The sequence below is a fragment of the Halomonas sp. Cn5-12 genome (genome assembly GCF_021532545.1).
Lineage (GTDB): Bacteria > Pseudomonadota > Gammaproteobacteria > Pseudomonadales > Halomonadaceae > Vreelandella > Vreelandella aquamarina.
Map to the genome: position 1 here is coordinate 1 of NZ_JAKGAY010000014.1, position 57,671 is coordinate 57,671.

Annotated in this window: 49 protein-coding genes and 1 pseudogene (1 of these 50 running past the window's edge); 24 read left to right on the forward strand and 26 right to left on the reverse strand. The window is 56.1% G+C overall.

From position 1 onward, the window contains the following. Nucleotides 1-162: 162 nt before the first annotated feature. Entirely contained in the window at nucleotides 163-981 is an 819-nt protein-coding gene (locus L1249_RS09440) for a DUF3100 domain-containing protein (RefSeq protein ID WP_089675571.1), read from the reverse strand. 200 nt (nucleotides 982-1,181) lie between these two features. Between L1249_RS09440 and yccS the strand changes: the two genes are divergently transcribed. Next, nucleotides 1,182-3,389, forward strand: coding sequence for a YccS family putative transporter (gene yccS / locus L1249_RS09445; protein ID WP_228168738.1), 2,208 nt, complete (start codon nucleotides 1,182-1,184; stop codon nucleotides 3,387-3,389). Nucleotides 3,390-3,416: 27 nt separating this feature from the next. Here the strand turns inward: yccS and recG are convergent, their stop codons facing one another. After that, the gene (recG, locus tag L1249_RS09450) at nucleotides 3,417-5,495 is read right to left on the reverse strand and encodes an ATP-dependent DNA helicase RecG (protein ID WP_228168737.1); all 2,079 of its coding nucleotides are present in this window, start codon (nucleotides 5,493-5,495) and stop codon (nucleotides 3,417-3,419) included. After that, on the reverse strand, nucleotides 5,492-6,421 hold the full coding sequence (locus L1249_RS09455) for a hydrogen peroxide-inducible genes activator (protein WP_044629298.1): 930 nt from the start codon (nucleotides 6,419-6,421) through the stop codon (nucleotides 5,492-5,494). The genes recG and L1249_RS09455 overlap by 4 nt, the downstream gene beginning before the upstream one ends. A gap of 149 nt (nucleotides 6,422-6,570) precedes the next feature. On the opposite strand from L1249_RS09455, the gene L1249_RS09460 reads away from it, so the two are divergent. Continuing rightward, nucleotides 6,571-7,452, forward strand: coding sequence for an SDR family oxidoreductase (locus tag L1249_RS09460; RefSeq protein ID WP_058577373.1), 882 nt, complete (start codon nucleotides 6,571-6,573; stop codon nucleotides 7,450-7,452). A gap of 91 nt (nucleotides 7,453-7,543) precedes the next feature. Here L1249_RS09460 and L1249_RS09465 read toward each other — a convergent pair whose 3' ends face one another. From L1249_RS09465 to gmk, 4 genes are all read right to left on the reverse strand, one after another. Next, nucleotides 7,544-7,933: a RidA family protein gene (locus tag L1249_RS09465; RefSeq protein ID WP_044629297.1), complete on the reverse strand. Its 390-nt coding sequence runs from the start codon at nucleotides 7,931-7,933 to the stop codon at nucleotides 7,544-7,546. A gap of 93 nt (nucleotides 7,934-8,026) precedes the next feature. Further along, nucleotides 8,027-10,159: a RelA/SpoT family protein gene (locus L1249_RS09470; RefSeq protein ID WP_044629296.1), complete on the reverse strand. Its 2,133-nt coding sequence runs from the start codon at nucleotides 10,157-10,159 to the stop codon at nucleotides 8,027-8,029. Between the two features lie 26 nt (nucleotides 10,160-10,185). Next, complete coding sequence (gene rpoZ / locus L1249_RS09475; protein WP_044629295.1) at nucleotides 10,186-10,446, reverse strand: DNA-directed RNA polymerase subunit omega; 261 nt, start codon at nucleotides 10,444-10,446, stop codon at nucleotides 10,186-10,188. A gap of 88 nt (nucleotides 10,447-10,534) precedes the next feature. Continuing rightward, the gene (gene gmk / locus L1249_RS09480; protein ID WP_172416696.1) at nucleotides 10,535-11,167 is read right to left on the reverse strand and encodes a guanylate kinase; all 633 of its coding nucleotides are present in this window, start codon (nucleotides 11,165-11,167) and stop codon (nucleotides 10,535-10,537) included. Between the two features lie 121 nt (nucleotides 11,168-11,288). On the opposite strand from gmk, the pseudogene L1249_RS09485 reads away from it, so the two are divergent. Continuing rightward, nucleotides 11,289-11,468 (forward strand): annotated as a pseudogene (locus L1249_RS09485) (extensin family protein); the annotation flags it as partial. Between the two features lie 9 nt (nucleotides 11,469-11,477). On the opposite strand, the gene L1249_RS09490 reads toward L1249_RS09485, so the two are convergent. Together L1249_RS09490 and L1249_RS09495 are read right to left on the reverse strand one after the other, a co-directional pair. Continuing rightward, the gene (locus L1249_RS09490; RefSeq protein ID WP_083025415.1) at nucleotides 11,478-11,741 is read right to left on the reverse strand and encodes a hypothetical protein; all 264 of its coding nucleotides are present in this window, start codon (nucleotides 11,739-11,741) and stop codon (nucleotides 11,478-11,480) included. Between the two features lie 107 nt (nucleotides 11,742-11,848). Beyond that, nucleotides 11,849-13,060, reverse strand: a complete 1,212-nt coding sequence (locus tag L1249_RS09495; RefSeq protein ID WP_137093834.1) for an MFS transporter — start codon at nucleotides 13,058-13,060, stop codon at nucleotides 11,849-11,851. 207 nt (nucleotides 13,061-13,267) lie between these two features. Here L1249_RS09495 and L1249_RS09500 point away from each other — a divergent pair, with 207 nt between their 5' ends. Continuing rightward, entirely contained in the window at nucleotides 13,268-13,879 is a 612-nt protein-coding gene (locus L1249_RS09500; RefSeq protein WP_058577365.1) for a DNA-3-methyladenine glycosylase family protein, read from the forward strand. Between the two features lie 28 nt (nucleotides 13,880-13,907). On the opposite strand, the gene L1249_RS09505 is transcribed toward L1249_RS09500, so the two are convergent. The 3 genes from L1249_RS09505 to L1249_RS09510 all read right to left on the reverse strand — a co-directional run bounded on the left by L1249_RS09505 (nucleotide 13,908) and on the right by L1249_RS09510 (nucleotide 16,062). Then, entirely contained in the window at nucleotides 13,908-14,783 is an 876-nt protein-coding gene (locus L1249_RS09505) for a pirin family protein (protein ID WP_228168736.1), read from the reverse strand. Nucleotides 14,784-14,879: 96 nt separating this feature from the next. Further along, a complete protein-coding gene (locus L1249_RS17475; protein ID WP_266100297.1) occupies nucleotides 14,880-15,005 on the reverse strand; it encodes a hypothetical protein in 126 nt (41 codons plus the stop codon). A gap of 16 nt (nucleotides 15,006-15,021) precedes the next feature. Continuing rightward, nucleotides 15,022-16,062, reverse strand: coding sequence for a zinc-dependent alcohol dehydrogenase family protein (locus L1249_RS09510; RefSeq protein ID WP_058577363.1), 1,041 nt, complete (start codon nucleotides 16,060-16,062; stop codon nucleotides 15,022-15,024). Between the two features lie 148 nt (nucleotides 16,063-16,210). On the opposite strand from L1249_RS09510, the gene L1249_RS09515 reads away from it, so the two are divergent. The 6 genes from L1249_RS09515 (at nucleotide 16,211) to L1249_RS09540 (ending at nucleotide 20,365) form a co-directional block, all read left to right on the forward strand. Beyond that, entirely contained in the window at nucleotides 16,211-16,690 is a 480-nt protein-coding gene (locus L1249_RS09515) for an Lrp/AsnC family transcriptional regulator (protein ID WP_058577362.1), read from the forward strand. Between the two features lie 544 nt (nucleotides 16,691-17,234). Then, nucleotides 17,235-18,083, forward strand: coding sequence for a hypothetical protein (locus L1249_RS09520; RefSeq protein ID WP_044628640.1), 849 nt, complete (start codon nucleotides 17,235-17,237; stop codon nucleotides 18,081-18,083). Continuing rightward, the gene (locus L1249_RS09525) at nucleotides 18,076-18,489 is read left to right on the forward strand and encodes a hypothetical protein (protein WP_058577361.1); all 414 of its coding nucleotides are present in this window, start codon (nucleotides 18,076-18,078) and stop codon (nucleotides 18,487-18,489) included. The genes L1249_RS09520 and L1249_RS09525 overlap by 8 nt, the downstream gene beginning before the upstream one ends. 70 nt (nucleotides 18,490-18,559) lie before the next feature. Continuing rightward, entirely contained in the window at nucleotides 18,560-18,949 is a 390-nt protein-coding gene (locus L1249_RS09530) for a hypothetical protein (RefSeq protein WP_172416698.1), read from the forward strand. A 120-nt stretch (nucleotides 18,950-19,069) separates the two neighbouring features. Continuing rightward, nucleotides 19,070-19,702 (forward strand): recombinase family protein, encoded by a 633-nt coding sequence (locus tag L1249_RS09535; protein WP_044628637.1) that lies wholly within the window; start codon nucleotides 19,070-19,072, stop codon nucleotides 19,700-19,702. 312 nt (nucleotides 19,703-20,014) lie between these two features. Next, nucleotides 20,015-20,365, forward strand: coding sequence for a DUF7673 family protein (locus L1249_RS09540; protein ID WP_137093843.1), 351 nt, complete (start codon nucleotides 20,015-20,017; stop codon nucleotides 20,363-20,365). 87 nt (nucleotides 20,366-20,452) lie between these two features. On the opposite strand, the gene L1249_RS09545 is transcribed toward L1249_RS09540, so the two are convergent. The 3 genes from L1249_RS09545 to L1249_RS09555 are packed head-to-tail and all read right to left on the reverse strand — an operon-like array spanning nucleotide 20,453 to nucleotide 24,628. Further along, nucleotides 20,453-21,205, reverse strand: a complete 753-nt coding sequence (locus L1249_RS09545; protein ID WP_044628635.1) for a hypothetical protein — start codon at nucleotides 21,203-21,205, stop codon at nucleotides 20,453-20,455. Further along, on the reverse strand, nucleotides 21,202-23,493 hold the full coding sequence (locus tag L1249_RS09550; RefSeq protein ID WP_228168735.1) for a Mov34/MPN/PAD-1 family protein: 2,292 nt from the start codon (nucleotides 23,491-23,493) through the stop codon (nucleotides 21,202-21,204). The genes L1249_RS09545 and L1249_RS09550 overlap by 4 nt, the downstream gene beginning before the upstream one ends. Then, nucleotides 23,486-24,628 carry a metallohydrolase gene (locus tag L1249_RS09555; RefSeq protein WP_228168734.1) on the reverse strand — a complete coding sequence of 381 codons (1,143 nt, stop codon included), beginning with the start codon at nucleotides 24,626-24,628 and terminating at the stop codon, nucleotides 23,486-23,488. The genes L1249_RS09550 and L1249_RS09555 overlap by 8 nt, the downstream gene beginning before the upstream one ends. Before the next feature lie 200 nt (nucleotides 24,629-24,828). Here L1249_RS09555 and L1249_RS09560 point away from each other — a divergent pair, with 200 nt between their 5' ends. Genes L1249_RS09560 through L1249_RS09595 form a run of 8 tightly spaced genes read left to right on the forward strand, consistent with a single transcriptional unit; the run spans nucleotide 24,829 to nucleotide 38,869 of the window. Beyond that, nucleotides 24,829-25,779, forward strand: a complete 951-nt coding sequence (locus tag L1249_RS09560; RefSeq protein WP_137094576.1) for a helix-turn-helix transcriptional regulator — start codon at nucleotides 24,829-24,831, stop codon at nucleotides 25,777-25,779. Next, nucleotides 25,776-29,348: a helicase-related protein gene (locus tag L1249_RS09565; RefSeq protein WP_172416701.1), complete on the forward strand. Its 3,573-nt coding sequence runs from the start codon at nucleotides 25,776-25,778 to the stop codon at nucleotides 29,346-29,348. The genes L1249_RS09560 and L1249_RS09565 overlap by 4 nt, the downstream gene beginning before the upstream one ends. Next, a complete protein-coding gene (locus L1249_RS09570) occupies nucleotides 29,345-30,730 on the forward strand; it encodes an AAA family ATPase (protein WP_137094580.1) in 1,386 nt (461 codons plus the stop codon). The genes L1249_RS09565 and L1249_RS09570 overlap by 4 nt, the downstream gene beginning before the upstream one ends. Then, on the forward strand, nucleotides 30,727-31,530 hold the full coding sequence (locus L1249_RS09575; RefSeq protein ID WP_170968118.1) for a retron system putative HNH endonuclease: 804 nt from the start codon (nucleotides 30,727-30,729) through the stop codon (nucleotides 31,528-31,530). Before L1249_RS09570 ends, L1249_RS09575 begins: the two co-directional genes overlap by 4 nt. 2 nt (nucleotides 31,531-31,532) lie before the next feature. Beyond that, nucleotides 31,533-34,430: a DUF1156 domain-containing protein gene (locus L1249_RS09580; RefSeq protein WP_172416702.1), complete on the forward strand. Its 2,898-nt coding sequence runs from the start codon at nucleotides 31,533-31,535 to the stop codon at nucleotides 34,428-34,430. A gap of 9 nt (nucleotides 34,431-34,439) precedes the next feature. Then, nucleotides 34,440-35,492: an AAA family ATPase gene (locus L1249_RS09585; RefSeq protein WP_044628627.1), complete on the forward strand. Its 1,053-nt coding sequence runs from the start codon at nucleotides 34,440-34,442 to the stop codon at nucleotides 35,490-35,492. A gap of 1 nt (nucleotide 35,493) precedes the next feature. After that, nucleotides 35,494-36,003, forward strand: a complete 510-nt coding sequence (locus L1249_RS09590; RefSeq protein WP_044628626.1) for a hypothetical protein — start codon at nucleotides 35,494-35,496, stop codon at nucleotides 36,001-36,003. A gap of 4 nt (nucleotides 36,004-36,007) precedes the next feature. Next, a complete protein-coding gene (locus L1249_RS09595) occupies nucleotides 36,008-38,869 on the forward strand; it encodes an ATP-binding protein (protein WP_044628625.1) in 2,862 nt (953 codons plus the stop codon). 66 nt (nucleotides 38,870-38,935) lie between these two features. On the opposite strand, the gene mobI is transcribed toward L1249_RS09595, so the two are convergent. Further along, entirely contained in the window at nucleotides 38,936-39,538 is a 603-nt protein-coding gene (gene mobI / locus L1249_RS09600) for a conjugative transfer protein MobI(A/C) (protein WP_052509918.1), read from the reverse strand. A 739-nt stretch (nucleotides 39,539-40,277) separates the two neighbouring features. Here mobI and L1249_RS09605 point away from each other — a divergent pair. Genes L1249_RS09605 through L1249_RS09615 form a run of 3 tightly spaced genes read left to right on the forward strand, consistent with a single transcriptional unit; the run spans nucleotide 40,278 to nucleotide 42,452 of the window. Continuing rightward, nucleotides 40,278-40,478 carry a helix-turn-helix transcriptional regulator gene (locus tag L1249_RS09605; protein ID WP_044628624.1) on the forward strand — a complete coding sequence of 67 codons (201 nt, stop codon included), beginning with the start codon at nucleotides 40,278-40,280 and terminating at the stop codon, nucleotides 40,476-40,478. 11 nt (nucleotides 40,479-40,489) lie between these two features. Beyond that, nucleotides 40,490-42,217 (forward strand): DUF927 domain-containing protein, encoded by a 1,728-nt coding sequence (locus L1249_RS09610; RefSeq protein WP_044628623.1) that lies wholly within the window; start codon nucleotides 40,490-40,492, stop codon nucleotides 42,215-42,217. Next, nucleotides 42,210-42,452 carry a helix-turn-helix transcriptional regulator gene (locus L1249_RS09615; RefSeq protein WP_058577355.1) on the forward strand — a complete coding sequence of 81 codons (243 nt, stop codon included), beginning with the start codon at nucleotides 42,210-42,212 and terminating at the stop codon, nucleotides 42,450-42,452. Before L1249_RS09610 ends, L1249_RS09615 begins: the two co-directional genes overlap by 8 nt. Nucleotides 42,453-42,463: 11 nt before the next feature. Here L1249_RS09615 and L1249_RS17575 read toward each other — a convergent pair whose 3' ends face one another. Together L1249_RS17575 and L1249_RS09625 are read right to left on the reverse strand one after the other, a co-directional pair. Then, nucleotides 42,464-43,705, reverse strand: coding sequence for a tyrosine-type recombinase/integrase (locus L1249_RS17575; protein ID WP_044628622.1), 1,242 nt, complete (start codon nucleotides 43,703-43,705; stop codon nucleotides 42,464-42,466). A gap of 185 nt (nucleotides 43,706-43,890) precedes the next feature. Further along, nucleotides 43,891-44,769 (reverse strand): YicC/YloC family endoribonuclease, encoded by an 879-nt coding sequence (locus L1249_RS09625; RefSeq protein ID WP_044628621.1) that lies wholly within the window; start codon nucleotides 44,767-44,769, stop codon nucleotides 43,891-43,893. A 119-nt stretch (nucleotides 44,770-44,888) separates the two neighbouring features. Between L1249_RS09625 and rph the strand changes: the two genes are divergently transcribed. Next, nucleotides 44,889-45,626, forward strand: coding sequence for a ribonuclease PH (rph, locus tag L1249_RS09630; RefSeq protein WP_058577354.1), 738 nt, complete (start codon nucleotides 44,889-44,891; stop codon nucleotides 45,624-45,626). A gap of 88 nt (nucleotides 45,627-45,714) precedes the next feature. On the opposite strand, the gene L1249_RS09635 is transcribed toward rph, so the two are convergent. Beyond that, nucleotides 45,715-46,482: an exodeoxyribonuclease III gene (locus L1249_RS09635; protein WP_044628619.1), complete on the reverse strand. Its 768-nt coding sequence runs from the start codon at nucleotides 46,480-46,482 to the stop codon at nucleotides 45,715-45,717. A 141-nt stretch (nucleotides 46,483-46,623) separates the two neighbouring features. On the opposite strand from L1249_RS09635, the gene pyrE reads away from it, so the two are divergent. Continuing rightward, nucleotides 46,624-47,289, forward strand: a complete 666-nt coding sequence (gene pyrE / locus L1249_RS09640) for an orotate phosphoribosyltransferase (protein WP_044628618.1) — start codon at nucleotides 46,624-46,626, stop codon at nucleotides 47,287-47,289. Nucleotides 47,290-47,298: 9 nt separating this feature from the next. Here the strand turns inward: pyrE and L1249_RS09645 are convergent, their stop codons facing one another. After that, nucleotides 47,299-47,772: a tRNA (cytidine(34)-2'-O)-methyltransferase gene (locus L1249_RS09645; protein ID WP_044628617.1), complete on the reverse strand. Its 474-nt coding sequence runs from the start codon at nucleotides 47,770-47,772 to the stop codon at nucleotides 47,299-47,301. 108 nt (nucleotides 47,773-47,880) lie between these two features. Here L1249_RS09645 and rep point away from each other — a divergent pair, with 108 nt between their 5' ends. Continuing rightward, on the forward strand, nucleotides 47,881-49,950 hold the full coding sequence (rep, locus tag L1249_RS09650; protein WP_044628616.1) for a DNA helicase Rep: 2,070 nt from the start codon (nucleotides 47,881-47,883) through the stop codon (nucleotides 49,948-49,950). Nucleotides 49,951-50,067: 117 nt separating this feature from the next. Here rep and L1249_RS09655 read toward each other — a convergent pair whose 3' ends face one another. The 6 genes from L1249_RS09655 to L1249_RS09680 all read right to left on the reverse strand — a co-directional run. Beyond that, nucleotides 50,068-50,889, reverse strand: a complete 822-nt coding sequence (locus L1249_RS09655) for a c-type cytochrome (RefSeq protein WP_172416703.1) — start codon at nucleotides 50,887-50,889, stop codon at nucleotides 50,068-50,070. A gap of 278 nt (nucleotides 50,890-51,167) precedes the next feature. After that, nucleotides 51,168-52,067, reverse strand: coding sequence for a GNAT family N-acetyltransferase (locus L1249_RS09660; RefSeq protein WP_044628614.1), 900 nt, complete (start codon nucleotides 52,065-52,067; stop codon nucleotides 51,168-51,170). Between the two features lie 331 nt (nucleotides 52,068-52,398). Continuing rightward, nucleotides 52,399-53,865 (reverse strand): sodium:proton antiporter NhaD, encoded by a 1,467-nt coding sequence (nhaD, locus tag L1249_RS09665; RefSeq protein WP_044628613.1) that lies wholly within the window; start codon nucleotides 53,863-53,865, stop codon nucleotides 52,399-52,401. A gap of 155 nt (nucleotides 53,866-54,020) precedes the next feature. After that, entirely contained in the window at nucleotides 54,021-55,847 is a 1,827-nt protein-coding gene (gene glmS, locus L1249_RS09670) for a glutamine--fructose-6-phosphate transaminase (isomerizing) (protein ID WP_062375220.1), read from the reverse strand. Between the two features lie 53 nt (nucleotides 55,848-55,900). Then, nucleotides 55,901-57,268, reverse strand: a complete 1,368-nt coding sequence (glmU, locus tag L1249_RS09675) for a bifunctional UDP-N-acetylglucosamine diphosphorylase/glucosamine-1-phosphate N-acetyltransferase GlmU (RefSeq protein WP_228168733.1) — start codon at nucleotides 57,266-57,268, stop codon at nucleotides 55,901-55,903. A 1-nt stretch (nucleotide 57,269) separates the two neighbouring features. Then, nucleotides 57,270-57,671, reverse strand: partial view of an FAD:protein FMN transferase gene (locus L1249_RS09680; RefSeq protein ID WP_228168732.1) — the 3' portion only. The gene runs 717 nt beyond the window's last position; 402 of the gene's 1,119 nt are visible here — the last part of the coding sequence; its start codon lies off the right edge, out of view — the gene reads right to left on this strand; it ends in the stop codon at nucleotides 57,270-57,272.

Here is a 57,671-nt window from a genome sequence, read left to right on the forward strand (position 1 = left end):
GTGCGGCGACTGGCGCGGAACTTTATGTTGGGCATGGCACTGTCTGGGTGAATGGCGATAATGGCTATATTGCCATGCAGGTCAGTGGGTTAGAAGTGCTTCCGGGGGGCGGTCTCACGGATTCAGGTTAATGCCTCAGCGTCGAACTGATCGACGGTGCTCTCATGAGTTTTCATGGCGAACCTCCTGACGGGAACCCTTCAAACGCGTAAACATCCACTCGGTGACCGGTAGCGCAATAAAGAGCGATACATACAATCCGGTGGCGTAGGTGAGCAGATTGCTGGCGCCGGCAAAGGCAAGCAATTCATCTTTGGCGGCCGGAACGGCTTCTGCCAACGCTGCCGAGCATGCCGCTACCATGCTGCCACTGCCGACACCGCAGGCCATGGCCAGCGCGCGGATATCGAGGATATCCAGCGAGGCGATGTAGCCCGCCATCAGCGCGAAATAGAGCGTACCGAACATAGTACCCACCACGTACACGCCCATAATGCCGATGCCTTCAGGGCTTCTTAGCCCGTAACGGTCTGAAATAATGGCAATGTTGGGTTCGCGTGCAATAGAGTAGGTCGCACCAATCGCTTCCCGGCCCATTTTGAGCACGAGTACCGCAAATGGGAGCGCAATCAGCATGGTGCCAAGATTCCCCAGCTCTTGAAGAATCAGCGCAGGACCCGCCGCGATAATTTGCTCGATCGCTGGCCCAATGGTGGAGCCAAACTTGGCAATGAACGGCAAAATGGCGATCAGAATGATGGGGCCTGCGGCATGACTCACCGGCTTGGGAATGGCCTTGCCCATTGCTGAAAAGAGATGAGGATTGAAGAGTACACCAATGATAAACGCGTAGAGGAGTGGTAATAGTAGTAATGTTCCCGGCCCAAGTGGAATCCGAATGATGCCGATCCACTCGGAAAACATCGACGTCAGTATCACCAGCAGATGTAGACGCCAGTTCAGCAGCAGTTTTAGATCCATGGGAGTGATCCTATTTTTTTTAGAGTCACTCCGAGTATCGAAAGGTTAATGTTTCAATCATAGCGTTTTGGTGCACTAATTTTTAGAACACATGGCCGCAATAGCATTAGCGTTGATAGGTCAAGAGCGACATCATCGTTGCGATGCCTCTATACTAACCAAGACTAAAGTCTAACAACAGCAAACTCACACGAGCCTCTATGCCCCTCTCCCTTTCCCTGCGCCGCCTTTGGACCCTAGATAAGTTCGCCTACAGCCTGCGGGTGTTTATCGCCTTCAGCGGGGCGCTGCTGTTTAGTGGGCTGGCGGGGGATGTAGCGCTGGTCATTCCGCTGTTTCTGGGCATTATTGCCAGCGCGCTCTCAGAGACCGACGATAGCTGGCAGGGACGTTTGCAAGCCTTGGTGGTCACGCTGCTCTGCTTTGCCTCGGCGTCGTTTGTGGTGCAGTGGCTGTTTCCGTGGCCGTGGCTATTTGCAGCGGGCTTGGCGGTATCCACCTTCACGCTGATTATGTTGGGAGCGATTGGCCAGCGTTACGCGACCATTGCCTCCGGTACGCTGATTCTTTCGATCTACTCCATGATCAATATCGAGCAGCACGGCGGTGTGGATGAGGACGTCGCCTCCCGCCAGCTGCTGCTGTTGGCCGGTGCCGCCTGGTACGGAGCGATTTCGGTGGTGTGGTGCGCGCTGTTCTCCCGCCAGCCGGTGAAACAGAGCATGGCGCGGGTGTATAAAGCCTTGGGCGAGTTTTTGATTTTAAAATCGGCGCTGTTCGAGCCGGTACGGGGCGTTGATGTAGAGGCCCGCCGCGTGGCGCTCGCTCGCCAGAACGGCAAGGTAGTGGATGCTCTTAACCAAGCAAAAGAGATGATCTTTCGCCGCCTGGAAGGCCAGCGCGGCAGCCGTAAGCTCAACCGCTACCTGCAAATTTACTTTATCGCTCAAGATATCCACGAGCGGGCAAGCTCCACCCACTACCCTTACAGCGCACTTACTGAAGCCTTTTTTCATCACGACGTACTGTTTCGCTGCCAGCGGCTGCTGGACCAGCAGGGCCGTGCCTGCCGCCAGCTAGCCAAGTCGCTGCTGCTCAACCGCCCTTTCAGTCACGAGCAGAGCGAACAGGCGCTGGCCGACCTGCGCGCCTCGATCGATAATCTGAGCGAGCGCGGAAAGCCCGAATGGCGGCCACTGATACGCCCGCTGAATGCGTTAGCGGACAACCTCTCCACGCTAGAAGCTCAGATTGCCAGCGTCCACAACCCGGACACCGACAGCGAACGCCGGGACAGCGCGCTTTATGACCGCTCGCCCTCTAGCCTGCTGGAAGCCTGGAAACGGGTGCGGCTGAACTTTACGCTGGGTTCGCCCACCTTTCGCCACGCGGTGCGCCTAACCACCGCGCTAGTGGCGGGCTATGGGCTGCTGCAGTGGCTCGACCCCCAGCAAGGGTTCTGGATTTTGCTGACCACGCTGTTCGTATGTCGACCTAACTTCGCCACCACCCGGCGCTTTCTCTCCCAGCGGATTCTGGGCACGGTGCTTGGGCTGATTGCAGGCTGGGCGTCTATCAGCCTGTTCCCCCAGCCACTTATCCAGAGCATGATTGCCGTGGCGGCGGGCGTATCGTTCTTTGCCAATCGTGAAAAGCATTACGTGATCGCCACGGCCTCGATCACCCTGCTGGTGCTGTGCAGTTTCAATCAGGTGGGGGATGGCTTCGACCTGATCTGGCCGCGGCTGTTTGATACGTTGATCGGCTCGCTGATTGCGGGACTGGCGGTATTTTTTATTCTGCCGGATTGGCAGAGCCGCCGCCTCTACCGTGAGGCCGCCAAGGTGCTGACCAACCACCGCCGCTACTTGGACGAAATCGTCCACCAGTACGAAGAGGGCAAGCAGGACGACCTAGCTTACCGCTTGGCGCGGCGCAATGCGCACAACGCGGATGCGGCGCTCTCGACCCTGCTCACCAACATGCTCCACGAGCCGGGGCACTATCGTAAGCAGGATGCTGATAACGGGCTGCGCTTTTTGGTACTTTCCAACACGCTGTTAAGCCACCTCTCCGCGCTGGGTGCCCACCGCCATCGGCTGGCAGAAGATGAGGACGATGCCGCTTTTGTGCCGCTTGCCAAGCGGATTAGTGCCCTGTTAGAGCAACTGGCCGAGCAGCTGGATAAACGCCTACCCGTGGAGCCGCTGACCGCGCCTGCCAACGAGCTGCTGAGTCAGTTAGAGGAGCAAAGCGGCACAGCGGAAGAGAAGGCCGTCACGCTCTATCGCCCCATCCAAAGCCAGCTGCGCCTAATTGCCAGCCAGCTTGGCCCGCTGAGCGATGCCGCCAACCGCTTAACAAGCCCCAGCGCCGAAAAGCTCCACGAGCCTAACGCAGCGGTTTAGCACCGCGCGCATACCCATGCCCTGCCGCTACACCTGCCCGTAGCGGCCTGCCGCTTCACCCAGCCAGCGGCGCACCAGCACGGCCGTCACGTCGGCATTGCCCTGCAGCGCCTTGGCCAGGGCGGTCACCCGCTCTAGCTGGTCGGCATCGCGCTCTAAATCCGCGATTTTCATTTGGGCGAGGCCGGTTTGGCGAGTGCCAAGCACTTCGCCGGGGCCACGAATTTCCAAATCTTTTTCAGCAATGCGGAAGCCGTCGGTGGTTTCCCGCATCACGCCGAGCCGTTCCCGGGAGCTTTTGGAGAGCGGCGGGTGATAAAGCAGCACGCAGAAGCTTTCGGTGCTGCCGCGTCCTACCCGCCCACGCAGCTGGTGAAGCTGGGAAAGCCCTAAGCGCTCCGGGTTTTCGATGATCATCAGGCTGGCGTTGGGCACGTCGACTCCCACCTCAATCACCGTGGTGGCCACCAGTAGATCCAGCTCGCCGCTCTTGAAGGCGTCCATCACCTCGGCCTTTTCCGCAGCTTTCATGCGCCCATGAATCAGCCCAACGGCTAATTCCGGCAGCGCTTGGGTCAGCTCATCACGCGTTACCTCGGCGGCCTGACACTGCAATACTTCCGACTCGTCAATCAGCGTGCACACCCAATACGCTTGGCGGCCATCGCTGCAGGCGTTGCGAATCCGCTCGACCACTTCCGGGCGGCGCTCGTCAGAGACCACCACGGTTTTCACCGGTGTGCGCCCAGGCGGCAGTTCATCAATTACCGACACGTCCAGATCCGCGTAGGCGCTCATGGCCAGCGTGCGGGGAATCGGCGTGGCGGTCATGATCAATTGATGAGGGGTTAATCCACCCGCTTCGCCCTTCTCACGCAGGGCAAGGCGCTGGTGAACGCCAAAGCGGTGCTGCTCATCGATAATCGCCAGCCCCAGGCACTGGAAGTGCACATCACCTTGAAACAGCGCGTGGGTGCCCACCACCATACGCGCTCGGCCATCGGCAATGGCGGCTTTGGCATCCAACCGAGCCTTGCCCTTTAGCTTGCCCGCCAGCCACGCGACTTCGATGCCCAGCGGCTCAAACCATGCCTTGAACGAACGATAGTGCTGCTCAGCGAGGATTTCCGTCGGTGCCATCATGGCCGCTTGGCAATTGCCCGCCAGCGCCGAGAGCGCCGCCATGGCGGCCACCACGGTTTTGCCGGAGCCCACATCCCCCTGCACCAGCCGCAGCATGGGTGCAGGGCGTGCTAGGTCGAGGGCGATCTCTTCCAGCACCCGGCGCTGGGCACCGGTGAGCGCAAACGGTAGCTGCGCCAGAAAGCGCGTTTGCAGGCTGCGCCCGGAAGGCAGCTCTGGCGCGCCGTCTGCCTGAATACGCAGGCGCACTTCCCGCAGGCTAAGCTGATGGGCCAGCAGCTCTTCCAAGGCGAGCCGCCGCGTGGCGGGATGAAGGCCGTGGGCAAGCTGCTCTAAATCTACGTCTGGCGGCGGCTGGTGCAGTAGCTGCAAGCTCGCGTGAAGCCCCGGCAGTTGGAAGCGCTGACGCAGCGCATCGGGAATCACATCGGGCAGCGTTTCGGGGGCTTGCTCTAGCAGGCGCAACGCTTGCTGGGTCAGCGCTCGCAGGCGGGTTTGGTGAAGCCCCTCGGTGGTGGGGTAAATCGGCGTGTAGTACTCCTCGACCGGCGTTTCGCTACCGCCGCTAAGCCGATACTCGGGATGATAAATCTCCAGCCCCGTGGCGCCCGCCCGCGCTTCGCCAAACGCCCGAACGGTCACGCCGGGGCGAAGCTGCTGCTGTTGGGCTGGCGAGAAGTGAAAAAAGCGCAGGCTTAAAATGCCGCTACCGTCGCGAAGGCGAATCAGCAGGCTGCGCCGCCGCCCCTTAACGATATCGCTGGCGGTGACTTCGCCCTCTACTACCGCTTCATGGCCTGCTCGCAGCAGGCCAATGGGGGTAAGTCGCGTGCGGTCTTGGTAACGCAGCGGCAAGTGGAACAACAGGTCGCTGATGCGTTCCACGCCGAGCCGGGCGAGCTTAATCGCCAGCGCTTCCCCCACGCCCTTCAGCGCCGTGACCGGTGCAGACAGATCACTCATGAGGGAGCATTCTTCTTATGCACCGGCTGCTGGCACTGGCTAATCGCCTTGGCCAAGGCATCAATGGCCTTGGGCCGTGGGAAGCTGGCCCGCCAGGCAATCGCCACGGTGCGTGAAGGGGCGGGGGCCACAAACGGGCGGCTGACCAGCATGGCGTTTTCGTACTGATCGGTGCCTAGCGCCGACTGCGGCAACACGGTGATACCCAGCTTAGAGGCCACCATATGGCGAATGGTCTCGAGCGAGCCGCCTTCGGCAATCAGCGTGTTATTGGGGCTGTTGAGCTTTTGGGTAATCGCCGGGCAGGCTTCCAAAATTTGATCGCGGAAGCAGTGGCCTTCCCCTAATAGCAGCAGCCGCTCTTCTAATAAGTCTTCTTTATGGATCGCCTCGCGCTCGACCCACGGGTGGCTGGCGGGCATTAACACTTCAAAGTGCTCGTCGTAGATCGGTTTGGTGACCACGTCGGTTTCGGTAAACGGCAGCGCGACAATGATCACGTCCAACTCGCCGCTACGCAGCTTGGCCCGCAGCGTGCCGGTCATGCCCTCTTCAATATAGAGCGGCATTTGCGGCGCGGCGTTGGCCAGCGCGGGCACCAGGTGCGGGAACAGGTAAGGTCCGATGGTGTAAATCGCACCAATGCGCAGCGGGTTCGCCAACTGGTCTTTGCCAGCACTGGCCAACTCATAAATCAGCCCGCTCTGCTCCAGCACACGCTGTGCCTGAGCAACAATTTTTTCGCCCAGAGGGGTGACTTGCACCGTGGATTTAGAGCGTTCAAACAGGGGAATTTCCAGCTCATCTTCGAGCTTTTTAACGGCCACAGAGAGCGTCGGCTGAGAAACATGGCAGCGCTCGGCGGCGCGGCCAAAGTGGCGCTCCTGGGCAAGGGTTACGATGTAGCGAAGTTCTGTTAAAGTCATAGCGGTGCCAGTGGCATCCTCTCGTTGCAGCTCGTGACTAGTCATCGTGTTAGCGAGACGGAAAAGGACAGACAAGCCCTATTGAAGATGGCACATCTCATAGGGACTTTGTATCTGATAGGGAATATTAATCAAGAGGGGTGAGCAAGTTGAAGCTAACGATACTGATTATCGGCTGTGGAGACATCGGCGTCACGCTTGGACAAGAGCTGCTGGACGAGGGGCATCGGGTGATTGGCGTGCGCCGCCAAGCCAAGGCATTAGAGCATACCGGCATTGAGCCGTTAGCCCTTGATCTCAGCACCTTGGAAGGGGCCGACGCCAGCGCACTGCCCCAAGCCGACTACGTGATTTACACCGTCAGCGCAGACCGCTTTGAAGAGAGTGCTTACCAGAGCGCCTACCCAGACGGTCTCAAGCGTGTGCTCAGCGTACTGGAGCAGCACGACACACCACCACGGCGTATCTTCTTCGTCTCCTCTACCAGCGTCTATGGTCAGCAAGAGGGCGAAGTCGTTAACGAAGAAAGCCCCACGGAATCCACTAGTTTCTCCGGCACCCTGATGTGTGAGGCCGAACAGGCGCTGCTCAATCACCCGCTGCCCGGCACCGTGGTGCGCTTCTCCGGGATTTATGGCCCAGGGCGTGATCGTTTGATTCACCAAGTGGCCGAAGGCCGACTGGCCGCCGTCACGCCGGTGATCTACTCCAACCGCATTCATCGGGACGACTGCACCGGCATTCTGGCGCACCTGATCCGCTGCCAGGAGAGCGGCACACCGCTGGCCGACCTTTATCTCGGTAGCGACTGCGAACCGGTGACCCTGCACAACGTGATGGCGTGGTTGGCCAAACAGTTGAAGGTGGAGTCCACCGACACCATGCAGTCGCCGTTGCGCCGTCGTGCCAGCAAGCGTTGCGACAACCGCCGTATTCTCGAAACCGGCTACACCTTCCGCTATCCGACCTACAAAGAGGGCTATGCCCAGGTGTTGAAAGAGGGCGGTTTTTTAGAGTTGCAAAAAGCCTAGCGCTCTAGCCGCGAGTCGATTGGAACGCTAGAAAAGGCAAAGAGCGAGCCTCATCGGCTCGCTCTTTTTGTATGCGTCGGTGTCACGCCGTTTAGTCGCCGATCACCATCACGGCTTCGGCTTCTACTTGGCTGCCTTTGGGCAGCGCCTTCACGCCGACCGCCGCACGCGCCGGGAACGGCGTAGAAAAGAACTCTTCCATCACCTTGTTGACGATCGCAAAGTTGTCCAAGTCGACCAGGTAGAGGTTGAGCTTGACGATATCGCCCAGCGAGCCTGCGGCTTCTTCACACACGGCCTGTAGGTTGGTGAACACCTGACGCGCCTGGGCTTCGAAATCATCAGAGACAATTTCCATGGTTTCCGGATTAAGCGGGATCTGACCCGACAGGTAAACCGTGTTGCCCGCTTTGACAGCCTGGGAGTACGGGCCGATGGCGGCAGGGGCTTTTTCTGTGTTGATAACCGCTTTATTGCTCATGGGGTGTCATGCTCCTGTATTAATGAAACGTTGATTATTATCACCATGGCCTACGCTGCCAGCTTGAAAAGCCAGCGCTAGGCGCATAAGCGTTTAGTTTGCAGTACGGGTAATTTTGCCAACGTTGGGCAGGTTGCGAATGCGTTTAATAATACGGGCGAGGTGTACCCGTCCTTTCACCGACAGCGTGAGATTGACGGTGGAAAGCCGAGCATCGCGCTCCTCAATGCCGATACGTTCGATATTGGCATCGGCATCGGTCACTAGGCCTGCCAGTTCAGCAACAAGGCCACGGCGGCTTTCAATTTCGATGCGCAGCGCCACAGGGAAGTCCTCATCAATATGCTCGGACCACTCCAGGGCAAACAGCTTTTCAGGATCGTTTTTACGGTCAGCGAGGTTTTTACACTCGCTACGGTGTACCACCAGCCCTTTACCGACCGACAGATGCCCTACCACCGGGTCGCCGGGTAACGGGTGGCAGCAGCGGGCAAAGTTAAGCACCATGCCTTCGCTTCCGCTAATCACCACAGCCTTATCGCTATTGTCGGAAAGCGTCTTATCAAAGCTATCGCCATGCGCAACATCGACCAAACGGCGGGCCACTACGTGGGCCATGCGGTTGCCTAACCCCAACGATTCGAGCAAGGCGTCCAGCGACGACACATCCAACTCTTTGAACGCCTGTTCGAAGACACTCTCGTCGAGCTCTTCCAGGCTCGTTTCGAACGATGCCAGCGCCTTGTTGAGCAGTCGACGGCCCAGCATCACCGCCTCCGCCTGCTGCTGATGCTTCAACGCATGGCGAATGGCGGAGCGCGCCTTGGCAGTGGTGACGAAATTCAGCCACGCTAGGTTCGGCCGCGCACCGGGGGCGGTGATAATCTCCAGCGTCTGGCCGCTTTCCAGCCTCGTGGAGAGCGGCGCGAGGTGGCGATCGATGCGGCAGGCGATGCAGTTATTGCCGATATCGGTGTGTACGCTGTAGGCGAAGTCGATCACCGTGGCGCCCTGGGGCAGCTCCATGATGTCGCCTTTTGGGGTGAACACGTAGACATCGTCGGGGAACAGGTCGTTTTTGACGTGTTCGATAAACTCCAACGAATCCCCCGCGTGGCGCTGCATCTCCAGCAGCCCTTTCACCCAGGCACGGGCGCGGGCATGGCTGCCTTCAGCAATCGGATGCGCCGTCTGCCCGGCTTTGTAGAGCCAGTGCGCGGCAATTCCGTTATTGGCCATGGCTTCCATTTCACGGGTGCGGATTTGCACCTCGATGGGCATGCCGCGCTGGCCAAACAGCGTGGTGTGCAGACTTTGGTAACCATTCGCCTTGGGAATCGCGATGTAGTCTTTAAAGCGCCCCGGTACCGGCTTATAGAGGTTATGCACGACGCCAAGTATGCGATAACAGCTGGCCACGTCTTCGGTGATAATGCGAAAACCGAAGACATCCATAATCTCGGCAAACGGCTTGCGCTGGTCGCGCATCTTTTTATAAATCGAGAGCAGATGTTTTTGGCGGCCAATCACCGTGCCTTTTAGGCCTTCGTCGTCCAGGCTCTGCTGCAGCGAGGCCTGGATTTCCCGCATGGCGCTGCGGCGATTGCCCCGCGCGCTGGCCACCGCGCGTTTGATACGCTCGGCCCGCATGGGGTGAATCGCCTGGAACGAGAGGTCTTCCAGCTCCACACGAATGGTGTTGATCCCCAGTCGCCCTGCAATACGGGCGTAGATTTCTAACGTTTCACGGGCAATGCGGCGTTTTTTATCGGGCCGCAGTGCGCCCAAGGTGCGCATGTTGTGCAGCCGGTCGGCCAGCTTGACGATGATGACGCGGATGTCCCGCGACATTGCCAACACCATCTTTTGAAAATTCTCCGCCTGAGCGACGGCTTTATCTTCAAAAGTGATTTGGGTCAGCTTGGAGACGCCATCTACCAACTCAGCCACAGGCTTGCCAAACTGCGCCGCCAGGGCTTTTTTAGAGACGCCGGTGTCTTCAATCACATCATGCAGCATGGCGGCCATCAGGCTCTGATGGTCCATGTGCATGTTAGCGAGAATATTAGCGACCGCCAGCGGATGGGTGACGTACGGCTCGCCAGAGCGGCGGCGCTGGCCATCGTGGGCCTGCTCAGCGTAGTAGAAGGCGCGCTTGACCTGCTGGATCTCATCCGGGGGTAAGTAGCCGCCGAGTCGGTCAGCTAGGTCATCAATGGTGAACATGTACCGCGCCTCTAATCGGTGCTAGCTTAATCGTCGATTTGAGCGCTAGGCGTCATAGCAGGACGCGCACGCACAGGAGCTTCAACTGGCTCGTCCAAAACGGTGTGGTCGACCAGGCCAGCGGCGATTTCACGCAACGCCATCACGGTCGGCTTGTCGTTTTCCCAGGGCAGCAGTGCATCGCGGGAGCCGCGGGCCAGCTGGCGAGCACGATGGGTGGAAATCATCACCAGTTTGAAGCGGTTTTCTACATTTTCCAGACAATCTTCAACGGTTACGCGAGCCATGGGGCCTTCCTGTAATGACGACGCCGGGCCGGCGTTGTTGGATAACGCCGCCGACCCAGCGAAAAGAGTGGTGATAGGACCTGATAGATTACTCGACGCTAGGCGCCTGTGACAAGAGCGCATCGAGCAAGGGAGCGTGGCGTTCTTGCATTGCAGCACGCGTGAGGCGGCGGCTGATCACCAGCGACTGCAGTTCCTGCAGGGCGGTGGTGAAATCGTCGTTAATCACTAAGTAATCGTACTCATCGTAATGAGACATCTCGCTGACCGCATCGCGCATGCGCCGAGCGATCACCGCGTGTTCGTCGGTGCCACGGCTGGAGAGGCGGCGCTCCAGCTCGCTACGCGATGGCGGCAAGATAAAAATCGACACCGCAGAGGGCATCTGTTCGCGCACCTGCTGAGCCCCCTGCCAATCTATCTCCAGAATCACATCCTGCCCCGCATCCAGCAGGGTTTGGACCGCTTGGCGGGACGTACCGTAGTAGTTGTCGAACACCTTAGCATACTCAAAGAAGTCGCCACGGGCGATCATGGCTTCAAAGTCAGGCACTTGGGTAAAGTGATAGTTTACGCCGTCCACTTCACCTTCTCGCTTGGCGCGCGTGGTATGCGACACCGACACCTGAATGCCGTCCAGGCTTTCGATCAGCTCACGAACGAGGCTGGTTTTACCCGCGCCCGACGGGGCAGAAACAATAAACAGCGTACCCTGGGACATGAAGCGCTTCCCTAGTTAGTCAAAATGGTCGTTCGTTATCACGCAGGCCGGCCACTGCCGGCGTTATTGGGTGCGCAGTATCGCACACCCCTGGCAGGGACTGTAGGGGTTCAAGAAACCACACGGAGGTCAGATTACGCTGATTCGCGACTGGGATGACGAGGGAGAAATGGGAGAGCTCTTGCGGGCAGCGCGGGATGGCGCCTGCGATACCTTCGGCAATGTACTGGGGCCTGAGTACAACGCCGCGCATGCCGACCATTTTCATCTAGGCATGCGCGGCTTCAGGCTGTGCCGCTAGATAGGCGGGTTATTCGAGGTTAATATCCTCTTTATCGGTGGCAGCTCCTGTGGCAGCACCCACGCCACCGCCAATCACAGCACCTTGGGTGACGCTACCACCGGTGACCGCAGCGGCCCCAGCACCAACAGCCGCCCCTACGCCAGCACCACTGGTAGCGCGCTCGCCGGTGGTCGTTCCACAGCCCGCCAGCGCCAGAGTGATCGCTGCAATAGCACTTAATGTTACGAGTCGCGGGGTTACAACGCGCGATGTCTTCACTAGGTTATGCATAGGTCACCTCCTTATGGATTGCACCTTTACACCCTAGGAACGATACGCGCTTTTTGCCACTTTAAATGCTCTAAATATTTATTTAGCAATCACTTATTTATAGCGCTTTATTTGTAGCTCTGAGCCACCGACGGCTCCGCGGGATAGGTGCGTTTTTCCAGCCAGCGCCCCCAAGCGAAAATCACTAGGCCACACAGCGCAAGCCCGGCCCCTACCAGCCCCGTACTCGACCAGCTAAATCCGGCGCTAATCGCCAAGCCCGCCAGCCACGCCCCCAGCGCATTGGCACCGTTGAATGCCGCGTGGTTCATGGAGGCCGCCATAGTTTGGGCGTCTTCGGCCACGTCCATCAGCCGCGTTTGCAACGACGGGGCCAGCGCCATGCTGGTGCCCACCAACCCCACGAACAGCAGCCCGCTCCACACCTGATTGGCGGCAAAGTAGAACAGCCCCTGCACCACCGCACACCATACCAAAATGGTAGGAATGGCCCGCATCAGGTTTTTATCCGCCATGCGCCCGCCCACCAAGTTACCGGCGATGGAGCCCAGGCCAAAAATGACCAGCACCAAAGGCCCCAGCGCTTCGCTCATGCCCGCCTGCTGGGTCAGCGTCGGCATGACATAACTGAAGATCGAAAACATACCGCCGCAACCAATACAGGCAATCGCAATGGTGACCAGCACCCGCTGCTTCACCAGTGCAGATAGCTCTCTTAACGGGCTCGCGTGGACATCAAACGGCTGCACCGGCACGCATAACCGAATGAGCAGTGCCGTTAACAGCGCAATCACTCCCACACCGGCAAAAGCGATTTGCCAACCAAAGACGTTACCCGCCCAGGTACCCAGCGGTGCACCAATTAAAATCGCTACCGTGAGCCCCAACATTACCCGCGAAATAGCCCGCGCTCGCTGGTCAATCGGCACCGCTCCTGCCGCGACCAGCGCCGCTATGCCGAAGTAGGCACCATGAGGCAGCCCCGCCAAAAAGCGCAGGCCCACAAACGACCAAAACCCCGGCGCCATGGCGCTGGCAATATTGCCCACGGCAAACACCAGCATCAGCGCAATCAGCAGCGCCCGCCTGGGTACCCGTGCGGCCAGCGCCGAAATCAGCGGTGCACCCACTACCACGCCCAGTGCGTAGCTACTAATCGCATAGCCTACTTGGGGAACGGTCACGGCTAAATCTTCCGCCACGCGGTTCATCAGTCCCATGATCACGAACTCGCTGGTACCAATGCCGAACCCACCCAGCGCCAGTACAAACTCTGCCAATCGCGGGTTACGCGCCAGCCCCGATGACGACTCTTGCATACCTCTCTCCCCAGGCGCTGGATAAAACGCCTGCTTATCAAAACGGTCTTAGATTGTGTCAAATGATGGCAAGATTAGACGAAAGTAGGAATATATGATGTTAAAAAAGTTAGCGTGCAAAGGGGTAACCCGTGGACACTGACGCGGCAGCAACCAAGAGGCAACTGCTAGGATGTGAGGATTATCTTTTCATTAAGAGGGCCGGTTATGACCTCCAGCACCATCGAGCACGCCATGCAGGCACTGGCCAATGCCGACCCCGACATTGCCCGCGCTTACCCCTTAGTCGGCGCGCCCAACCCGCGCCAGCGCGATCCAGGTTTTGCGACCTTCTTCTCGACCATCGTCAGCCAGCAGATCTCTACCGAGGCCGCTCGGGCCATCATGGGCCGAGTGAATACGCTGCTGCCGGAGCTGCACGCCAAAGCGGTGATGGAGGTGGAAGGCCAGGCGCTGCGCGATGCGGGGCTATCGTGGCGTAAAATCGAGTATGCCAAAGGGCTGGCAGAGGCGGAGCTGGCGGGCACGTTTAGCGCCGATGGATTGGCGCACCTCAGCGATGACGAGGCGATTGCCGCGATTACCCAGCTGCGTGGGTTTGGCCGCTGGAGCGCCGAGATCTACCTGATGTTCTCGCTCAAACGCCCCGATATCTTCCCCGCCGACGACTTGGCGTTAAGAGTGGCGCTGGGCCGCCTGAAGGGCATGGAGGACAAACCCACGCCGAAGCAGGCCCGCCAGTTGGTGGAACCCTGGGCCCCCTGGCGCAGCGTGGGGTCGCTGTTTTTATGGCACTACTATCGCGGCGAGCCGGTGTAGCGCGGGCGTTTAGAGCATTAGCGGGTCTTTAAAGGGTAAGCCCGCCAAATTTACCGTTCTGGTAATCCTCCACCGCCTGGACGATCTCATCGCGGGTGGTCATCACAAAGGGGCCGTGGGAGTAGACCGGCTCATCGATGACATCGCCATGGCCAAACAGCAGGCGCGCATCGCTGGCTGCCTCGATGGCAAGGCTTTCGCCGTCACGGTCGAGTTCGATCAAATGGTGCGCTTTGGCAGGCTCGCCGCCCACCATCACCTCACCACTCACCACGTACAGAAACACCTGCCGCCCAGGGGCCACGGGAAGCTGCTCATGGGCACCCGCAGGCAGCGCGAGTGTGGACATGAACACGCCGGTCAGCGACTCGATCGGGCCTGACTGCCCTTGCCACTCCCCAGCAATCAGGTTGAGCGTGCCGCCGCCCGCCAGGGGAACTTCGGGAATGCCTTCCTGCTGCAAGCCCACGTAGCGCGGCTCACTCATCTTCAGCCGCGACGGCAGATTGACCCACAGCTGGAGGATTTCCAGCGGCCCGCCTTCGCGCAGGAACTCAGGGGGCGAGATTTCTGCATGCACGATGCCGCTGCCAGCGGTCATCCACTGCACGCCGCCTGCGTGAATTACGCTCTGGTGCTTGGCGCTGTCGGCATGGGCCAGCGAGCCCTCCAGAATGAAGGTGACCGTCTCGAATCCCCGGTGCGGGTGCGGCCCAAAGGGCAGCCCCTGGTTGTTGGGTGGGTACACCTGCGGGCCGTGGTGGTTCAAAAACAGAAACGGATCGAGCTGATCCAGCCCCGGCCCCGGCAGCGGCCGGCGGGTGACCAGGTCACCGATATCGTCCCGACGAGCCGCATGCTGAGCGACCACGCGGCGAACGGATGGGGTATGGGCTGATGACATAACGTCCTCCTTATCGATACGCCCAGCGTAAAACCTCCGCGACGCGATGAGGAGCGAATAATTTGCCTTGGTTCATTGAAGGAAATGCACAAAACCTCAGCGGCTGGGAATGCTAAGCCGCCCCACCACCGCAAATCCATCCTCCTGGGGGCGCACGACTACCATTTCCCCGGAACTGACACCGCCGCCAGTCAGCGCCGTGATATTCACCTGATGCGTCACCAGCAGCCCTCTTTTATCAAAACTCCGTCACCACGGTGACCCCCACACCTTCAAACTTATCCATGTTGATCAACGCCTGCACCGACTCCTCTAGCGTGATTCGGCGGCCAATCAGCTTTTCAGGTGCCAGCTTGCCTGACTTTATCATCGCCAGCATGGCACCGTAGCGATGGGTCTGCATGCCATGGCTGCCCAGAATTTCCAGCTCGTTGGCAATCACCTTGCTCATCGGTACAGCGGGCGTGCTGTGGTCCGCCAGCATTAGCCCGACCTGAACATGCTTACCGCGCTTTCGCAAATTGCTAATAGAGTTGAAGCAGGTGGTGGGGTGACCCAGCGCATCCAGCGAGACATGTGCGCCGCCTTGGGTGATCTCCACCACCGCCTCCACCACGTCGGCCACCTGGTTGGCATTCACCGTGGCCACCGCCCCCAGCTGGCGCGCCAAAGCCAGCGCCTGCTCGGAAATATCCACCGCCACCACGTTGGCGCCGGCTGCACTGGCAATCATGATAGCCGACAGCCCAACGCCGCTGCAGCCGTACACCGCCACCCACTGGCCCGCCGACACGCGGCCCTGGTCTACCACCGCACGAAAAGAGGTCACGAACCGACAGCCCAGGCTGGCGGCGGTATCGAACGTCAAGGTATCCGGCAGTGCGACCAGGTTCACATCGGCGTAGTGAATGCCCACATACTCGGCAAACGAGCCCCAGTGAGTAAACCCCGGCTGGAATTGAGCATCGCACACCTGATGATTGCCGGTGTGGCACTCCGGGCAGATGCCGCAGCCGCCCACGAACGGCACGGTCACCCGGTCGCCAATACGCCACTTCGTCACGTCCTTGCCCACCGCTTCCACCACACCGGAGAGCTCATGGCCCGGCACATGGGGAAGCTGGATATCCGGGTCGTGGCCCATCCAGCCGTGCCAATCACTGCGGCATACGCCATTGGCCATCACCTTCACCACGACCCCGTGAGGCGCTGGCGCTGGATCGGGCACCTGCTGGATGCTGGGCGGGGTAGAAAACTGTTCGAATACCACGGCTTTCATGGCTCACTCCTGAACGGTCGGCGGTGCGTTGGATGTATACGCACTATAGCGAGCCACGCCCGAAATTACGTTTCACTCTGATGGACATCCTGCGCCTTTTTGAAGCACTCTTTTCAACAACATGAATAAACCGAAAGAGCCTTTCAAAATGAGCGAGCTTGATAAAAAGAATGCCCGATTAGCCACCTTGCTGCAGGCAGACGGGAGGGTGGCCAACGCACGGCTGGCCGAGCAGCTGCACCTGAGCGAAGCCACCTGCTGGCGACGCCACAAACGCCTGGAAGAGCTGGGGGTGATCGAAGGCTACCAGGCCATCCTCAACCGCCGTAAAGTCGGCGCCAGCGTGCTGGCCTTCGTGCAAATCACCTGCACCCAGCACAGCGAAGCCGCCACGGCAGAGTTCGAGCGCATCATCCAGGCCAGCTCCCGCGTACTGAGCTGCCACAACACCACCGGCGAAGCCGACTTCCTGCTACAGGTAGTCGCCAAAGACCTGGACGACTACAGCCACTTCGTCGAAACGGTGCTGCGCAAACTGCCCGGCGTGTCGAGCATCCGCTCCAACCTCTCGCTGAGGGAAATGAAGGCGACCAGCCACTTGCCGGTTGAGGAGTTGTTGGGGCTGTGAGCGGGGCTCTTTACGAAAATCCGTAAACGCGTCAGACACCATCAGGTGTTAACGATCACTTTGCCAAGCGTGGATATCGAATCCTAGCCTGCCCCCCGGAATCATCGCCACGCGCTCGACCCGCTCGGCTGCCACCTCTCACTCAATATTCTGAATCTGCTCGAAGAATAAAAAATTAAAATCCTTTAAAAACAGATGATTGCCTTAATTTTTGCATCGATCTTCGCCCCACACTACCCATTTTACTACCCATGGGTAGAAACTTTATCTCTGAGCGGCCCAATCGGTTACTACCCATGATTATAAACTGGGATAAGTGGGAAACTGGGAATTTCTGATCCTTTTCCGATTTACCAACACCTTGTCTAAACCGAAAAAAACCTTCTGGCAAGTCTAGCAAGAGCGGCACTCCCGATGCACCACTGCGGATACATCGAAGTTTGCACTGACAGAACAAGCCTTTGATTTTATTAGATATTTCTTGATTTTCTTCTTGCATATTTGAAACTTCGTGCGAGTATTTTAGAAAACGCAGGAGTTCAAAATGACCAAGTTGAAGACTATTTGTTTTGCTGTAACTACAGCCGCGCTCGCGGGTTGCGCTGCCATGCCTCGACACTATGACGACGAATCATCCCGCGCACTGAATCTGGCCCGTGCCGGCGGCGTCTACGATCAGGACCTGCGGAATTCACCAGACGGGACGCGCTCGTACCGAAAGGGTTTGTTGGTAAGCGCCCTCGACCTGGCCAGTCTGGCTACCTCATTAGATGCGCCGCTTCGTCATCTTACCGGCACCCAGACGCTGCTCTTCAACGCCACTGACATCATGATGACGCCGGACAACCCTTCGGCGCGACCCAGCCTGATGGGCTGGATGCCGGAATCACTGGCGGCGAACGAGGATGACGCCTATGACCACTATGTTGCAGTCGTAGATGAGGCCATCACCCAGGCCGGCGAGTCGATGGCAATTACGGCAACGAAACTCACAGACGTGAAGACGCCAGAAATTGACGGGCACCCGCTCATGCTGTGGTCGGTAACAGCAGAGCGATATGGCTGTGCCGATAGCAACTGCATCATCGCCTACAACATCCAACAACCGAATCACTGGAAGACACCAAGCTATGTCATCGGCGGTGAAGCTGACAGTTACAACATCGCTGCCAACCACCCCGAGAAATACTCCCGACTGGTATTTCGGCAGTCCGGCCATGAACTCACCTTTCCTGTAGATGAATTCTATGGCGCTGTCAGCGCCGGCATGCCTCCCTGGATAGTGATGTACTTTCCACCGAACACCGTGATCCAGGACGGCGAGCCGCTCCCCTATCCGGTGTTGTATGAACAGGGCCAGCAGCTGATGTTCAGGGAGCCCGACCATGAGTGACTGGCACGATGAACTTGAGTTGGCACTGCTGCCGCTGGAGGACCTGAGAGTCGATAGCGTCTACATGACTTTTGTGATCAGCAATGCCCTGAGCGAGCGAGGCATCTTCCATCAATGCCGGATCGGATACGCGGAGGACCGACTGAGCCGAATGACCACCGCTCCCCATTGCTGGGTAGAGCTCGAACAGGGTTGGTGTATCGATCTCCGGCTCAGACAGTGGCTGGGCGATGAGGACGACCTCCCTCATGGCGTATTCCAGCCATCCGACTACCCGCGAGCTCGATACCAAGGCACGGCGTTTCTGGTTCCACGCCTAGACGTGGAAGATTTGAGGGCGATGACGAATGATGCCTACAGCAAGGTGAAACTGCCGTGGCTGGCCGGGCAAGCCGCAGCGGCCTGACGCCGGGCAAAAATTGCATTTTCTCAGGTTCTGGTAGCTTCAATGTAAAGAACTATCGGGGACTGAAGCCATGGTGAGAGTGGCAAAGATCGTAGCAGTGGGGCTCGCCGGAATCGGCGTTGTGGAGATCGTCTTTAGGGGTACCGAGGCAGCCCTTTACGCATGGTATCTATTGTTCGTGCTGTGGGTGGTCGTACTGTTCATTCGCTTCGCACTGGCCATAGTCGGTGCATACAAGACGTTTTTCGCCAAGGGACCCGATGGGGAAATGACGTTTCCTGAATTCGAGGAAAAGATGGCGTCGTTCAGTCGAGGCACTGGTGAGGCCGCAACCGGCGCGAGCAACAAGGCAACTTCCGGCAATGGGAGCAATGGCGGTACAGAGGGTTTCATCGATGACGACAGAATCAACCAGATTTATCGAGCGGACGATCCGTTCGGGGAGTTTCTCGACTCTTGAGGTGGTTCCTTATGGGTACAGATCAGGAGAACCAGGGGTTCGAACCCGGTAACGGCCACCAGAACCACCTAAACCAGACCGGCCAGAGAGAACCACTTATAACAGACTGAGGAACCGACGATGTTTATTCGAGCCTACCTTCGGGCATCCACGCAGGAACAGAATGCGGAGCGAGCCCGGGAGTCACTGGTACAGTTCGCAGCCAACCACGGTCAGCGTATTGCCGCTTTCTACGTGGAGAACGTGTCCGGCGCTACTTTGCACCGACCCGAGCTGATGAAGCTGATCACAGATTCCGGTGAGGGTGACATTGTGCTGGTCGAACAGATCGACCGGCTGGCTCGCCTCAAACAGAGTGACTGGGACTCCCTGAAGCAAAAGCTGGCCGCCAAGCGGTTGGCCATCGTCTCCCCGGAATTACCGACCAGTTGGCTCGCTCTGGAAAAGAAGGGCGACACCGGTTTCACCGATTCCATTCTCCGAGCGGTCAACGCCATGATGCTCGACATGCTGGCTGCCGTCGCCCGTAAAGATTACGAAGACCGCCGGCGCCGGCAGTTCCAGGGCATCCACAAAGCCAAAACGGAGGGTAAGTACCAGGGTCGGCAGCCAGACCTGAAGCGCAGGCAGCACATCGCCAGCCTTCTCAGGAGCGGCCACAGCTACAGCGAGATCCAGGAGATGCTGAGCTGCTCGCGGCACTTGATCGCGTCTGTCGCCAAAGAACAAAGACAGGCCGATGCTGCGGCCTGAAACCAACAAAGTGCCCTGACAGGGCAATCAACTATTGGAGACCTGAATATGCTGAATCTATATGCCACCCTGATTGCATTCCTGAGCTTTGTCGCGGTCGTACTTTTTATCTGCGTTATGGCCTACCGCAACGCCGATCGGCTGGAAGTGTTCCTGGAGCGAAAGTTCCGAAAAAGATCACCCCGACACAATGGCGATCTGAAATAAATTCGGGGCAAACCGGTGTTCTTGCCCAAAACGGGCAGTTTGAGAGCCGTGCCTACTGCGTCGTCCATGGCAGCATAATCGTGAAGTCGATATGAGGTTATGCACGTGACGGACAAAACAGCCATGCTTCCCGAAAGCTTTCTATTTTTGCTGGAACAGGAAGAAAAGCGGAGGCAGCAGCGGGAGGACGCGGGGCTTCCGGCTCTCACAATATTGATCGACGCTGCTCACAGCGGTGGTGGCCAGGCACGACATATCCGGCGATTCCTGCTTGGCCTATATAACGCCAGCCGCTGGCCATTCGAGCTGAACCGACTGAGGGCCTTGGATACCGAACTGCAACAGGCTGCGTTGCAGGTTCTGGCGCTGGATTGGAATGGCCGGGAGATTCACACCTATGTGCCGGGTGGTGACCAGCTGTTTCAGTCCTGGTGGGAGTGGGAATCGGGAGACTGATAGCTTTATTGAGCTGGCCTGTTAGAAGCTCACCCCGTCTTATCTCATAGTATCAGGCAGCAGAAGGTCGTTGCTGACTTCTGGACTTTAACCTTTAATACTTTTGTCGTTGAGAACATCGCATGCGGAAAGCAGTTGCCTGGCATAGGCTTCTGCGGCGGCGAGCACCCATTTCTTCGTCGCTCCCAATACAACCAGAATGTGTACGACAATGACAGCTAAGGCAACGAGCGTAGCGGTATTTAACTCTATGATGGAAAACGGGAAGCTTTGCAAAGGTACAGTCAGCACAATGACGACTGCAGCTAGCACCAAATCCACCAACAGTGCCATAGGCCGTAAGGCCCAGAAATTCCTTCGGAAACCGTAATTCATGTTTTCTTCGAAAATGAGTTTAGCCGACTCTCGGTCTCGCGTCGCTTGCAAAAGCCAATCATTTGCTGATGCGTAGACTTCGTCTGCTGTTTCGGGATCATTCAACTCCTCTTCGGAGCTGGGCAGATCGATGTTCTGAATATGTGTGGATAGAAAGTTGTGATATCGCTCCTTCGTCAACTTGTTGAGGCGCTTATCGCGGTGGCGCAGCATAGAAATAGATGGCATGCCTCCCCACGATTGGAATAACTTGGTTTCCAGACGCTTTCCTCGGGCTCGACCGATTTGGGTCAGCCAGGTCGCACCTCCAAAATACGCAGCGACACCAACAAGTGTTGCAGCTTTTGACTCAAGCCCGGGAAAAAAAATCAAAGCGACGATACCAACTGGAAGAAGCGCCAATAGTGCGGGCTGCAGTCGTGCGCGCCGGTTATAGGGGTCTGTGACCAGCTCAGCAAGATTCATGCTTCCCCCTCACTGTTTGTCCTTTCAGCGAGGACTGCACGATAGCCATCTGGTGTGTGTATCAACAAGATTGAGGGAGCAAGACGGGCGAGCCCCATAGCCTGTGCTGACTGGTTGTCGAGCGCTGACGGTCCGCTTGGAGCCAAGTGGCTGTGCCAGGTGCCGAGACAATACAAAGTTGCATTTGTAGTTCTGACGTAGTTATCAAGAGTGCGCCTGAGGTCTTTCACACCGAGCTCAAACTTATGTCGTGAGCGCTGACTGTCCTCGGGGGCTGCCAGTACATCTATGACGTAAAAGCTCCGTGTTACTTCATCTTGTCGGCCGAGGAGCACTCCACCTGTCTCGACACTGGTCCAATGAGCAACCTCCCGTTCTATTTTTTCGTGCGCGCGGGCGCTCAAACGAATTGTCCAACCAGTTTCGTTTTCCGTTCTGACGATGCACACGGGGGCAACAGGAACATGCTCCCAACTAATACCGATTCCGGTACCAGAGAGCCGACCAATCAGGAGTTCACCTTCTGTAGGCAATCCATCTTGTTGACGGGATAGCAAATACTCAGACATTCCCGCCGCATACATCGAAATCCGCCCGTCCGAGACTTGCATTGTCGCTGAGCCACACCCTTCACCCACAACAATACGCTGAAGTTCGATATCACCACCCTCGGGATAAAGCTGCTGCCTTATTTTGTCGTCGCCAGAGGCCAGAGCATACAGTTCCGTGAAAATATCTCCGACGTCGGGGTTACGATTAGCACCCTCGGTTGCTATGACACCAAGGCTACCATTTGCGTATAGCAGGGCTTCAATTACTCTGTGACGAAACGCCTGTGTGCAGAGTGCAGCGCGGGCGCGCAGCGACGCTGTCGTATTGACGATTGCCCAGGTGTCGTTATGCCATGCGTGTTTTGATAGAGCGCGCGAGTGGAATACATCAACTATATCGTCGGTGATTGCCGTCACGTTCTGTGAAAGTCCGCCTAAGGCTTCTTTTAGTAATCGCGCCTTCATGTCCATTAACATAATTTGCTTGTCAGGCTCAGCGGGTATTATCGCGTGGCGAGCCGCATTGTGCGGTGCCATCATGGCCGAGTCTATGATCGTACTTGGCCCCCGGCCGGCTCTGCCTAAATGCAGAGCTATTTTCGATCCGAGACTACCCGCACCGATCAATGTCCATATAGGAGGGGTGTCTTCAGCGGGAAGACCGGATAGTGTAGATAATAGCTCTCGCGTGATGTGGTCACGATGAGCACAGGGTCTTACCGGCGTGTCATCACCATTAGGAAATGCCTCATTGGCGTAGAAGTCCAATGTATAGCAGCATATTTCTATGTTACTGGTGGTCCCAATGATATTGCATGGACGACGAGCACACAGCACAACTCCTATTGGACAGGCTTCCCTAGAGCGGTATTTTCTGACGCACTTTGCAAGCCTGTTTAGCCCATCGGTAAGCTCCCGAACACATCCGAACTCTCGTGCTTTTTCCTTCAGATCACTGAGATTTCTTACGTTATCCGGTACATAAACATCGCAAACAATAGGGTCACCAGAGGGTTGCTTGCCTGGCCATACAATCAATGCCAAGCTGTCTCCGTGTTGGAACTCCCCGTTATGGGTAGTCCATGTAACCGCATCACGTATGGACTTCTCATTCACAGGAACCTGGTCATTAAAAACTTGGCCGAATAGCCAATGCCCATGACGCCGAAAGTAACCCATACGGGTGAATCGGAACCCGCCATTGCGGCTGACTGTCGCTCGTAGGCTAGAGCTGTCAGCAACCAAGAAATCTTGAGTATCATCCCTTCGCTGGGGCTCCCAGCCTTGCTCAGGATCAATCAAACGCCCTTCAGCGGCATGCTCAAGCCATAACACAGTTTGATTTAAAATACCGGCAATACCATGTTGTTGCATGAACTCCGTAAGCTGTCCGTCTTGAATACACGGCACTGGTCGTTCATCGGAGGTAAGCCATGGCTGAATATGTGCATGATTTCGGCTGAAGTCAGCTCGCAGGGATAACTCCGGTGGGTCCAATGGATATAGCCGGGGGAACTTGAGATGAATCTCTTCAAATCGCCTCACCCCAGACGGGCTCTCACCTATAGCCCTCCAAGCATTGGGCATAGGAACCTCAAGTATCACATCAAGATGAAAAACGTCATCCTGGGTGTAAGGCTCACTAACCTGGTTCACCTGAGGGTGGGCTTTAATGATCGCAATCGTTCGATCAACTTCCCGCTTCTGTGAATGGCGAGAATCTCCTGAATTACCCATGGCCAACCGGCTGACTCCCAACCAGACCCGAACTCACGATGGCAGCCGAAGTCAGTAGTTTGGCTCTAGGCTTAGGACCATTGCTTCCAATTTCAATTTCCAACGCCTTTGGCGAAAGGTCCCCCACACACTCAAAGCTTCCATCGCATTCATCTGCAATATTTTCGTACTCTCGCTTTGCGCGAAAACAGGGCGGATCATTTGAGTCATTCAGCACCGGCTTACTGCTCGCAATCAGGATCGCACCAGGCTTGGCCTGAGACAGAGCGCTTTGCGCATCCTGACAAACCTGGGCATCTTCTCCTTTGTCGCTCCAGCTGTCGTATGACAAGCTGCGCCATGAACAGTGGTGCGGCGTCAGTAATACGTCATACGAGAGCACGTCAGGGTCTTTCTTATGCTGTTGCCACAATCTTTCCCAAATGGCCACTTCGGCATCGCCTCCCGTTAAATAGAGGCACTTACCCGGTACTCCGCCCCCGGCGATCGAAAATTGAAGAATAACGCTAGATTTATTCTTCGAAAGCTCCTCTTCATCGTCATTGATCGGAAGCGGCGCAAGCAATGTCGCTGAAAAGCTGTCATCTAATGAGCCATTCATAAAGCTGAAGGTTTCATCTACCTTGACGAGTATGTCGGTCAAATCATCAGTTTTACCGTTCTCGTCCTCACCGAGGATTAAAATCCGCTCCCCGTCTTTTCCAGCCCCTCCATCGCGAAAACGCTTTACGCGCCGTCTGGCCTCACTGTTCCACAGCCTCGCGTCTTCACAGAGCGTGTGATTTCGGCTTGCACGACGGAAAACGATTGGAGAAGACCACATTTCCCGGATCAATATTTTGTCATCCTTCTTCGACCATTCATCCGCCGGGCCAAGATGGAAGTGACTACCTAAGCCCCGGCAGTGGTCTTGGTCGGGGTGACTGAGCAGAAAGGCATCCACATAAAGTCGATCTTGGCTATCTCGGGGTAACAGCTTTCGAAGCTGAGCAGCTACATCTGGCTTTTCACCATCTGGGTCGTCTGCGTCCGACCTGATGTTGATGTCGACGAGCAAGAATCTGCCTGACTCCAACTGGAGCAGCGTCATGTCGCCGTTGTCCACAGGGAAAAATCGCATAATCGCAGTCATCATAAGCCACTCCCGTCAAGTCAATAGCCGGCAAGCCATCCCTCTGACTGTTGCCAGAGCTAAAGCCAATGAATCACATTAAAGCAATGGCCTACGACCCAGTCAACCTCATTTTGATCACAATACGTGCTCAAATTAGATTTGATATGGCACAATTTCTACTATCGTGCTAATTTAGCTCTAAATTTCCGTCAGGTAACCAAATGACCAGCAACCATCTGGACAACGTCAGTCAGGCGCAGAAAGAGCGCCTGTTTCACATAGACTTCCGGCTCCGGTTTCTAGGCACCGTGTCTCGCGCTGACCTTGTAAACCGCTTTGGCGTCAAGGCCGCTGCCGCCACGCGCGACCTGTCACTCTACAAGGAACTCGCCCCGGGCAATCTCGAGTACGACACCAAGGCCAAGATTTATAATGCCTCCGGACAGTTCACCCCTCTATTTGACTACTCCCAAGGCCAGGTTCTGGCTGCGCTCTGTCATGGGCTTGGCGACGACTATGTCGGCGTCCACCGCGCTCTGATTACCGCCGAGACTCCTACACAGCTAAACCTGCCCCAGTTGGATGTTCTCTCGATCATCAGTCGGGCCATTTATCAGAAAAAAGCGGTGCACGTTCAGTACCGCTCCCTTTCCAGCGGACAGACAAGCCGGGAAATTGTCCCCTTCGCCCTGGTCGATAACGGTCTGCGTTGGCATGTGCGGGCTTATGATCGCAAGCGGGAGCGCTTTACTGACTTCGTGATCAATCGCATCGCCAAACCTAGGCTCATTGCTGGGAAAGTGCTACCCAGCCATGAAACCAAAGAAGCGGATATCCAGTGGAACCGCATCGTCGAAATGCACCTGGTACCCCACCCGCAACTAAAGCATGCGGAAACCATCGAGTATGAATACGGGATGTACCAGGGCATGCTGAAAGTGCAGGTGCGGGCAGCGGTCGCTGGCTATGTATTGCGGCGGTGGAATATCGACTGTTCTGAAGACCATGGCCTGAAGGGTGCCGAGTACCATCTGTGGCTGCGTAATCACCAAACGCTCTACGGCGTCGAGAATCTGGTCATTGCGCCTGGCTTTAAATCTCCATCGACAGACCAAGTCCACACCAAGGACCAGGCTGTGATATCCACCATGGAATGGGGAGACGTTGAATGATCAAACTGGAAGACATCAAAAAAGACGCCCAAATTCGCGGCATCCAAGGCAGCGAAATTGTCCGGGTCGTACAAACTGAACCGGTCGGTGAGCATGCGCTCACCATCTACTACAAGGACAGTCAGGGCCGCCTGAACGAACAGATGCTTTTCCGTTCCGACGAAGCACGCCTGGAACTAGCGGAAGCGGGCCGACCTTGGGCCTTTGATGCTCCGGGGGCTGACTTCAAGCTCGGCCTTGAAGCCTACCGTATCACCCAAGCCGCGTTGTTCGACCCCATGATGGCTGTGCATACATCCAACGTCGAGCCATTGCCGCACCAGATTTCAGCAGTGTATGAGGCCATGCTGCCCCGTCAGCCCCTGCGCTTCGTACTGGCAGACGACCCCGGGGCGGGTAAAACCATCATGGCTGGCTTGCTGATTCGTGAGCTGCTCATGCGTGCGGATGCCAAACGGATCCTCATCGTCTCTCCTGGCGGACTCACCGAACAGTGGCAGGATGAATTGCTGGAGAAATTTGGCGTCCAGTTCGAGATTTTCAGCCGTGAAAAACAGGAACAATGTGCCTCGGGCAACTTCTTTGATGAAGCCAACCAGCTTATCTGCCGTCTGGACCAGCTCTCCCGCAATGAAGATTTCCAGGAAAAGCTCAAGAACACCGAGTGGGACCTGATCATTGTCGACGAAGCACACAAGCTCTCAGCCAATTACTTTGGCAACAAGGTCAACAAAACCAAGCGGTTCCAACTCGGTGAAATGCTGGGCTCCATAACCCGGCACTTTCTACTGATGACCGCAACGCCCCACAACGGCAAGGAAGAAGACTTCCAGATCTGGCTCTCTCTGCTGGATGGTGACCGCTTCTACGGCAAATTCCGAGAAGGCGCACATAAGGTCGATGTCTCCGACATGATGCGTCGTATGGTCAAGGAAGAGCTGCTGAAGTTCGATGGTACTCCTCTCTTCCCAGAACGCCGGGCCTATACCGCCAACTATGAGTTGTCCGATGCCGAAGCCGAGCTTTATGCCGAAGTGACCAACTACGTCCGCAACGAAATGAACCGTGCGGACAATCTTGACGGTAAGCGTAAAGGCACTGTTGGCTTTGCCCTCACTCAGCTCCAGCGCCGCCTGGCTTCTAGCCCCGAAGCCATTTACCAGTCGCTGAAACGCCGCCGTAAGCGCCTGGAAGCCCGTTTGGACGAAATGAAGCTGGTTGCACGGGGCGAAGGGCTTAAAAAGGCTGGCCGGAATGGCGTGGCGGAAACCCTGGGCGAATATCAGGTCACCAAACAAATTGATGTGCCTGACAACATCGATGAGATGGATGAAGAGCTGAGCGCTGAAGAGTACGAAATGGTGGTCGATCAGGTGGTTGATCAAGCCACTGCCGCCGAAACCATTCCGGAACTGGAAGCCGAAATCGTCATCCTGAAAGACCTGGAATACCAGGCAATGACTGTGGTGCAGTCGAGCAACGACAAAAAATGGGAAGAGCTTTCCCATCTGCTGCAAGACCAGCCCGAGATGTATACCGCCGGTGGTAGCCGACGTAAACTCATTATTTTTACCGAGCACAAGGACACACTGAATTACCTTGTCCAACGCATCAGTGGGCTACTGGGTGACCCCGGCGCCGTCATAACCATTCATGGCGGTACCAACCGCGACGCCAGGCGCAAAGCGCAGGAAGAGTTCCGCAACAACCCAGACGTGCTGGTACTGGTGGCGACCGATGCTGCCGGTGAAGGCGTGAACCTGCAAAACGCCAGCCTTATGGTCAATTACGACCTGCCCTGGAACCCCAACCGGCTGGAACAGCGCTTTGGCCGCATTCATCGAATTGGACAAACCGAAGTCTGCCATCTGTGGAATCTGGTCGCCAATGAAACCCGGGAAGGCGATGTATTTCAGAAGCTGTTCGACAAGCTGGAAATCGAAAAACAGGCGCTGGGCGGCAAGGTCTTCGATATTCTTGGTGAAGCCTTCGAAAACAAATCCCTGAAAGATCTGCTCATCGAGGCAATTCGCTATGGCGAGTCGCCCGAGGTGAAAGACAAGCTCAACCAGGTGATTGACGGGGCACTGGATACTGATCATCTGAAGGAAATCCTACGCCGCAATGCCCTCGTCGAGCAGCATATGTCACTGGAAGACCTTTACGCTGTGAAAGAGGAGATGGAGAAGGCCGAAGCCCGCAAGCTCCAGCCCTACTTCATCCGCGCTTTCTTCACTGAGGCGTTTCAGACACTGAGCGGAGAAATGCGCCCCAGAGAAGCAGGTCGCTACGAGGTACGCCATGTACCGGCAGCTATACGTGAGCGGGACCGTATTATTGGCGAGAGCCGTACTCCGGTACTGAAAAAGTACGAACGAATCTGTTTTGAAAAGCAGCTTGTCCGGGTGCCGGGCAAGCCCATGGCCGATTTAATCCACCCAAGTCATCCGCTGATGCACGCTGCAACGGACCTGATTCTTCAGGCGCACCGCAGCAAACTCAAGCAGGGTGCCGTGCTTGTAGATCCGAACGACGAGAGCACTGAGCCAAAAATTCTGTTTATGGTGGATCACACCATTCGCGAGAGCATGAGCGACGGCGGCGACAAAGACAGCGGTAAGTCCACTGTTGCCTCCCGCCGACTGCAGTTTGTGGCGATTGATCAGCATGGCAATACTACCCATGCCGGCTGGGCGCCTCATCTCGACTTACAGCCCATCGACGACTACGACCACAAGCTGGTTCAAGACATCCTGAACGCCCCCTGGGTCACTGGCAACCTCGAAGGCCTGGCCCTGAATCATGCCTCCCAGCATCTGGTGCCGGAGCACTATCAGGAAGTTAAAAGCCGTCGGGAGGCGCAAGCCGACAAGGTTCTGGCTGCCGTAAACGAGCGACTGGTGAAGGAAATCAGCTACTGGTCTGACCGGTACATCAAACTCACCGACGATGTCACCGCAGGCAAACAGCCCCGCATGCAGCCAGAGATGGCCCGCCGCCGGGTGGATGAGCTAACCGAGCGCCTGAACCAGCGCAAACGGGAACTGGAAGCCATGAAAAGCGTGGTCTCCAGCACCCCGGTCGTGATTGGTGGTGCTTTGGTTATCCCACAGGGTTTGCTAGCCATGCGTAAGGGCGAAACCACCTTTACAGTCGATGCACAGGCCCGCGCTCGCATCGAGCAGGTGGCCATGAAGGCCGTCACGGATCATGAAATGGCTTTGGGGCATACAGTCAAGGATGTCTCCGCTGAAAAATGCGGCTGGGATATTACGGCCAGGCTCCCGGCGGAGCCGGACGGTTCATTGCTGCCTGACCGGCATATCGAGGTCAAAGGCCGCGCCAAAGGCCAGGAAACCATCACCGTCAGCCGCAACGAGATCCTGTACGCCCTCAATCAGGCCGACAAGTTCTGGCTCGCCATCGTTATTGTTGACGGCGACAGCCACGATGGCCCGTTTTACGTGAAGAACCCATTTACAACCGAACCGGATTTTGGCGTGCCTTCGGTTAATTATGAACTCAAATATCTGCTATCGAAGGCAGAGCCAAAGGAGTTAGACGCATGAGAATCGATAAACTGCGTTTAAAAAATTTCCGCTGTTTCTCCGAGGTCGAACTTGATCTCGACGAGGACCTTACCGTTTTGGTTGCAGAGAATGGGCAGGGTAAGTCAGCGGTGCTTGATGCAATCCGTATTGGGTTGTGGCCGTTTGTTAGTTGCTTTGATATCGCTAAAAATGCCAAGGCCGATTCCGGTAACGGCATTGCTATCGGCGATGTTCGTTTGATTAAGATGACTCACGGCGATATGGCTCGGCAACTACCGGCGGAAGTAGCAATTGCTGGCGATTATGGTAATGACAAATCGACTACCTGGGTGCGATATCGTGACAAAGAGGCCAAGTCAACACAGACAAAGGACAAAGGCGCAGCCAAACAGCTTAAAGAGTGGGCTACTACATTGCAGGCCAAAAGCCGAGATGAAAAGCAAGCCTCACAGGTTGAACTGCCTGTGTTTGGCTATTACGGAACGGGCCGGCTTTGGCAACAGAAAAAACTCACCGAAACGGCAAAAGGAAAGGACGATACCAAAGAGGATGACTTCTACGTCCGCACTTTCGCTTACCTGAACTGTCTGGACCCGGCTTCATCCTATAAGCATTTCAAAGAGTGGTTTACATGGGCGTTCGAAAGTTATCGTGAGCAGCAAATCAAACAGCTAGAACACAAAGGTCAACCGGATGACCTCCAGGATGCCCAGGATCGCATTCAGGTTATACAACAGGCGATTGACGCGTTCTTGAAGCCTGTCACAGGTTGGCACACGCTGGAATACAGCGTTACCCGGGAGAAGTCCCTGATTCTGCACCACGACGAGCAGGGTATTCTCGACGTAGAGCAACTCAGCGATGGTATTCGCAGTATGCTCGCCATGGTTGGTGATATTGCCTTCCGCTGTATCAAGCTTAACCCCCAGTTCGGTGTGAATGCAGCGAGACAGACCGCCGGAGTCGTCATGATTGATGAAGTGGATATGCACCTGCACCCACGATGGCAACAAGTAGTGCTGGGGCAACTGAAAGATGCTTTCCCAGCGATTCAGTTTGTCGTGACTACACACAGCCCTCAAGTGCTCACCACTGTAGCATCTGAACACATTCGCATTCTCCGCAACAATAAGGTCTATGCCGCTCCACCAGGCACTGAAGGCGCTGAGCCAGAACGTCTGCTTAAGCAAGTTCTTGGGCTAGAGGAAATCCGCCCTCCAGCAGTCCAGGCTACAAAGGAGTTAAAGGAATACCTGTCTTTGGTCGATCGAGACCAATGGAATAGCCCTCGCGCACTAGAGCTGAGGAAATTGCTGGATGAACGATATCAAGGCCAGGAGCCTGCGCTGCTTGAAGCAGATCTTCAAATAGAAAATCGTAAATGGGAGCTGGGCGAGTGAAGCGTGTAAAAATTCCCGGCGAGCCGCAAGAGCTGACTGAATTCCGGAGAAAATACCCCTCGAACTCGTGGGAACAAATGCGTAGTGATGGGGAGGGCCGAGTAGCTTATGAAATTATTCGACGCACGCTCAACGATGGGCAAGGTGGCTTATGTGCGTTTTGCGAAGTCGGCATTCATGACAACGAACCGCTCAAATGCCGCGTCGAGCACTTCCACCCCAAGTCTGACATCTCTGCCACGCATAACTGGGCGCTGGACTGGGAAAATATGCTGGCTGTCTGCATGGGCGGGTCGCAACGTCATCAGACATCACCGTACACGCTAGAGCCACTTGAAGAAAATCTGAGCTGCGATGCATTCAAAGACAAAATGATTCAGTCCGGCCGCCTTCACGAACAATGCGAGGGTTGGATTATAAACCCAAAGGAGATGCCGGCCTTCCCGAGTCTCTTTTTTCTAGAGAGAAGCACCGGACGGCTACTGCCGGATGACGAGCAATGCGCAGACATCGAGTTTGAGGGCAATCATCACGCCTGCACTCGTTCACTCGTCCAACAGACCATCGACATGCTGAACTTAAACTGTGACCGCCTTTGTGAGGCTCGCCTCCGAATGGTGTGGGATATAGAACGAAACAAAAAAAGATTGCGTGAACAGGGTGTCAATCCTCAGCAGAGCTTGTACCAGTTAGCCAATCGCTACTTGCGACAACACTGGCCTGCGTTCTTTACCACTATTCGTTTTTGCCTTGGTACGGCTGCTGAGCGGTACCTGACTGACACTGGATTTCAAGGTTGACCATGCAGCAAATCAAATCACCCAAAAAACTTATCGAAGTGGCGTTGCCACTGGATGACATTAACGCCGCCGCTGCGCGAGAAAAGTCCATTCGCCACGGCCACCCCAGCACTCTGCATCTGTGGTGGGCACGGCGTCCTTTGGCGGCTGCGCGGGCAGTACTGTTTGCGCAATTGGTCAATGACCCCGGCTACCAGCGTGAGCTGGGCTATGGGGTTAATAAGAAAGAGGCGGAGCTCAGGCGCGAAAAGCTGTTTCAGATCATCCGCGACCTGGTGAAATGGGAAAACACCAACAACGAAGAAGTGCTGAACCGCGCCCGCGAAGCCATCTGGGAAAGCTGGCGGGAAACCTGCCAACTCAACCGCAACCATCCGCAGGCTGCCGAACTGTTCAACCCCAAAAAGCTGCCCGCCTTTCACGACCCCTTTGCCGGGGGCGGTGCCATTCCGCTGGAAGCCCAGCGCCTGGGGCTGGAAAGTTACGCCAGCGACCTGAACCCGGTCGCGGTGATGATCAACAAAGCCATGATCGAAATCCCGCCCAAATTCGCAGGCCAGGCGCCAGTTGGCCCGCTGCCGGACGGCGAAAAGCAGCAGAACATGATGGAAGACTGGGCCGGTGCCAAGGGCCTGGCTGAAGACGTGCGCCGCTATGGCCACTGGATGCGCGAAAAGGCTTTCAAGCGCATTGGCCATTTGTACCCAAAAATCAAGATCACTTCGGATATGGCCGCGGAGCGGCCCGACCTGAAAGCCTATGAAGGCGAAGAACTAACTGTGATCGCTTGGCTGTGGGCCAGAACGGTGAGAAGCCCGAATCCCGCGTTCAGTGATGTAGATGTCCCCTTGGTGCGCTCGTTTGTGCTGTCCTCCAAAAAGGACAGGGAGGCTTGGGTAGAGCCGGTTATAGAGGGTGACAACTATAGCTTTGAAGTCAGGATGGGGCAGCAACCCGCCGGAGCAATTGAAGGTACGGTAAAGCGCACCGGCGCGACTTGCATCATGTCGCAGACAGCTATGCCATTTAAGTATGTCAGGGCAGAAGGTAAAGCGGGGCGAATGGGCGAACGGCTGATGGCTATTGTGGCTGAGGGGACTCGAGGCAGAATTTACCTCTCACCGACCGAAGAAATGATAAAGATTGCTCGGACGGCGCAGCCCGAGTGGAAACCGGAGCACAAATTGCCGGTGAATCCACGAGACTTCAAAACACCAAACTACGGACTCAATACCTTTGGTGACCTTTTTACTCCTCGCCAACTGGTGGCCTTAACCACCTTTTCCGATCTGGTGCAGGAAGCCCGAGTAAAAGCCATTGCCGACGCCAAAGCCGCCGGCCTGCCGGCGGATGGCCAAGGCCTGGCTCAAGGCGGCGCAGGAGCTATAGCGTATGGGGATGCTCTCGCTGTATTCCTCACTTTCGCCTTGGATAAAGTGGTAGACCGAGGATCAACAATAACCCGCTGGGACCCTACTCCCACGCAAAGCGGGATCATTAATACTTTTAGTCGCCAAGCGATTCCGATGACTTGGGACTTTTCAGAGTCTAATCCTCTCGGCGACGCGTCGGGAAATTTTGTCAGCAGCACAATACTAGTTGCAAAGGTAATGGATAAATTCCCGTGCCTGAGAAGTGGATCAATAACCCAGAATGACGCAGCAACTCAAACGGTTTCTCAAAATAAGGTGATATCTACCGACCCCCCTTACTATGACAACATTGGCTATGCTGATCTATCCGATTTTTTTTACGTTTGGATGCGGCGCGCCCTAAGAAATATATACCCGTCTCTATTTGCAACTATGGCTGTTCCGAAAGCCGAAGAGTTAGTCGCTACCCCATATCGCCATGGTGGAAAAGAAGTTGCTGAATCTTTTTTTATGGATGGCATGACTCGCGCTATCCATAACCTAGCAGTGCTAGGCCATCCTGCATTCCCGGTTTCGATTTACTATGCATTCAAGCAATCTGAAACGAAAGACGGCAGTACCACTAGCACAGGCTGGGTGACATTTCTTGAGGCCGTGATTCAGGCGGGCTTTTCTATCGACGGCACTTGGCCAATGCGTACCGAACTGGCCAATCGCATGATTGGGTCGGGCACCAATGCGCTTGCATCCTCAATTATCCTGATCTGCCGCAAACGCGAAACCAACGCCGAATCCATTTCCCGCCGTGACTTCCAACGTCAACTGCGGGAAGAAATGCCCGAGGCCCTGGAAACGATGATCGGCGGGCAGACCGGTCAAACCCCCATTGCGCCGGTGGATTTGGCTCAGGCCGCTATAGGCCCAGGAATGGCCATCTATTCCAAATACGAAGCGGTGCTAAACCAGGACGGCACCCGTATGAGCGTTCACGATGCCCTGGTACTGATCAACCGCGCCATAACCGAGTATCTGAGTCCAGATTCCGGCAGCTTCGATGCCGATACCCAGTTCTGCTCCAGTTGGTTTGAGCAGTACGGTTGGAGCCATGGCCAGTTCGGCGAAGCCGATACCCTAGCCCGTGCTAAGGGCACCAGCGTGGATGGCGTCAAAGCCGCTGGTGTAGCCGAATCCGGGAGCGGCAAAGTACGTCTGCTGAAATGGTCCGAGTACGAATCCGACTGGGACCCCACCAGGGACGCTCGAACGCCCGTGTGGGAAGCCTGCCACCAAATGATCCGTCGTCTGAACAACCAAGGCGAATCCGCTGCCGGTGAATTGCTGGCCAAAATGCCGGAAAAAGGTGAAGCCATCCGCCAACTGACCTACCACCTGTATACCCTGTGCGAGCGCAAGAAATGGGCCGAAGAAGCCCGCGCCTACAATGAACTGATCGGCTCCTGGCACGCTATTGTCGCCGCTTCCCACGATTTGGGGCACAAAGGTGAACAACACGGACTGAACTTTTAAGAGGCACTTATGCTGAACAAACTTACTTTAAACGGTTTTACCGTATTTACTGATACCGAGCTGAGATTCGCCTCTGGTTTAAACGTGGTGATTGGTGAAAATGGCTGCGGTAAGTCCCATTTGCTCAAGGCGGCCTACTCGGTCATCGCCAATAGTGCGGAGGAGGGGAAAAAGCCCACCGCCGGTGAACCGACCAAAGTGGCGCTGCAAAAGTCCATTGCCGATAAATTGGTCCATGTCATGCGGCCAGAGTCACTCGGGCGTCTTGCCAGTCGGATTCAGGGGCGGAAGCGATGTGAATTATCTTTTCAGTTCAACGACGCCAACTTGAACTGCGCGTTGAGCTTCGCAACGTCGAGCAAATCAGAGGTTCAGGTCGATAAGCTGCCCAAAAAGTGGCATGAAAAAGCACCCGTTTTTTTGCCTACCCGAGAGCTGCTGACAATCTTTCCAAACTTCATATCCGTTTACGAAAATCATTATCTGGAGTTTGAAGAAACCTACCGGGATACATGCTTGTTACTGGGGGCGCTCGCCTTGCGAGGACCCAGAGAAAAACAGGCCGCCGAATTGCTGAAACCACTGGAAGAAGCGATGGGCGGCAAGGTGGTGCTCGATAAGAATGGCCGTTTTTATCTTCAGCTGCCGGGTAAAGGGAATATGGAGATGCCTCTGGTGGCAGAGGGTCTGCGTAAGCTTGCAATGATCGCCCGCCTGATCAGTACGGGTTCACTATTAGATAAGGGCTATTTGTTCTGGGATGAACCCGAAACGAACCTGAACCCCAAGTTGATTAAGCTCGTTGCACGTGTGATCTATCACCTCTGCCAGCAAGGTATTCAGGTCTTTATCGCAACTCACTCTCTGTTCCTACTCAGGGAGCTGGAGGTACTTTCTCAGAGCAGTGAATTCAAAAAGATCAAGCATCGCTTCTTCGCTCTGAGGCCCGAACCGAACGGCGTTGAAGTGGAGCAAGGTGATCGAGTAGATGATCTGAATACACTTGTTCTCCTAGATGAAGAGCTGTCCCAGTCTGACCGCTTTATGGAGGTAAACCCCTGACATGAGACAGTTCCACGAGGGCCGTTTAACATTTACCTTTCCAGACCCACTTGAGGCAGCCCAATACGACAGTTGGGCATTCTATCGAAACCAGTTCAACAGTGCTTTCGGCGGCACCAAGGCAATCGACTTTATTTGTATTGACAACGATAAGACCTGGTTAATTGAGGTGAAAGACTACAGAGCCAACCGGCGAACCAAAGCCATCGATCTGGCCGATGAAGTCGCGCTAAAAGTCAGGGACACACTTGCAGGACTTGCCGCAGCAAAGTCCAATGCAAATAACCAAAGCGAGCGGGCTTGTGCCCGAAAGGCTCTCAAGAAAAACCGGTTGAGGGTCGTATTGCATCTTGAGCAACCGAGGAAGCCCAGCAAACTATTCCCTCAAGCAGTTGACCCTTCAAAGCTGATTATGAAACTAAAGCAGGTTTTGAAGGCGGTCGACCCGCATCCGGTCATCGTCGACCAGACATGTTTGAAGCCTGATATGCACTGGCAGGTCACAGGATAATACTATGAGTTTGAAACCATGGCGAGAGATCGCCCGCCCACATAAAGACGTTCTGGAAGGCTCTTTCAAGCAATCCGAATTTGCCGCTGACATATCTCAGGTGGCCGGCGGAACCGCGCCTGATGAGTATCAGAACGCCGAGAAGTTTTTCTCACGAACCTATATAACTGAGGGGATGCGCCTTTTGCTGATCTCCGTGGCCCAGCGTCTGGCAGGTCATGGTGGTGATCCAGTCATTCAGCTTCAAACGGCATTCGGTGGCGGTAAAACACATACCATGCTGGCCGTATTCCACCTGGCCAGCCGTGAAGTCAGCACCGACAAACTGATGGGCATTCCCCCAGTGCTGGATGAAGCGGGTATCAGCGAGTTACCCCGAGCGCGTATGGCGGTGATTGATGGTATTCGCCTGTCGCCCAGTCAGGCTCGGACCTACGGCTCTATAACCGTCAATACCCTATGGGGCGAGCTGGCCTGGCAGTTGCTTGGCGAAGAAGGCTTTTCCCTGGTCGCCGACAGTGATGCGGACGGTACATCGCCGGGCAAGGAAGTGCTGAAAGAACTGTTAAGCCGCGCCGCGCCCTGCGTAATCCTGATTGATGAGCTGGTGGCGTTTACCCGGCAACTGGAGTTGGGCAAGCAATATAAAGCGGGTACTTTTGACAGTAACATCAGTTTTATTCAGGGGCTAACGGAAGCGCTAAAGGCCGTACCTAATGCGATTCTTCTTGCCTCATTGCCAGAATCTGAGCTGGAGGTGGGCGGCACCATGGGCCAGCGCGCTCTGGAATCGCTGGAGACATATTTTGCCCGTGTAGAGTCTGTGTGGAAGCCCGTGGGCTCCCGTGAAGCTTTCGAAATTGTGCGCCGCCGCCTGTTCGAAAGCTCCGGAGAACGTGCTGAGGTGGAAGGCATCAGCCGACAATTTTCGGACTTCTACCGGAAGCACGCGGATAAGTTCCCGGTGGAAACCCAATCCAACGAATACTTTGAGCGACTGTGCTCTTCCTACCCGATTCACCCTGAGGTATTCGATAGACTTTACGAAGACTGGTCCACTCTGGACAAATTCCAGCGAACCCGTGGTGTACTTCAGTACATGGCCATTGTGATTCATCGCCTTTGGAACTCCGACAATCGGGACGCGCTTATCATGCCCGGTTCGTTGCCGCTGGAAGACACCAATGTGCGCAACAAGAGCATTCACTATCTGCCCCAAGGGTGGGAGCCGGTTATTGAAAAAGAAGTGGATGGCCCTCGCTCTATCCCCGCCGACATTGATGGCCACCACACTTTGTTCGGCGGAGTCCAGGCTGCCCGGCGTACTGCACGTAGTATCTTTCTAGGCAGCGCCCCTTCCAGCCAGGAACAGATGATACGCGGCATTCAGGCCGAGCGAATTTTATTGGGCACTGTGCAACCGGGACAAACTATCGGTGTGTTTGAAGATGTACTCAAACGGCTTCGGGATCGTTTGCACTATCTGTACGCCGAACAGGATCGCTATTGGCTGGATACCAAGCCCAACCTGCGACGGGAAATGGAAAGCCGCAAACAGAATATCAGTGAGCGCGATGACCTGACTCCCATGCTGAAAGAGCGCGTGAATCGGTCGTTTGGTAAAAATCACCACTTCGGTGGCATTCATGTGTTCACGCCGTCCGTGGATGTGCCCGATGATTACGGTTCTGGTCCTCGTCTGGTGGTACTGCCCACTCAGGCTGGTTACAGTCGCACTGAGACTAACCAGGCCTTTGGCGAGGCAGAAAAGATTCTGCGCAACCGTGGCGAGCAACCGCGCCAGAAACAAAATCGTCTGATCTTCCTGGCACCGGATTTTGATGTCGTCAGCCGCTTGAAGGAGCAAGGCAGAATTTTCCTGGCCTGGCGTTCAATCGTGGCAGATATCGAAAGCGGCACGCTCAATCAGGATCTGTCGCATCTGAACCAGGCCAAGCGTAATCGTGACGGAGCAGAACAATCGCTTACCCAGCTCATCCGGGAAACCTGGAAATGGCTTCTGGCACCCGTTGAGGATTTTGTGAAGGGGCGCCCCGAGTTGAACTGGGAAGTGGTGTCTATTCCGCCGACAGCTCCGAATCTCATTCAGAACATTGAGGATAAACTGCGTGAAGAAGAATGGCTGGTCTACGAATGGTCGCCGATTCACCTGCGCAAAGTGCTCAATGACTGGTACCTGAAGGGTGGTGTGACAGAAGTCAGTGCGCTGAAAGTCTGGCAAGACAGTTGTCACTATCTCTACCTGCCCCGGTTGGTCAACGACCAAGTGTTTCGCAACGCCATCAGCCAGGGTGTAGAAACTGAGGATTATTTTGCGTACGCCTCCGGAAAGGAAGGAGACCGCTACCTGGGCTTCAGCTTCGGGCGAGGATCCATTGCTCCACTGGACGATTCATCGCTGCTGATAGAACGTGAGGCGGCAGCCGCCTATGCTGAGAAGCAGCGTCAGGCACAGCAACCCCAACCTCAGCCCGGAGTAGACATGGGCAGCCCTACGGGCGTTACTGGAGGAATCGGCGGCACACAAGGCGGTGGCGGCTCTCCGGTCAATACTCCACCCGGGGTTATCGACGATACCGGTGGTGCCGGAAACAGTGGTTCCGGAGTGGTAAAAACACACTTTTATGGAACCGCATCACTGGATCCAGTAAAGGCTAAAATGGACTTTGCCACCATCATGGATGAAGTGGTTCAGCAGTTCACAGCGCAACTGGGTGTTGAGGTGACAATCTCGGTCGAAATCGAGGCCAAAAAGAAGGACGGTTTCGACGAGTCATTGCAGCGAACCATTAAGGAAAACTGCAATGTGCTGAGGTTCAGTTCTTCAGAGTTCGAAGAGGACTGATTGGGCTTCTCGTACACGTAAAGGCCGTAACTCAAGCTTGGTTGCGGCCTTCGTATCTTTCTGTCCCTACTTTTTCCCGGTGCCCTCAGTTTTGGCTGCCCTGGCGAGAGGGGCCAGTATTTCCTCCAGATAGGCTTCCAGCTCGGCCAGTAAGCAGACACTCGATTTCAGCGTTCTCCTGAGTTGCGTCAGATTAGCATTAAGCCTGCGGATCAGTTCGAAACCATCTTCTATATCTGCAATAACTGGATTTTCCCAGTCTTGCGCACGCGCGAATGCAGACTTGAAATACCGGTACTGACCCTCTTTAGAAATATGTTCGCTGTAAACGGCGTGTCCGGTTCCGCCTTCTTTTGGCACGAATGAATTGTAATACCAGGACAGTTCCAGTTTTCTTCCCCTCAGCCTGACACGGCATCCATGATGGCCAGGGTAACCCTCCGTCTGATCGGTTCGGTGAGCAATATTGTGCTCCCAATATACATCACAGATACGTTGGGCTAAGTATCGATATCTGGCCTGTTCAATGTCAATCAAGTCCATAAGCGTTTGCAAAAATGCTTTAGATTGCTCAGTCGCTGCCTGGGTGCCCCGTGTGTGATCAACCCCTTCTAGTCGACTTGCATGACACCAGTGGTCGACTACCTGCTGCTTGTTCATTCGCGTCATTCACTTACTCCTCTCGCTCTGAATGCACGAATGATGCTAACCGGATTTGATCATTACGGTGGCCCGTGCTTTTGCCCTTTTTGGGCGCAACGGCGAACTTGGGATGAAAAAGTCACAAAATGCCAAGGGACTTTCCAGTTCCTTTCCACATAACTATCTGATTTGGGACTTCTGCGCTGTGCTCCCATCCCCAAAGGCATAAGTGGCATGGGCTAAAAGCGTGGATCGCCGTTATTTATTTGGGACCTACCGCCCCATTTGCTGGGAAGACTCAGGTATGCAACGGCTTGATGTAACCGGACTGACTGTCGTCGCTACAACAATTCCCGGTACCTCCTCGGGGCACTCACAAAGGGCTTGGAAGAGACCTTTTGGAGCCCCTGTGTGATACGGGCATGCCCCGTAAAATAACAGGGCCTCGAAAAGGCTCTTTAAGAGGCTGTTTTGATCACGTCAAGCATTGACTTTCACATGTGAAAGTCAATGAGCATTACCGAGTCACAAAATGATGCCGTGATGGTGGCGGGCAACAGCGATTGCTTACATTTTCGCCAGATTTTGCCCGTAAACCGATGGGATTCACATGGAAATCGCCCAAATAACAAAAAATAATATTTAAATTCAGCTGGTTATAAATTTTTCTCTTTGCGCCCAAAATGGCCAATTCCGCGGTTCTAGTGTGAATTCAGGACTATTCATAATCACTCCTGTCCGTTAAACAACGAACCAGGAGTGGATTATGCAACGACAGTATTTCAACGAAACGAATGAACGTTTGCTCACCTATGAAGAGGTTTGTGCCGTCACCCAGCTTTCGCAATCCACGCTTCGAAGGTACGTGAAAGCAGGTCGTTTCCCTGCCCCCATAAAGCCAAGCCCGCAAGGAAGAGCCGTCAGGTTCCGGATTCAGGATGTTCGTGACTGGCTGGACCGGTTGTGACGGAGGGACGAATGAAATTTCAACTGAGAGACTCCGGGCTTTACTGCTATAGCTCTGAAGAATGGCAGAGAGTTGGCGGGTGGATTGAGGTTATTGCCAGAACCCGACTTGTAGACAAGAGGCGCGGTCATGGTGCGCTACTCCAGTGGAAGAATATGGATGGCGTCATGCTTCAAGAAGTTGTCTATGCCCGAATTCTTAATGGGGAAAACTCACGTCAGGTGAGAGAGTTGTTGGTGGATACCGGATACCCTCTGGAACCAACGAATACAAGTTGGTCTAGGTTGCAACGATACCTCCTGGAGGAAATGGCGAAGGCACAGCCTGCAACAACAGTTGATAGAGCTGGGTGGCATGGGTCGATATTTGCGACCAGCGGCTGGACAATCGGGGAGGCAGATGAAAAACATCACTTCGTTGGGCAGCTAGCGGCCTCGCCCGTTCTTCAGGAAAGTGGGACACTTGAAGAGTGGCAAGCCAACGTCGGAAGGCTATGCCGGGGTAACCCTCTTGCGATTTTCAGTGTTGGAGTTGCCTTGGCTGCCCCCCTACTCAAACACGCAGAAATCGAGAATGGTGCCAAGCACATCGTTGGTAACTCCAGCGGTGGCAAGTCGACGCTTCTTCAAATAGCAGCCAGCATCTATAGCTCTCCAAGCTTTGTGCGGAGTTGGGCCTCCACTTCAAATGGCCTATCTGCTGCTTCAGCGGAACACAACGACATACTACTCGCCCTTGACGAAATCGGCCTGGCACGGCCTGAGGACGTGGATACAGCGATCTATCAGATTGTAAATGGCACAAGTAAATTGAGGGCGACCATCACGGGCGAGCTCGCTGGACAAGCCTGTTGGCGCACTCTCGTGCTCAGTACAGGCGAAATTTGGCTGTCTGAGGTTTTTCAAAGGCTGGGAAAGGAGGTGAAAGCAGGGCAAGAGACACGTCTCGTCGAAATACCGGTTTTCGGTCGTTACGGAGCATTTGACGAGCTCCACGAATTCTGCAGCGCTCAGGAGCTGGTTGACGCCCTGAAAAGTGCGACACGGCACTATTACGGCACACTGTTTCGCGCATGGATAGAATGTTTAACAGAGCGGGGGGATGAGCTCTCGATATACGCAAAGGGGGAGGTAAAGAGGCTAACCGATCAATGGACCACACCCTTGATGGCATCGCAAGTTGTCCGAGTGATGCGGCGGTTCGCGTTAATCTCTACGGCCCTTGGATTGGCCTGTAGAAACTATTTGCTGCCCTGGACCGAGGAAGAATCTGAACAAGCAGTGCATCAAGTGGCCGACGCCTGGATAAAGTCGAGAGGACACATATTCAACAAGGAAGAGTACCGGATCCTGTTGAAGCTCAATGAATATATGAGGTCGCGGAGACATAGCTTCGCCCCAATCGAGAAGGGCAGAGCGGAGCCACCCTACGAGGGATTCAAGAGAATGGTGGATGGTGAAAAGCAGCTACTTGTTAGGAAAGCCAACTTCTTGCAGTTTTTCGGGCTTCCTACTCGGTATATGCGTGAAATCGAATTCCTGATCCAGAAAGACCTGTTGGAAACTAATGAAAGGAGCCGGGGCACCCTGAGAGTCAAAGTAAATGGCAGATTTGAAAGGTTTTTCGCCTTATGGCCGGATCGCATCAGGAGCTATCTGAATTCCTTATCAGATCTTGATGGGCTATCCCAGTTTCCCACTCTTCCCAGTGAAAATTCGGAGGTAACGGAGAATGAGTGACAAAACTTTCAGTCCGCCTTCGGAGGAGCTGCGCACTAAGCTGCTGGCTCGTTCTGGACAGTGTGAGCGGCTGGTCCGGGAGTCAGACCGTCGAGCGATTACAGGTGTCAGCCGGACTCAGTGGTGGACCTTGGAACGAAAGCGAGCGGCTCCGGCACGGCTCAAGCTGGGCTGCAACTCGGTGGCGTGGCGGCTATCGGATCTGTTGGCCTGGATCGAGCAGCAAGGGGCTTGATCTGGCCCCTTTTACTCTCCAGAACTGACCTCCCCTCTCACGATGGGCGCTAGCCATTCGCAGAGCGCCTCGTGGGCCTCTCTTCGTTCTTCAAAGTACGCATGCTTGTTATAGACCCGGTCCGTCCGGTTGCCGGGTAGCTGATTCAGGCAGCGCTGAGCCAGATTATCATCAAAACCGAGCTTGCCTAGCTTCGTCCGGGCCGTGCCACGCAGATCGTGGACGCGGCGCTTGTCGAATGAGAAGAGTTTTTTCTCAAAGAGCTTCTTGAGCGCATGGTTCAGCGTGTTTTCACACACATGCGGAGTCCGTGCCTTTTTACTGATCCTGCGAGCTGGAAACACCCAATCACTCCCACAGGAGCGTACTTTCAGTTCATTCAACCATTCCACGGCGGGTTCCGCCAACGGGATATCGATGGCCCTTCTCTTTTTGGTCCTTTCCTCGGGCAGGTACCAGATACGGCTCTCCAGATCGAATTCCGACCAAGGCGCTGCCAGAAGCTCCATTTTTCTCGTACAGGTCGCAATCAACAAAGCACAGGCCAGGTAGTTTTCACGGCTGAACTGCGCCGGAATCACCCGGAGCTTGTTGAAGAACTCGATAACCTCGGGTTCCGTCATTGGGTAGTTGGCGGCCTTCTCCTCCCCGCCGGCGTCCCGGGGGCGGAATGGCGAGGCTGGATTGAACCTGGTGACGTCCAATTTGATGCCATGATCAAACAGGTTTCTCAGCAGGCGCATCAAATCATTTGATAGGGTTGGGCGGGGCTTATTGTCGTCATAGCCAGTGGCCACGTCCCGCAGGATTTCACTGATATCCACTGGTCGGATCTTTTCAAGTTCCACCTTTCCGATGCGCCAGGCGACCTCACGCTCGTACAGGCTCTTCTCTTTATGGTGGGACGCGATTTCTCGTTTGCGAAGCTCGTAGTAGTCCGCGTACAGGTCATTTAGCGTTTTGAAGGGGTTTTGGTTGACCTTCTGCCGCTCCTGAACCGGGTCAGCACCCTCACGCTTGATCGCCAACCTCAGCTTCGCCGCCTCATCACGGGCGTCGGCCAATGACCAGTCGTCCACCTTGCCGATGGTGTATTCGCGCCGGAGCTTGGTAGCTGGGGTGGTATAGCGCAGCATCCAGTAGGCATCGCCGCGCTTCGGGGTCATGAGGTAGAGGCCATTGCCGTCGGCATGTCGCACGGATGGATTCTCTTTGATCAGTTTCTTGACGGTCTTGTCGTGTAGCTTGCCCACTTTCCTGCCTTAAAAAAATTGGGGAGTACAATCTCGCTGATACAATATAGCGAGAAAATACTCCCCAATCTACTACCCATCACTACCCAAACTTGGCAGAACTTACATGAACGCGGTGACTGTAAAAATTACATAACCATTTGATTTTTAAAGAACTAAAGAACAACGATAAACACCCAAGAACATCACTCTATGTTTTGAATCTGCTCCCGCATCTGCTCGATCAACACCTTCAGCTCCACCGCGCAGCGGGTCGTCTCTGCTACCACCGATTTTGACGAGAGCGTATTGGCTTCCCGGTTAAGCTCCTGCATCAGGAAATCCAGGCGGCGGCCTTTGGGGCCTTTTTGGGCGAGCTGGTGGCGCACTTCTTCAATGTGCGCGGTCAGGCGGTCGAGTTCTTCATCCACATCGGCTTTTTGGGCGACCAGTACCAGCTCGGCTTCCAGGCGTTGGGGATCGAGTTCGGTTTTGGCGACTTCTAAGCGCTCTAGCAGCTGGGCGCGTTGGCGTTCCAGAATCTGCGGCAGCAGGCTGCGTACGGTGGCTACTTGCTCGCTGACGGCGTCCAGGCGAGTGGTGATCATCTCGGCCAGTTTTTCGCCTTCCCGGGCACGGGCGTCGATCAGTTCATCCAGCGCTTGGTTAAAGAGCGCGTTGGCGGCGGCTTTGATGGCGTCTTGGTCGAGGTGCTGGGTTTCCATCACGCCGGGCTGGTTGAGCAGCGCCAGCGTAGTGGGCGGCACGGCGCTGGGCACCTGCTGCTGAATGGCGGCCAGGGCGTCGGCAATCTCTTTTAGGCGCTGGGCGTTCACGGCCGGTGCTTGGGCGGTGTCGGCGCTCTCGAAGCGTACGCTGCACTCAACCTTACCTCGGGCCAGGCGCGTGCGTAGCGCTTCGCGCAGCACAGGTTCTAAATCTCGCAGGCTTTCATGAAGGCGAAAGTGCGGCTCTAGGTAGCGCTGGTTCACTGAGCGAATCTCGACCTGCAGGGTGCCAAACGGGGCGGCCTGCTCGGTGCGGGCGAAGGCGGTCATGCTGTGTACGCGGCGGGAAGCGGCCATAAGTCGATGCATCCTTTACATCAATGTGATTCCGAACAGTCTAACCGATAGGCCCATCCGCGCACGCTCAGACGTGTACAATAGAGGGCTTTTCCACTTTTAAGATGATGTGAGGTGCTATGCGTCCTGATGTTGTTCGCCCCAGCGGTCGCGAGGCCGACCAGCTCCGTGAGATTCGCTTGACCCGTGATTACACCCGCCATGCGGAAGGCTCCGTGCTGGTGGAGTTTGGCGATACCAAGGTGCTGTGTAACGCGAGCGTGGAAGCGGGCGTGCCGCGCTGGCTGCGCGGTAAAAATCAGGGCTGGATTACTGCCGAATACGGCATGCTGCCCCGCGCGACTCATACCCGCAGCGGCCGCGAAGCGACCCGTGGCAAACAGGGTGGCCGCACGCTGGAGATTCAGCGCCTGATTGGCCGCAGCCTGCGTGCGGCGGTGAATTTGAAGAAGCTGGGCGAGTTCACCATCACCGTGGATTGCGATGTGATTCAGGCCGATGGCGGCACGCGCACGGCAGCCATTACCGGCGGCTGCGTGGCGCTGGTGGATGCGCTCCGCTACCTACAGCGAGAAAAGAAGATCAAAGGCGACCCCTTCAAGCAGCTGGTCAGCGCGATCTCAGTCGGCATCTACAAAGGCGTGCCGGTGCTGGACCTGGATTACCCCGAAGATAGCAAAGCCGACACCGACCTGAACGTGGTGATGACCGAAAGCGGCGAGCTGATTGAAGTACAGGGCACGGCGGAAGCGGGCGCGTTTAACCGTAAAGAGCTGAACGCGATGCTGGATTTGGCCGAGAAAGCCGGTGATGAATTGCGTGAGAAGCAGCGTGAAGCGCTGGGGATTCGCGGTTAAAGGAGCCCAGCATGACTCGGGCCCTGAAACCCAACAGGCCAGCGGTAAGCTGGCCTGTTGGCGGTGCGACGCGGGAAGTAGCTAACGCTTAAAGCGTTAGATCATACTCAACGATCAGCGGTGCGAACTCTGAGAAGGTCGCATCGTAATCAATCCACGCGTCCACCACGTGACGACGGAAGTTGGGGCCGACCAGTTGGTAGTCGATCCGCCAGCCTTCTTGACGATCACGGGGCACGTCTTGGTCAAGTTTTGGCCACCAGGTGTACTCGCCTGCATCGCGATTAATTTCGCGGAAGGTGTCGATAAAGCCTGTTGGGCCAAGCACCTGATCCATCCAGGCACGCTCTTCCGGGCGGAAACCCGAGGTGAGCTGGTTGTCCGACCAGTTGGCCAAATCGATGGTTTTGTGGGCAATGTGCCAGGTACCGCAGATGATGTATTCGCGGCGTTTGCGCGACATCTTCGTCAGGTACTCCTGGTACTGCTCCATAAACGCCTGTTTGGCTTTTTGGTCGCTGCCATCAGGCATCAGGAAGGTGGCAATACTGAAGCGGTCGTAATCCGCCTGCAGAAAGCGCCCTTCGTGGTCGCACTGAGGGAACCCCAGGCCGTACATGATGGCTTTGGGGATTTTGCGGCAATAGAGTGCCACACCGGAGAAACCATCCTCCTCAGCATCCAGGAAGTAGCCTTCGTAGCCTTCCGGATAGAGGATGTGGTCACCCAGTTCGAAACTTTTCGCCTTGATGTTCTGCACGCAGACCACGTCGGCATCCTGCTGAGCCAGCCAGTCCAGGAAGCCACGGTCGACGGCATCACGTATACCATTGACATTGATGCTGGCAATTTTCATAAATCGTCCCTTTTGCGTCGCTGCTGTATGATACCCGACGTTTAGACGTTTGGGTAAAGGCAGCGAGTAAAACTTGCCATTTACCCTACTTTTATTGTTGCTTTCGTGCCGATTGAAACCTACCGCTTAGTGAGGAATGCCGTGGCCACCACTCTACAACCCTACCAGCGCGATTTCATTGCTTTTGCCATTGAACAGGGCGTACTTAAGTTTGGCGAGTTTACGCTAAAATCTGGCCGCGTTAGCCCCTACTTTTTTAATGCTGGGCTGTTTCAAACCGGTCGGGCGCTGGCCAAGTTAGGCCGCTTTTACGCTCAAGCGATTGTCGATAGCGGCCTGCAGGCGGATGTACTGTTTGGCCCCGCCTATAAGGGCATTCCCTTGGCGGCGGTCACCGCGGCGGCCCTAGCCGACCACCACGACCGGGATATGCCTTATGCGTTCAATCGTAAAGAAGCCAAAACCCACGGCGAGGGCGGCAACATCGTGGGTGCCCCGCTTTCTGGCGATATTTTGATCATTGATGATGTGATCACCGCAGGCACCGCAATCCGTGAGGTGATGGGCCTGATTGAGCAAAGCGGCGCTCGCGCAGGCGGCGTTATTATTGCGCTTGACCGTCAAGAGCGCGGCCAGGGCGAACAGAGCGCTATTCAGGAAGTACAGGCCCAGTACGGCATGCCAGTGGTCAGTATCGTTACCTTAGAGCAAGTGCTGACGTATCTAGAAGAGCACGCGGGCGGCGAAATGCTGGCTTACGCCGAGGCCGTTCGCGCTTATCGCGACCGCTACGGCATCGCTGGCTAGTCTTGCCTGTTACTCGCTGCCTAATGCGCCAGCATAGCCTTGCTGGCGCCACGCTTCATAGCTCACCACGGCGACCGCGTTGGAAAGATTCAAACTACGGTTATTGGGCTGCATGGGGATGCGCAGTTTCTGCTCAGCCGGCAGCATAGCGTGCACCTCCGGGGAGAGCCCGGCGGTTTCTGAGCCGAACAGCAGCACGTCTCCCGGCGCAAAAGCCGCGTCGCTGTGGGCACGGGTGCCTTTGGTGGTAATCGCCCAGATAGTACGCCCCTGCATGGCGGTGTAAAACGCCGTAAAATCCGCATGGCGCGTCACGTTGGCAAGGTCGCGGTAGTCTAGCCCAGCGCGACGTAGCTTTTTCTCTTCGAGATCAAAGCCCAGCGGCTCGATCAAATGGAGACGGCAGCCGTTGTTCGCCACTAGGCGCATAATGTTGCCCGTATTGGGAGCCATGCGCGGCTCGAATAGCGCTACTTCAAACATCACCACCTGCCTATGAGTTACCTGCTGTATTAGCCTGCTGCGCCTTCGTCAGCGCTGCTGATTGTAATAGAAATTGCCCCGAAACACTTGTAGAGGTCACCCTTCGCCATGACGCCCCAACCGCCAAAGAGCATTCTTAGCCGTATCAAAGGGCTCAACCCACGCCAGCAAGAAGCGGTGCGCTATATCGATGGCCCCTGCCTGGTACTGGCGGGCGCGGGGTCGGGCAAAACCAGCGTGATCACCACCAAGATTGCCTACCTCGTGCAAGAGTGCGGCATGAGCGCCCGCCGGATCGCCGCGGTGACCTTTACCAACAAGGCCGCCCGGGAGATGAAAGAGCGGGTGGGCCAGATGCTGAAGGGCAAAGAGGGCCACGGGCTAACGGTTTCGACGTTTCACAACCTGGGGCTCAACATCATTCGCGGCGAGCTAAAGACCTTGGGCTACAAGCCGGGGTTTTCGCTGTTCGACCCGGAAGACGCCAAGGCGCTGCTGCGGGACTTGATGAATAAAGACGCTCAGGTCGATGCCGAGCAGATCAACGCCGTTCAGGCCAAGATTTCCCAGTGGAAGAACGACCTGGTGCTGCCCGGGGATGCGCTTTCGTTTGCTGCCGATGACGACGAGCATTTCGCGGCACGGGTGTACGAAGCCTACGTTCGCCACCTGAAAGCCTACAACGCGGTGGATTTCGACGACCTGATTCTGCTGCCCGTAGTGCTCTTGCAGCGTGACCCGGAAGCGCTGGCCCGCTGGCGGCGCAAAATCCACTACATGCTGGTGGATGAGTACCAGGACACCAACGTTTCCCAGTACCTGCTGGTGAAGCTGCTGATGGCCGAACGCGCCACCTTTACCGTGGTCGGCGACGACGACCAGTCGATTTACGCCTGGCGGGGAGCTCGGCCGGAAAACCTGGTCACCCTGGGGGAGGATTTCCCGCGCTTGAAGGTCATCAAGCTGGAGCAGAATTACCGCTCTACCGGCACGATACTGCGCGCCGCCAACACGCTGATTGCCAATAACCCCCACGTCTACGACAAAACCCTGTGGTCGGAGATGGGCGACGGCGCGCCGATTCGCGTGGTGGTGAACCGCCATGAGGAGGCCGAAGCCGAGCGAGTGGCCAGCGAGATGCTCACTCGGCGCATCAAGGAAAAAGCCGAGTGGCGCGATTTTGCGGTGCTTTACCGAGGCAACTTTCAGGCGCGGCTGCTGGAGCTGAAGCTGCAGCACTACCAGATTCCGTACAAGCTCTCCGGCGGCACGTCGTTTTTCTCGCGTAACGAGATCAAGGACGCCATGGCGTACCTGCGGCTTTTGATCAACCCCGCCGATGACAACGCCTTTTTGCGCATCGTCAACGTGCCCCGGCGTGAAATTGGCCCCGGTACGCTGGAAAAGCTCGCCAACTACGCCACCGAGCGCTCCATTTCGCTGTTTTCCGCCTGCCACGAGCTGGGCCTGGAACAAACGCTGCCCACCCGCGCCGTGGAGCGGCTGTCGCGCTTTACGCACTTCATCGATGGCGTGCGCAAACGGATGGACCAGGGCGATGCCATTGCCGCGATACGCGACATGCTGAGAGATATGGATTACGAGGCGTGGCTGTACCAGAACGCCAGCGCCCCGACCATTGCCGAGCGCCGCATGGCCAACGTATGGATATTGATTGATCAGTTGGAGAAGTCGCTGAACCGCGACCCGGAAGACGCAGATGACTCTACCGCAACAGAAACCGACGGCGTAGAAGCGGCCATTTCACGCTTAGTGCTGCGGGATATTTTGGAGCAACAGGCCGAAGAGGATGACTCTGACCGGGTGCAGCTGCTCACCATGCACGCCTCGAAAGGGCTAGAGTTCCCCCACGTTTACTTGATGGGCCTGGAGGAGGATCTGCTGCCCCACCGTAACGCCATCGAGATGGGTACCGTGGAAGAAGAACGGCGTTTAGCCTACGTGGGCATTACCCGCGCCCGACGCACGCTAACGCTGACCCTGGCGCGCCAGCGCAAGGCCTATGGCGAGCTGATGGACTGCCAACCCAGCCGCTTTTTGGATGAGCTGCCCGCGGATGATTTGGAGTGGGAGGGCCGCGCTGATAAAGAGGACCCGGAGAAAAAGCAGGCACGCGGTAAAGATGCGATTGCCGGGCTGCGCTCGCTGCTGGGATAAGCGTGCTGGGCAAGCGCTATGTATCGCGCAAAAAAATATCCACAGAGGGTTTGGAGCACCCACCTGTGGATATTTTATAACGCCTGGCCTCGCCCCAGGAGGGCGGGCTGCTCACGCTTACTGTACTTGCGAGACCATGTAATCAACCACGGCCATAATCTCTTCATCGGAAGCGCTGCTACCACCACGCGGCGGCATCACGCCTTTACCGTTGAAGACGCTTTGGTAGAGTGCATCGGTACCCTGCTCAATACGCGGGCCCCAAGCTTCAGCGTCGCCAATCTTCGGTGCACCCGCCACGCCAGCGGCGTGACACGCCACACAGCCCACACTGGCGTAAAGCGCTTCACCGTCTAAACTGCTGCCACCGCTGGAAGCGTCTTCTTCACTGGCGACTGCTTCATCTTCGCTGGCCACAGCATCTGCCGTCGCCATCTCGTCGCTACTACTCTCGTCAGTTGCTTCGGCAGCCGCGCCTTCATCACCGCCACCTAGCTCAGGAACTTCCATGACAGGCTCGACCATATACGCTGTCACCGCTTCCATCTCTTCGTCTGACAGGTTGGGGTTGCCGCCACGGGCAGGCATTGCGCCAATACCATTAATGGCGTGGTCTAGCAGCGTGGCAAAACCTTGCTCAGTACGCTCAGCCCAGGCCGCTTCGTCACCGCGCACCGGTGCTCCAGCGGCACCCGTTTCGTGGCACGCCATACAGACGTTGTTGTAAATACCGGCACCGTCAATTTCACCACCACCGCCACTGCTGGCCGCGGCCGGAGCTGCCGCCGTACCACAGTCTTGGCCTTGAAGGCAGAGTTGTCCTACCGGCGCTAGGCGCTCAGCGATTGCGTCACGCGCTGCATCTTGGGCATAAGCACCGGATGTGCCTGCCATGACGCCGAGGGCCGCCAGCCCGCTCATGATCAGCTTAGATTTCACTCTCACCACCTCTTAAGTTTTATGTAATAAACGCGTTGCGCTTCAAAACGAGTGCGTCCGTTTCTTGCTTATGCTGGATACCTAGCGCCTGGAGACACCGTTCTTGCCCTTGGGTGCGGCCGTGCCACGCTCTATGGTGCTACCGCAGCCACCGAAACGCCAAGACATACGTATAGAGTTAGTATACCGAGAACATAAAGGGTAAGAAAATGCTACTAAGCGCGGCAATTCAACCTACAACGCCGATAAGCGGAGGATGACGCTACTGAACGGCCAGATTAATACCACCCTAACAAGCGCTCGCGCCCCAGTTGTATGAACCCCGCTTGGGCATAAACCCGCTGAGCAGGCGTATTCTGTTCATCCACCGTGAGAGTTAAGCACTGCGCCCCGGCCTGGGCAGCCAAGCTTTGGGCATGCTCAATAATAACGTGCCCCAGCCCCTGCCCGCGCCATTCCGGAACCAGCCCCATAAGTTGCAGGCTCCACTGCAAAGAGGGGGTGGCGAGCAACAATACTCCTACCGGCTCTTCTTGGTATTCCAGCCAATACCAGTGTTGTGGATAAGCCGAAGTCGCCTGAGATTGGAACCCAGCTAGCAGCGTGCTAACCGGCAGCGCATGGCGCAGCGCTGGGCAATCCAGAGAATCTTCACCTACCCGCGCCAGTAACGCCTGCTGTTCAGCCAGCGTTAACGCCTTGAAAGGGCGTAATCTCAACGGCTGTTGAGGCGCTAGGGCTGCTCGGCATGGCCACGCACGATGCTCTAGGGTGGCCATCGCACGCATACCGCTTTTAATTAACGTGTCTTCCCACGCTGCCCACGGCTCAGTGAGCACCACATGGCAAAGGATGATCGGCTGCTGCTTCACCCACCCCGGCAGGGCACTCAACAGAGCCTGGGCGGCGGCATCGTTATGCCTGGGCAGCCATAGCTGCGCCGTTTGGTTTGCCAGCGGCTGTACCCAGGCAGTCGCGCGTATATATTCGCCTTCCATCGCCACCCACAAACCCTGCCAATCAGACTCAGTCGACGCCGTTAAGGCCTGCTGCAAGCCAGCCTGCAGGGAAGGAGTGTGGACAGCCGCTAAATGCAGCAGCGCTTCGCGTCGTCGATGTGCGGGACAGGGCACCACCTGATAGCGGCTAGCGTGGTGGCGCTGCGCGTCGGATGTCACAACGACTCTCCTTATTTAGTAACCCTAAGGCTTAATCACTTTAAGGCTTAATAAGCCTACGAAAGGATAATATGCCTTTTTACAAGGTTTAAGTTTTCGTTAAGTAATGTCAACGAGAGTATCGGGAAATACGATGGAGATTGCCCGATGGCTCATCTACGTTCACTGCCCTTAACGTCTTTGCGCTGGCAAGAAGCGCTTAACAGACATGATCAAACGCAGCTAAAACAGTTGATACAGGCGCGTTTCGCGCATCAACACAACGCCACGGTCCATCACTTTCTACCGCGCCTATTTGGCCCCAAGCGGCTAGGCAGGATAGCCAACCGCCTTAGAAAAGACTGGCGTTGATCAGCAGGTGTGCCACGATACTGGCTACGTAACCTAACAAAATAGCGGGCACCCAGCGCAAATGCACCGCAAACGTGTAGATACCACGGGCTTGCCCCATCAGCGCTACCCCGGCAGCCGATCCCATGGAGAGCAGGCTGCCCCCCACACCGGCTGTCAGAGTGATCAGCAGCCAGTTGCCTTCCGACATATCCGGCGCCATGGAGAGCACGGCGAACATCACTGGAATGTTATCCACCACCGCTGAGATCAGCCCCAGCACGACGTTGGCCCACACCGGGTCCCAGCCGCCGTAAAGCGTTTCCGAAAGCAGGCTGAGATAGCCCATGAACCCCAGGCCACCCACACACATCACCACCCCGTAGAAGAACAGCAGCGTGTCCCACTCGGAGCGGGCGATACGGCTGAAGATATCGAACGGCACCACGCTGCCTAGCTGCTCCAGCTTTTTCCAATCTCCGCGGCGGGAGTAACGCTCACGTTTGCGCTCCAGCGAACGGGGCAAACTGCGACGCAGGTAATAGCCAAAGAATTGCAGCAGGCCTAGACCAAACATCATGCCCATAGCGGGCGGCAGGTACAGAATCGAGTGGCACAGCACAGAGATCGCCACGGTGATCAAGAACAGTACGATGATGCGCCGGGCGCCCCGCTTCAACCATACGTTCTCGGTGAGCGCAGCGGGCTGACGATTGACGATGAAAAAGTTCATGATCACCGCAGGCACCATGAAATTCACGATGGCAGGTACCAACAGTGCAAAGAAGCCTTCGAAAGGCACCTGACCGGCTTGCCACACCATCAGTGTGGTGATATCGCCAAACGGGCTGAACGCACCACCGGCGTTGGAGGCCACCACCACGTTGACACAGCAGAGGCTGATAAACTTGTTATCCCCCTCGGCGACCTTTAGCACCACCGCACACATCAGCATGGCAGTCGTCATGTTGTTGGCGATGGACGAAATACCGAACGCCAAACAGCCGGTAATCCAGAATAGGCTCCGGTAGCTAAACCCCTTGCGCACCAGCCACGCACGCAGTGCATCGAACACACGACGCTCTTCCATGGCGTTGATGTACGTCATCGCCACCAGGAGGAACAGCAGCAGCTCGGTATACTCGAGCAGCGTCTCTTTGAAGGCGCTCTCTGCCTCATGGGGCATACCTGCTTGTACGTAGACCCACGCGACCATAGCCCAGATCAGGCCAGCAGCCACCAGAACCGGTTTGGATTTACGCATGTGGATGATTTCTTCACTCATGACCAGGGCATAGGCCAGAATGAAAATGGTCACGGAGACAATACCGGCAAGTGAGGTGGTGAGATCGAGGGGGCCAGCAGCAGCAAAAGCAAGAGAAGGAAAAGCGAAGAGGCAGAGTGCGGTCAACAACCAAGCAACGCGGCAAGCGGGATGCCGAGTTGCAAGGACGTTAGGTGGTTTCATAGCAGCGTGATCCTGGCAGGGTTAGAGAATACCGCCACGATAATAAGCACACTAACTATGTGCTGCAACGCAGCGATGGCGCATAAGATGCGGCTATTTGCCGCATCTTGTAAAGCGCTTTATTCATCCAACTGCAATTAATTGTGACACGGCACTTATTCGACGGTCACACTCTTGGCAAGGTTACGCGGTTGATCCACATCGGTGCCTTTGAGCACCGCTACGTGATAGCTCAGCAGCTGCAACGGTAGAGTGTAGAGCAGTGGTGCCAGTGCTTCGTGTACTTCAGGAAGTTCCAACACACGGATATCATCTTGAGAGCTGATTCCTACCTTTTGATCGGCAAACACAAACAGCTGGCCGCCGCGGGCGCGCACTTCTTGAAGGTTGGATTTCAGCTTTTCCAACAGGTCATCATTCGGGGCTACTGAAATTACCGGCATCTCGCTATCCACCAGCGCCAGCGGGCCGTGCTTAAGCTCCCCGGCAGGATAGGCTTCCGCATGGATATAGGAAATCTCCTTGAGCTTCAGCGCGCCTTCTAAAGCAATGGGGTAGTGCGCCCCACGACCCAGGAAGAGCGCGTGATGCTTCTCTGCAAATGCCTGAGAAAGCACTTCGATCTGCCGATCGAGACCCAACACCTGCTGACAGAGCGCGGGCAGTGCCTGCAGGGCGCCAATGATCTCTGGCTGCTCTGGCTGGCCTTTCGCTTTACTGACCGATAGCGTCAACAGCATCAGCGCAATCAACTGAGTGGTAAAGGCTTTAGTCGAGGCCACACCAATTTCGGGGCCTGCGCGGGTCATCAGCGACATGTCCGACTCCCGCACCAGCGAGCTTCCGGGCACGTTGCAGATCGCCAGCGAGCCGACATAGTTGAGCGTTTTAGCAAAGCGCAGCGCCGCCAGCGTATCGGCCGTTTCTCCAGACTGGGACAGCGTTACAAAGAGCGTGCCTTCCGGCACCACCGGGTGGCGGTAGCGATATTCCGACGCCACTTCGACCTGTACCGGCACCCCAGCATAGCGCTCCAACCAGTAACGCGCGACCATGCCTGCATGGTAGCTGGTGCCACAGGCAATAATATGCACATGGCGCGTTTTCTGGAACAGCGCCAGCGCATCCGGCCCAAAACTCTCTACCAACACGCCGTGGCTACTTAAACGCCCTTCCAGCGCGGCACTAATAACGGCGGGCTGCTCAAAAATCTCTTTGAGCATGTAATGACGATATTCGCCTTTGCTAGCCGCACCGTCGCCATGTTCAAAGGTATGGATAGGGCGCTCAACGTCATTGCCTTGGCGATCAACAATGCGAATCACTCCATGCTCACGCAGCTCGACTAAATCGCCCTCTTCCAGATAGATAAAGCGGTCGGTCACTTGAAGCAGCGCCAGCGGATCAGAGGCTAAAAAGGCTTCATCAATACCAACACCTACCACCAAGGGGCTGCCTTGGCGTGCGCCCACGACCACGCCGGGCTCGGCCGCACTCATTACACCCAGGGCGTAGGCACCGCCCAAGCCACTAACAATCTCTTGTGTCGCCTCAAACAGCGTCTTGCCCGTAGCGAGTTTGTCCGCCAGCAGGTGGGCGATCACTTCAGTATCGGTTTCCGAAGTGAACGTGTAACCGCTGCCTTGCAGCGTCTCTTTAATCTGCTCGTAGTTTTCGATAATGCCATTATGCACCACGGCGACGTTATCGCTGCTGTGGTGCGGATGGGCATTGGCCTCGGAGGGTTTGCCGTGGGTGGCCCAGCGCGTGTGCGCGATACCGCTGTTGCCTGGCAGCGCGGCGGCGTCCAACTGTTCAGCGAGTGCCGCGACTTTGCCCAAAGCCCGGTGACGCGTTAACACACCGCTGTTAAGCACCGTCATGCCAGAAGAATCGTATCCGCGATACTCCAAGCGTTTCAGCCCTTCCAACAAGATTCCCTGCACATTACGCTGCGCAACCGCCGCGACGATGCCACACATAACTTGTTCTCCTAAGGCGCTCTCACGCCGTGTAATCCAACGTGCTAATACGTTTATTTAACCTTTTTAACCGGGCGCGGCCAGTCGGGCTTCTCTAGCTGTCGGCTGCGGGTGACCGCTAATGCATACTCAGTCACATCTTTTGCAATCGTGGAACCAGCGCCCACAGTGGCACCCTTACCTACCGTGACAGGTGCCACTAAGGCAGTGTTGGAGCCGATGAAGGCGTTATCGCCAATTTCGGTGCGATGTTTGTTCACGCCATCGTAGTTGCAGGTAATGGTGCCCGCGCCCACGTTCACATCGCGCCCCAGGCGCGCATCACCCACGTAGCTTAAATGGTTGATTTTACTGCCTTCACCCACGTCGGCATTTTTGGTTTCGACAAAATTTCCCACCTTGGCTTTCACGGCTAAGCGCGTGCCAGGACGCAGCCGTGCGTAGGGGCCGACCTGGTTAAGACCCGCCGCCACGGTCGTGTCGATGACGCTGTGGCTGTGAATCTCACTCTCTGCGCCAATGGTGCTGTTTTTGATAATGCAGTAGGGGCCTACCCGCACGCCTTCGCCAAGTTCGACGTCCCCTTCAAAAACACAGCCTACGTCGATGAAGACGTCGTGGCCGCAGGTAAGCTTACCGCGCACATCAATTCTCGCTGGGTCAGCCAAGGCAACGCCTTGGGCCATGAGTGTTTCTGCCGTCTGCTGCTGGTAAGCGCGCTCCAAGCGGGCCATTTGCGAGCGGTTATTGACCCCCTCTACCTCGGTGGCGTTATGGGGCTGCGCCGTGGCGACCTTGACGCCTTCGCTGGCTGCCATGGCGATAACGTCCGTCAGGTAGTACTCGCCCTGGGCATTTTCCGCTGATAGCTGGGGCAACCAGCGCTTCAACTGGGCACTGGTCATGGCCATGATGCCGGTGTTGCACTCGTTAATCGCCAGCTGCTCCTCATTGGCATCTTTCTGCTCGACGATCGCCACGGCGTGGCCCTCGGCATCGCGCACGATACGCCCATAGCCACTGGGGTCTTCCAGCGTGACGGTGAGCAGGCCCATGTGCTGCTCATCCACCTTAGCCAGCAGGTCGGCCAACGTATCGCGACGAATCAGCGGCACGTCGCCATACAGTACCAACACGATACCGCTGCCCAACTGAGGCTGCGCCTGAGCCACTGCATGTCCGGTGCCTTTTTGCTCTTCTTGCAGTGCAAACGAGACATCATACTCCGCCAACGCGTCGCGAAGTTGGTCAGCACCATGGCCAATCACCACGTGGGTACGACTCGGGTTCAGACCACTGGCCGTTGCCAGTACGTGCTCTACCATGGGCTTACCCGCTAGCGTGTGCAGTACTTTGGGCAACTGAGAGCGCATCCGTGTGCCTTTACCTGCGGCTAAGATGACGATATCGAGGTCGTGCATGTCATTCACCTGTTTGCATTTGGCGATTCGCTGAGGAGGCCGTCCAGGGCTCGATGCCCAGTTCATCGATCAGCGCATCACCGAAATAGTTGACGAAGGCGGGGCTCGCCAAGCTACGCCAACGCTCCCCCTCACGTACTAACATCAAAATATTGAGGTTGTTTTCGACGGCCAGCTGCATACCCTGCTCGGTCCCCACGACGGTGAGCGCCGTGGCCCAAGCATCGGCCCAGGCATTGGAGGGGTGGAACACCGATACCGACGCTAGCTGATGCTTGATGGGCTGACCGGTTCGCGGATCCAGAAGATGCGAGAAACGCTCACCATCGACTTCAAAGTAGTTACGGTAATCACCGGAGGTAGCCACTGACATGCCCTCCAACGCAATCACATGTTGCGCTTC

What these genes read in the sequence shown, in the direction of transcription:
- L1249_RS09440 (WP_089675571.1), bottom strand. Translation starts at nt 981, where the DNA reads ATGGATCTAAAACTGCTGCTGAACTGGCGTCTACATCTGCTGGTGATA.
- yccS (WP_228168738.1), top strand. Translation starts at nt 1,182, where the DNA reads ATGCCCCTCTCCCTTTCCCTGCGCCGCCTTTGGACCCTAGATAAGTTC.
- recG (WP_228168737.1), bottom strand. Translation starts at nt 5,495, where the DNA reads ATGAGTGATCTGTCTGCACCGGTCACGGCGCTGAAGGGCGTGGGGGAA.
- L1249_RS09455 (WP_044629298.1), bottom strand. Translation starts at nt 6,421, where the DNA reads ATGACTTTAACAGAACTTCGCTACATCGTAACCCTTGCCCAGGAGCGC.
- L1249_RS09465 (WP_044629297.1), bottom strand. Translation starts at nt 7,933, where the DNA reads ATGAGCAATAAAGCGGTTATCAACACAGAAAAAGCCCCTGCCGCCATC.
- L1249_RS09470 (WP_044629296.1), bottom strand. Translation starts at nt 10,159, where the DNA reads ATGTTCACCATTGATGACCTAGCTGACCGACTCGGCGGCTACTTACCC.
- rpoZ (WP_044629295.1), bottom strand. Translation starts at nt 10,446, where the DNA reads ATGGCTCGCGTAACCGTTGAAGATTGTCTGGAAAATGTAGAAAACCGC.
- gmk (WP_172416696.1), bottom strand. Translation starts at nt 11,167, where the DNA reads ATGTCCCAGGGTACGCTGTTTATTGTTTCTGCCCCGTCGGGCGCGGGT.
- L1249_RS09490 (WP_083025415.1), bottom strand. Translation starts at nt 11,741, where the DNA reads ATGCATAACCTAGTGAAGACATCGCGCGTTGTAACCCCGCGACTCGTA.
- L1249_RS09495 (WP_137093834.1), bottom strand. Translation starts at nt 13,060, where the DNA reads ATGCAAGAGTCGTCATCGGGGCTGGCGCGTAACCCGCGATTGGCAGAG.
- L1249_RS09500 (WP_058577365.1), top strand. Translation starts at nt 13,268, where the DNA reads ATGACCTCCAGCACCATCGAGCACGCCATGCAGGCACTGGCCAATGCC.
- L1249_RS09505 (WP_228168736.1), bottom strand. Translation starts at nt 14,783, where the DNA reads ATGTCATCAGCCCATACCCCATCCGTTCGCCGCGTGGTCGCTCAGCAT.
- L1249_RS09510 (WP_058577363.1), bottom strand. Translation starts at nt 16,062, where the DNA reads ATGAAAGCCGTGGTATTCGAACAGTTTTCTACCCCGCCCAGCATCCAG.
- L1249_RS09515 (WP_058577362.1), top strand. Translation starts at nt 16,211, where the DNA reads ATGAGCGAGCTTGATAAAAAGAATGCCCGATTAGCCACCTTGCTGCAG.
- L1249_RS09520 (WP_044628640.1), top strand. Translation starts at nt 17,235, where the DNA reads ATGACCAAGTTGAAGACTATTTGTTTTGCTGTAACTACAGCCGCGCTC.
- L1249_RS09525 (WP_058577361.1), top strand. Translation starts at nt 18,076, where the DNA reads ATGAGTGACTGGCACGATGAACTTGAGTTGGCACTGCTGCCGCTGGAG.
- L1249_RS09530 (WP_172416698.1), top strand. Translation starts at nt 18,560, where the DNA reads ATGGTGAGAGTGGCAAAGATCGTAGCAGTGGGGCTCGCCGGAATCGGC.
- L1249_RS09535 (WP_044628637.1), top strand. Translation starts at nt 19,070, where the DNA reads ATGTTTATTCGAGCCTACCTTCGGGCATCCACGCAGGAACAGAATGCG.
- L1249_RS09545 (WP_044628635.1), bottom strand. Translation starts at nt 21,205, where the DNA reads ATGAATCTTGCTGAGCTGGTCACAGACCCCTATAACCGGCGCGCACGA.
- L1249_RS09550 (WP_228168735.1), bottom strand. Translation starts at nt 23,493, where the DNA reads ATGGGTAATTCAGGAGATTCTCGCCATTCACAGAAGCGGGAAGTTGAT.
- L1249_RS09555 (WP_228168734.1), bottom strand. Translation starts at nt 24,628, where the DNA reads ATGATGACTGCGATTATGCGATTTTTCCCTGTGGACAACGGCGACATG.
- L1249_RS09560 (WP_137094576.1), top strand. Translation starts at nt 24,829, where the DNA reads ATGACCAGCAACCATCTGGACAACGTCAGTCAGGCGCAGAAAGAGCGC.
- L1249_RS09565 (WP_172416701.1), top strand. Translation starts at nt 25,776, where the DNA reads ATGATCAAACTGGAAGACATCAAAAAAGACGCCCAAATTCGCGGCATC.
- L1249_RS09570 (WP_137094580.1), top strand. Translation starts at nt 29,345, where the DNA reads ATGAGAATCGATAAACTGCGTTTAAAAAATTTCCGCTGTTTCTCCGAG.
- L1249_RS09580 (WP_172416702.1), top strand. Translation starts at nt 31,533, where the DNA reads ATGCAGCAAATCAAATCACCCAAAAAACTTATCGAAGTGGCGTTGCCA.
- L1249_RS09585 (WP_044628627.1), top strand. Translation starts at nt 34,440, where the DNA reads ATGCTGAACAAACTTACTTTAAACGGTTTTACCGTATTTACTGATACC.
- L1249_RS09590 (WP_044628626.1), top strand. Translation starts at nt 35,494, where the DNA reads ATGAGACAGTTCCACGAGGGCCGTTTAACATTTACCTTTCCAGACCCA.
- L1249_RS09595 (WP_044628625.1), top strand. Translation starts at nt 36,008, where the DNA reads ATGAGTTTGAAACCATGGCGAGAGATCGCCCGCCCACATAAAGACGTT.
- mobI (WP_052509918.1), bottom strand. Translation starts at nt 39,538, where the DNA reads ATGACGCGAATGAACAAGCAGCAGGTAGTCGACCACTGGTGTCATGCA.
- L1249_RS09605 (WP_044628624.1), top strand. Translation starts at nt 40,278, where the DNA reads ATGCAACGACAGTATTTCAACGAAACGAATGAACGTTTGCTCACCTAT.
- L1249_RS09610 (WP_044628623.1), top strand. Translation starts at nt 40,490, where the DNA reads ATGAAATTTCAACTGAGAGACTCCGGGCTTTACTGCTATAGCTCTGAA.
- L1249_RS09615 (WP_058577355.1), top strand. Translation starts at nt 42,210, where the DNA reads ATGAGTGACAAAACTTTCAGTCCGCCTTCGGAGGAGCTGCGCACTAAG.
- L1249_RS09625 (WP_044628621.1), bottom strand. Translation starts at nt 44,769, where the DNA reads ATGGCCGCTTCCCGCCGCGTACACAGCATGACCGCCTTCGCCCGCACC.
- rph (WP_058577354.1), top strand. Translation starts at nt 44,889, where the DNA reads ATGCGTCCTGATGTTGTTCGCCCCAGCGGTCGCGAGGCCGACCAGCTC.
- L1249_RS09635 (WP_044628619.1), bottom strand. Translation starts at nt 46,482, where the DNA reads ATGAAAATTGCCAGCATCAATGTCAATGGTATACGTGATGCCGTCGAC.
- L1249_RS09645 (WP_044628617.1), bottom strand. Translation starts at nt 47,772, where the DNA reads ATGTTTGAAGTAGCGCTATTCGAGCCGCGCATGGCTCCCAATACGGGC.
- rep (WP_044628616.1), top strand. Translation starts at nt 47,881, where the DNA reads ATGACGCCCCAACCGCCAAAGAGCATTCTTAGCCGTATCAAAGGGCTC.
- nhaD (WP_044628613.1), bottom strand. Translation starts at nt 53,865, where the DNA reads ATGAAACCACCTAACGTCCTTGCAACTCGGCATCCCGCTTGCCGCGTT.
- glmS (WP_062375220.1), bottom strand. Translation starts at nt 55,847, where the DNA reads ATGTGTGGCATCGTCGCGGCGGTTGCGCAGCGTAATGTGCAGGGAATC.
- glmU (WP_228168733.1), bottom strand. Translation starts at nt 57,268, where the DNA reads ATGCACGACCTCGATATCGTCATCTTAGCCGCAGGTAAAGGCACACGG.